Source organism: Apilactobacillus kunkeei (assembly GCF_001308195.1).
Classification (GTDB): domain Bacteria; phylum Bacillota; class Bacilli; order Lactobacillales; family Lactobacillaceae; genus Apilactobacillus; species Apilactobacillus kunkeei_C.
Genome location: NZ_JXDF01000003.1, coordinates 1 through 42,160, shown reverse-complemented (window position 1 = coordinate 42,160; position 42,160 = coordinate 1). Strand labels below are relative to the sequence as shown.

Sequence of the window (42,160 nt, the reverse complement as noted above, 5' to 3'; positions counted from 1 at the left end):
TATTGTCAGCATCAATTTCTTGTTTGACCTTGGTTGCTTCAGCATCCAATTGGGACTTCGCATTAGATTTTTGGTCAGATAGTGATGTCTTAGCTGTGGCATATTGACTATCGATATCGTTAATTCCTTGTTGGAATGCTGCATTAATGTCATCAACATTGGTTGCAGCATCAATTTTTCCTTGATCAATTGCTTTTACACTATCGACATTGGCTTTTTGAGTTGCTTTTTCTGAGCTAGTTAAACTATTATCAGCATCAATTTTTTGTTTGACCTTGGTTGCTTCAGCATCCAATCGGCCTTTTGCATTAGCTTGCTGATCAGCTAATGAGGTTGAGCTTGTTTGATATGCATTGTCGATTGAAGAAATTCCTTGGCTTTGTGCATTGTTTACACCATCAGCATTAGTGGCAGAATCAATCTGGGATTGTGCTGCTGCTTTAATGCTATCCACCTTACTCTTTTGACGATTCTTTTCATCATTGGTCAATGTATTATCAGCATCAATTGCAGCTTTAATTTTGTTGGCTTCATTATCTAAACTATTTTTGGCCGTTTGTTTTTGCGTACTCAAAGAAGGCCCTGGAGTATAGTCACTATTAATTTGGTTAACAGCATTATCACGTAAACCTGAAATCTTTGATACATCGTTACTTGATTGAATCAACCCGGTGTAAGAAGTCTTATGTTCTGAAACTGATTTAAGTTGTTTATCTGCATTTTCTTTAGATAGTGTAATATCCGAATTGATTTTATTAGTGGTATTTGCAACAGCATTGTTAATATCATTAATGGCTGAATTAATGGTTGCTTGTAATTCAATTTTTTTAATGGAATTAATACCATCTGATAAAGCACCAGTAATGTCACTTGATTGAGAAACACCCATCACATTCGATTTAGCGGTTTGTAAAGCACTGTTAATCGAATTGTTAGCGGTTTGCTTATCATTAGCAGGTAAATTCCCAAGATTGGAAACATTGTTTGTAGAAGTTGCTGCTTGACTGCTTAGTTGTGAAATAGCATTAGACAACGAACTGTTATCTGCTTTATATGCATTTTTGATGGAGTTTAAAACATTAACGAAATCATCATTGGTGGTAACAGCGTTGATTTTAGAAACGTAGTTATTCTTAAGTTGGGTAGTTTGGTTCAATGGAGATGTTTGATTTAAGTCATTTAAAACTTTACCTTGCAATTGGGCAAGTAATTTAGAATTAAAGTCATTACCGAATTGGTCATATGTCAAACTTCTTGTTGATGAGAAGGCAATTTGAGTACTAGTTGGTATAAGATTTCCATTACTATATTCTCTATGGGTTGACATGAATGCTGAAATCCAGTCCCCAGGAGTTACCTTAATTGGATCAACATAAACTGATATATCAATATTTCCACCGACAACTTTACCGGTCTTGTACTTAATATAATATCTACCATTATTCATGGTTAGATCTTTAGTACCATCATCATTGGTAACAGTTACCCTGCTAACTTTGCTTGATAGGTTTGGACTCAAGTTCAATGCGAACTCTAGAACACGGTCAACCCCACCAGTAGTACTAATTAAATCGGATCCAAATTGGAAGTTAATCATGTATTTATTAGTAGAAGGGTCATCATTTACCCCGTCATAAGTTAACTTAGTGTTGGCAATGGCATTCTTATATTGTTTACCAGTTGCTCCACCGGGTCCACTAATATAAGTATTGCTATCAGCAGGTGCATCAGAAGAGCCATCCCTTAATGATAGCCCATCATCACTTTCGTTCGAACTTGATGCAGAGCTGACTAAAGAGGCACCCGATGACATTGATTCGGCACTTGATTGTAGTGATTGATTACTAATTGTACTTTGGCTATTTTGATTATCACTGGAACTATCGGCATTTGAATCATTTACATTATTTTGATCATTGCTCGTTTGTCCTTTTACGTGACTTGAGTCAATATTATTTTCACCGTCACTTAAAGCTTGGTTAATGCCGTTAGAATCGGTCGCGCTATCGATTGATTGTTCTCCTGCAATCTTGTATGAATCCACTTCCGCATTTTGACTGTCTTTGTCAGATTGAGATAAAGAACCATCATTATTAATGGCATCCTTTACCTTAGTTGCTTCAGCATCTAAATGATTCTTAGCATCCTTTTTTTGATTATCAATTGTTGAATTATTATTGTTTTGATTAGTATTAGTATTTGCTGCAACTTGAGTTTCGCTAGCAAATGAAATATTTTGATTAGATTCAATTACAGCAGATGCTCCAATTAATGCAAAAGAAGCTACTGATAAAACAATCCAATTTTTCTTTACTTTTCTCATGATTTTCTTGTCAGAATTTTTTCTGAACTGTCTGTGGTTGTATAACATATTATTTCCCCTCCTCTTTAGGCAAATAAATTAATCGACAAGTGAAATTATAAACACATATTTTAAGCAATCAAGAGACATAACCACTGATATATCAACGGTTAACTAATATTTTATAATTTTATTTTAATCATAACGGTTTAAAGGTTGATTTACAGGCATTCTTAAAAAAAGAAAAATTAAAAAAATCATTATTTAAGTTTTGTTTAAATTTTCTTATATCATAAAAATCAAGACAAAATCGAATAAGCCATAAACTTATGATGCATTAAGATTATCATCCTATTACATATTTAATACCATTTTTTGAAGCAATAATTTTTATAAAAATATCTAATTTTTTTAACAGAAAAAAGGTACTGCTAATTTAAGTAGTACCTTTTTATTAATTGATATATTTACGATGAATTCGTTTAATATTAATCGCCATAAGTAGTGGAACAAGCATTAATATTGCCATCAATAATGTTTGATAATGATAAGCTGTTATCACATTGGTAATACCTGCGGTCAAAGTCACTACGACTGATAATAATATTGAACTACCTAATTGATGAAAAACATTAACTGCACTGGAAGTTGCCCCTCCTAGTTCTTTAGGAGTATTGGCAACTCCTGATACTGTCAATGGACCAAATGAAAATCCTTGACCAATTCCGATGATGATCATTGGTAATGCCACTGAAATTAAATATCCGTGTTTTAAATCTAAACCAAATAACATTAATACCCCAATGAATGTCACAATAGTTCCAAAAAGTAATAGATTTTCGTTTTTGTACTTGTTTGATAGCTTAGATTGAAGCATCCCAAACAAGAATTGTGGAATAGTTTCTGGCATAAAACCAAATGCTGATAATAATGGCGTGAATCCATAATACTTTTGTAACACTTGAGGAACCAAAAAGAAGAATGAAAACATTGATCCAATATAAAAGAAACGTGCAATGTATGCTGAAACACGTTCTTTATCCTTAAAGATAGCCATTGGCATAATTGGATTATCAATCTTTATCTCACGGAATAAAAAGATAATCAATAAAGCGATAAAGATTCCAATAAATAGTCCTTTATGACCGGCACCATTAATCGCATTAACCAATGATAAGATGGCTAATACGGATAAAATTGAACCGATATAATCCAAATGAGCGTGTAATTGCGTCTTGGATTTAGGCACAAATAAAATTGTAAGCACAATCAATAATATTCCCAAAGGTACATTGATTAAAAATCCTAGGCGCCAGGAATAAAAAGTAGTTACCAGACCACCGATAATCAATCCTACACTTGCACCTAATCCTGCAGTAACTCCGTAGAATGAAATGGCCTTCTCTCGTTTTTTGCCTTCATAAGTATCCAATAATAATGCCAATGAAGTTGGTGCTAAGATAGCAGAACCAATTCCCTGAAATGCTCTCATCACGATGATGAATAGACCGTTTGGTGATAAGCCAACTAATAGTGAAAATAAAGTAAAAATAGTTAGTCCAGTTAAAAATACCGGCTTTCTACCATATAAATCACCCAAACGACCACCTAGTAATAAAAGACTACCAAAAACTAACGCATAGATGTTTGTAATCCATGCAATACTCTGACTAGTCATATGTAAACTGTTCGCGATTTGGACAGTACTGGTAAATACGACAGAATTATCTAATAAAATCAAAAAGTAACTAATTAGAATAATTGGAAGAATAATTCCAAATTTATACTTCATACTTGTCTCCTCCTAAAAATGTGATAAAGTAATCATATTACTTAAAGCCAGCTTTAAGGCAAGACATTGAGGTGATAAATTTTGAACATTAAAGAAGCCAGTCAAATTACTGATGTTCCAGCATCTACCATTAGATATTACGAAAAAGAACACATCATCCCTGCAGTCGATAGAAATGATTCAGGGGTACGTGATTTTGATGATCATGCAATTAGACGAATTAGTTTCGCGAAAAAAATGCGAGACGCCGGAATGGAAATCAGCACTTTAAAACAATATATCAATCTATTTGATAATGTTGAAAATAGTGAGGATCAACAATTGGCACTACTAGTAGAGCAAAAACGCATCATGGAAGAAAAACGTGATAAGATGCAAAAAGCCATTGATCATCTAGAACATAAAATTAAAAACTTCGACACCCACATGTTAAAAGTCGAAGATGAATTAAGAACAATGAAGGCAAATAAAAAAGAACGACTATAAAAGTCGTTCTTTTTTATTTGTATAATTTTGTCAAAAATATTTTTTGTCAAAGCGTATGAGGCCTTTCGACTTTTTATTATGTTTTAATCAAAAGTTTCTGATTTTATGTCTAATAGCACGAATTTATTTAACAAAACTTTATTAATTACCCTAACATATGCAGTGATGTAATTTCTGGAGAAATAATGTTTATTAATAATACTGAGGAAAATATATCGCTCTTCATACATGAATAGATAAAAGCTTACTGACACATTCCCCATTTAGTGACTAACTAATATTAGAATGAATTATCTCTTGTTGATAACAAAAGACTAAGATAATTGTTAATCCTAGAATTAAAATTCCAGAAATTAGGAATCTTTTCATGGTTATCCTTCCTTGACTAGTACGATTGTTATATCAACGGTTGTTGGTAATTGAGCAATTTTAGCGACATCTTCTTTATTTACCAATTGTCCCAAATTTACTTCCTGGTAGCGAGCATCATTATTAGCCCCACGGAGGAAAAGGGCAAACCAGTCACCACCAATATCAAATGAAAGATCACCATCAAACCATCCAGCTTGAACATCGTTTTTATCATATGGCAAGTGATCCATGACACCACAATAATCATGCGCTCCTTGACTAGCTGTAATTGTGTACGGCAATTTATCAATTAATGCTTGTGCAGTTTGTGAATCGTTTAAAACTGCAGGAAATGTTTGTCCATTAATAACCAGATTAATTTTTGTTTGCTTTTTAACTGTAGTAACGCGGTTATCCGTTTCTGAAATATGTTGGTTTTTAATCATCTAAGTTTCCTCCTTAAAAAAATAAGGTTGAGTTTTTCTCTCAGCCTTAAAGTTAAATCTTATGCCTGGTTTGTTGGGCAAATAGTAAATTCAGAAATATCAACGTCTTCTGGTTGATCAATGGCAAAGTTAACAACCCGGGCAATGGCATCTGGTGAAATTCCGTGTTGCTTATAGAAGTTCTTCATATTTGAAGCGGTCTTTTCATCACCGATGTGGTCAAGCAATTCAGTGTTAATTGCGGCTGGGTAAAGTGTAGTGGTCCGAATGTTAGTCCCTTCATTGGCACTTTCCATCCGGGTAACTTCCATCGCGTTCTTAACGGCAAACTTAGTTGCACCGTAAACCCCAGAACCAACATAGTTCTTAAGTCCAGCAATTGATGAGGTCGTAATTATATGACCATTTTTTTGAGCGGTGAAAATTGGCATTACTGCTGCAATCCCATTAAGAACACCATTGATATTAACATCAATCATCTTGTTCCATTCGTCAGTTCGAACTGCACTCATTGGGGAGTTGGGCATGATTCCTGCATTGTTAAAGATAACGTCAACCTTGCCAAAACTATATTGGGCCGCCTTGACTAAGGCTTCAACTTCTTCTGGCTTAGTAACGTCAACAGTCCGAAAATCTGCCCGGCCACCATTAACGTTAATTTCATCGGCAATCTTGTAAAGACGATCTTCACGACGAGCACCGAGCATTACCATCGCACCATTATTGGCTAACAACTTCGCTGTGGCTTCACCGATTCCTGAAGATGCACCTGTGATTACTACTACTTTTCCTTTTACAGACATAATTGGGTTCCTCCTTAAAATTTTATATCTCTTTCAACATTATTAATCTTAACCAATTACCAAGTTTAATAGAATTGCCAAAGAATTAGCATTTCATTAACTATTAGTTGATACTACTTTTCAAGTTTTTGATATTCTTTTTCAACAACCGGTTCTAACCACTCACTAGTTCCGGCAGTAATTGAAACGTGGCTGAACCAGCTATCCTTGTCAGCACCATGCCAGTGTTTAACACCTTCGGGAATTACTACTCGGTCGCCAGCCTTTAGTGTTTGCGCAGGATTCCCCGCTTCTTGATACCAACCTTTTCCTGAAGTTACTAGTAAGATTTGGTAGCCATCATGATGAATGTGCCAATTAGTTCGTGCCCCAGGAGTAAAAGTAATATTACTTACCCCAACATTAATGTTACCTTCCTTTTTTACTAAAGGATGGCGGTAAGTGTCACCAACAAAATATTGTCCAAAGGTATTCTGATTACCAACTCCAAATAGATTATCTCTAATATTTGTCATTTTAAATCTTCCTCCTTAACATTAAGTGATATTTCATGTTTAGTTCTTTAACTTAAAGGTAACGTCAACCGAACCTAACTTACTAAAGAAACTAACATCACTATCGATATGTCCAATTGGTTGTTGTTCAAAAACTTCACCATTTTGCTCATATAGGATTACCAGTGATCCCATTGGTGGCCAGTATGAAATATCGCCAACTTTATAGTTCCGATTCTTAGCATTGTCAATTGGTAAGCTCCCACGACCATAACGATGACACATTTCACGAGAATACAGGTTATCCATTTTAATTGTAAATGGCATCCGCGAAATTAGTTCCTTAGTGGTGACGTTATCTTCAAATTGAGCGGTTAAATTAATATCATTATTAACGACGATTTCTACTAATTGCTTATTCATCTTAAATCTTCCTTTCTAACTATCTTAGCTTTAGCGTGGGTTGCGCGCCAAAACGTGGTCATAATTAATAACCTTTATTTTGTGGTTATCCTTTTGTCTATGTTGTTTTTCTCACCCGTGATGATTTTTAGTAAATGTGATTTTCTGGTGAATATCCTTATCACGGTGATTAACCCAGACACTACTTACATCATCAGTTGTTGTTACTCGCGAACTAGCCGCGTGAGCAACTAATGTAACACTGGCAAAGATAAATAATGATAATGCAATGAACAGCTCCTTCATTTATATCACACCATCCGCTGCTAACCATTCTCTTATTTGATTAGTACTACTTGCTACTGCATGAGTCTCTAACCGTAGGCCTGCTTTAACATTCGTTGTTGGTAAGAATTTCTTCGTGTCTTTTTCCGTATTTTCAATCCCAATATCACCTGATGTCGCAAATGGAATCACCGTCTTACCACTAAAATCATAGGATTCCCAGAATGACCGAATAATCATTGGCTCACGATACCACCAAATCGGGTGACCAATAAAGACGGTGTCATATTGGTCCATATCAGGAACCTGCTTAGTTAATTCTGGACGAAAGTCTGCTAATAGTTCGTTGTGTCCCTGAATTGAACATGGATCATGCTCTTCTGGATAAAATTGACTAGTTTCGATTTCAAATAGATCTCCACCAGTTAAATTCTGAATTGCCTCTGCGAATTCCTTACTGTGACCCCAGTGACTAAAATATGCGATTAAAACTTTTCCTGCCATTTTAACCTTCTCCTTTTAATTATGTTTCGATCAAGCTAACCTGATGATGACATAACAAGTCAGTAAAGTAATTAAAGTCTACATGTTACTTACTCCATTCACTTAATAAAATGATGGCTTTCCCCATTGGGTATTCGGTTCGGCTATCCCAACACTTTGATAAGCTGCTAATTCTGGGTTATTTACGATATCAGCAACAAACCTAGCCGCTGCTTGACGGGTTAATTGCGTATCCTGGAATGGCTGACCGGATTGAATCAATTCATAAGCTTCATTTTTATCCTGGTCATACAACCATGCCATCCGCATTAATGTGTAATTCAGGCCGTTGTGTTTGATAACGTTAGCCGCTACTTTTAGATTTTGATTATTTCCCATCATCTTCCTAGTCCATTTACCAAAATCACCGGTAACTTCATCCTCAATTCCTAATTCGCTAATTGCAATTAAACGCTTCACATGCTGCTCTTTCATCACCGCAACTACATTTTTATTAGCTTGAATAAATTGACTAGTTGCCATAAAAACAATATCTTGATCTTTGATTGCACGTTGAAGATCATCAACGTTATTCCAATCACCATTCATCACATGAACTTTCGGATTGCTTACTAATTTCGCTAGCCGTTGACAACCATGACGGGCAAATAAAGTTAGAAAAACACTTTGATTCAACAACTTTGGGATCAAGTAATGTGAGATATTGCTCGTTGCTCCCAAAATCAACACTCGTTTCACCTTAATGCCTCCTTGCTTCATTCGATGGTTTTATTATGCATCCAATACCATTGACAAGGAAGAAGCTCATTGTTAGGATGGTATTAACTAAAGGTTGATACGGAGGGTGTGCAATGGAAACCAATAATTTACGAACCTTTATCTCAGTTGTCCGGTCGGGAAGTTTCACAAAAACTGCCGAACAAAACTTCATTTCTAGTACTGCTGTAATGAAGCAAATTAACAGACTAGAAAAAGAAGTAGATGCAAAGCTATTTAATCGTGCTAATACTGGTGTTACACTAACCGCTAGCGGCAAGGTGTTCTTAAAATATGCTGAAAAGTTTATCCAATTAACTAACCAAGTATACACAGACTGTCACAAAGCAGATGGGAGCATTCAAACCATTCGACTTGGTACCTCCCTTCTCCACCCAAGTACTCCGTTCATGTCAACCTGGAATAAAATTAAAAATAATTTTCCCCATTACCAGCTACAGATTATACAAATTCCACGTGATCTTACTACTAATAATCGTGAATACTCAATGCTTGGTCGTGAATGCGATATTATGATTGGCACCTTTGATCAAGCAACAACTAGAAGTCTGGCGACTACAATTCCCCTTGGAACTTACCAATTTGGTATTGCAATTCGGAGCGATAATCCACTAGCAGATAAAGAAGAATTAACCATTTCCGACTTAAGGGAACAGACATTATTAATGGTTCCAACTGGTATTAGTGAAAAGAACGACCAATTACGTCAAGAAATTTTAAATAATGATCCAGAAATTTCTATTAAATACACAAGTGGACGCTATGACATCAATGTTTTTAATCAAGCGGTTGATGAAAATGATGCATTAATCAATTTAACCCCCTGGAAGAATATTCATCCTAACCTAGTCACAATTCCGCTCCAAACCAGCATCGAAGTTGAATATGGCATTCTTGCTCCAAAAAATACTATTGGAAAGGTTAATAATTTTATGAATCGTGTTCGACAATTGCTACATTAGGCAAGAAGGCATTTCATCTTCCATGCTACAGTGCAGGACATCGGCATCTACACTAAACCTAACTAACAGTACAATTCTGATTCAGAATGGTGCTTAGTGCAATGTTATTGTGGATTTATCAACCAATGCCATCTGAATCAGAAGAATTTAAGTACTCGTTTAAAAGAACTATTAACTCCTCTGTTTCGGACGTTTGTTGAGTATCTATTAAATAAAAAAGAACGACTTTTATAGTCGTTCTTTTTTATTTTACTGTTTCTTCATTCTTAGCAACAAATAGATAAATAATATAACTAACTGTCCACACAAAGATGAATACTAAAAAGATTAATAATGCTTTGATATCTAAATTAATATTGAAATTCAAGAATCCTTTTAACTTAATAATATTAAATCCTAAGAAGGATTCCCATGAACCATGTGAATGAAATATAATTTCTAGAAAACTATCTAATAATATAAGAATCAAATATGCAATGGTTCCGTATGAAAACCAATTAAACACCTTTTTTAACATAAAAATTCCCCCAAATTAATCAATATATTTATTATACACAAAAAAGCAACCCTTTGTTGGGTTGCTTTTTACCTTGGCTAATCCTGTGAATGCCAGGCCTAACATCACTTTAAGTAATGGATGAGGTAAAGGATTAAATTCCTCACGACGTAATGTTAATTATTAATAGTGATTATGGACACTATAATCGATCAATTAATCTTTTCGGCTGGAGATAAACGATAATTACCTACCATAATCACCATGCATCCAGTCAATGAATTAGCCAAGCGATAGCCCTTCATATCACCGTTCTTAAATCCAAGTCATCTTATTTTTCATAATCAACTTTCATGCTAGCTGATTCCTTAACCTTGTGGTTTTGTAAATACTTAGCACCTTTTTGAGCGTAACTTAAATCACCAACCTTGCCAAAGGTAACCTTACCAGTCTTAACATTATAGTAAACCTTTGTAACACCTGAATTTGGAATTAATCCGTTCGTTAAAAGACTTTTATCGGTCTTACTTAGGTTGTGATCATATTTAGATAGATATGCACCAATAATCTCTCCTGAACTAACAACCAGAGCATTCTTACCATGTTTTTTATATGTTTCTTTAGCAATTCTTCTAATCCCTGCTGATTCTCTTTTCAGTACTTGATTTGCACTCTCAGCTCTATCTTGGACGGGGGTAGAGTCGTTCTTCTTATCTAGCTCATAAATAGCTTGAATACGTTTAGCAGTAGTATTTAAACCAAATTTTTTTGATAACTCCGCATTATCTTTAACTCCATAATAATCATCGATAACCTTACTATGGTCTTTTTCCTGATACAATTCGTACTTTCCACCACCAACTTCTCTAAACTGTGGTGTCTCAAGTACGGTTATTTTATTGTTACCGGAGTAATCTAGCATATCTTTAATTGTGTCCAAATGACGGACTAGTTTACCACACGCCGCCTCTGTAAAGTGAACACCACGAAGTCCTGCTCCGACTTGTTTGGCAACCAAATCTCCTTGAGGAGTCAATGGATAGTCATCCCATCCTTCTGCAAGGGTCATAACATTTCCAGTAGTTTGACCATGTCGTGCTAGATAGACAGTCACAATATTTCCATTCTTTTTGGCATTTGACGTCTTACTCTTTGCCGAGGCAGCCACCCCAGTACTTGAAAGTGTTAAAAATAGCAATAAGCCACTCATTAATTTGGCTTTGGAAATCATTAGCGTCATCTCCTGATGAATTATTTATGGAACGTCTTTAATATATGCCTACCATGTAAATTTGCTATAAAAATTATGTAAAAGTTATGTAAATATAAAAAAGAGAGGCGCAGGCAAAGCGCTTCTCTTTTTATTTATTAGTTTAAGTCGATATCTACGGTGTGGTTATCGAAGAAATTAGGTTGGTATTCCAACTTTAACTTAGCGTTTGGATTAGCTTGACCGATTAAGTAACCAGTAACTTTTGAACCTTCATCTAAGGTACCACTATCGATAGTATTATTATCATAAGTATCATTACCAGTAGTTTCATCTAGATCAGTACCATTACCATCAGCACTCAACTTAAAATCAAAAGGATTGTAGTCTTGCTTGTCACCAGTATCGTTTTGGATGGTAACATTAATTGCAACATACTTATTACCACTCTTAGGAGTGTCAATATCATCACCATCATCATACTTAATATCATTTACAGTGACTTTGTATCCCTTGTAATTAATGGTTTCTCCAACCTTGTATTGTTTGTTCAATACAGCTTCAGAATCTGATTTTGAAGATGAGTCTGTGTCTGAGTCTGTGTCTGTGTCTTGTGATGATTTTGTTTTACCTTGTGTAGTAGAAACATCACTGTCTGATGAACTTGAGCTTGAACCATGTGATGATGCAGTAGCAATAATTGCAATTGAAAGAAGTACTGAAACAGCAATAACTACCCAAATCCACCATACCTTATACCAAGGAGCAATTACATCATTTACTTGTGATGCTTTCTTGGCTGGTTTTTGTAGAAATTCAAAAACAACAGCGATTATAAGTAATACAATTGATGGGAAAGCAAAAATCATTGATAAACCAGATATCGCACTACCAATAATCCCCAATACTGGTCCTACGATTGAAATATTTAATTGCTTAGCATAATACAATGAAACAGTGTTTAAAATCACACCGATCCATGTAACTAAATAGAAAAATCCCCCGTTGGTATTTCCATTATTTGCAATTGCTTGCGCAATTACGACAAACCATGAAATAAACAACATTAAACAGTTAAAAATGTTAAACGCTGCAGTCCATATATTAATTTTAGACTTCATGTAAAAAATTCCCCCTAAATTTTAATCCATATTTAATAATATCATAACGAAAAATCAATTCAAAGAAATCTTTTATTAAGATATTAGTGAATAATACTTCACAAAGGGTTATACTCTAATTAAAAATAGGAAGTGATAATTATGAATAATATCGCTGAATTTAAGCTGGATAGACAAAATTATGGTCTAGCGTTAGTCGAAGAATTTATGTCCACCGAAATTTACGACATCATTAACAAAGACCGCGAAGAATTATCCAAGTGGCTACCATGGGCTAAGGACATGCAATCAATTGATGACGAAGCAAAATTCATTCGCTATGCTAAAGAACACAATATATTCGTTCTAGCAATTTTAAATGGTGCAAAACCAGTCGGTATGATTGATTTACACAATGTGGATCAAGTGAACCATACCGCTGAAATTGGCTACTGGTTATCCAGTGAATATCAAGGTAAAGGAATCATGTACAACAGTGTGCAATCACTTGTTAGTTATGCATTTAACTTCTTTGATATGGAAAAGCTAATTATTAAAGCTGAAGTTGACAATGAACCAAGCAGACGCGTTGCTGAACGTGCTGGATTCACATTCCAAAAAACAGAAGAACCATTTGCGATTTATGCAAAACAAAAGAACGGCTAGAATTAGCCGTTCTTTTTATTTTCCTTTAGCATGTAGTCCATGAATCCATATAAAGCCATCCAGATTAACATGATGACAACGAAGTAAATCAATGTCTTCCATGTGATCAATAGACTAAAGTTGAATTCCCCGGGGTTAAAATTCTTAACGACTCTTACGCCCATTAGAGTGCGCCAAGTAGATGGTGATTGATAGTAAAAACCTTCCAAAAATCCATCAATAATAGTTAAGATTACATATACCCCAACGCCAAGTGAAAACCATTTGCTCATCTTCATTTGCATAATGTAACCCGCCTTTATTATGTACTAACCACATAATAGCACAGCAATTCTCTTCGTTGCATCAAAAAAGTCCATAAAAAACATGTTATATCAACATTTTAACGAGTTAATACAAAAAGATGACAATAGTTTGTCATTTTCATTAAGTTTATAAAGTGGTATATTCTTATTACTACAAAATTCAAAGGAGGTGCCATGATGAAGACAATCAGAAACATTATTATCTTAGTATTCCTTGCTGTGCTTATCTTCATTGCTTTGCCTGTTGGAAAAGACTTCTACATCCAAAGCTCATTAAGCAAACAAGCTACTTCAGCAATCAGCAACCAACAAGAATTAAAGAAAGTTGCTGCTAACGAATCAACTTACGTGTACTTAACTCAACACAATAATGATCGTATCTACAATTCAGACTCAGACACTGGTAAAGGAGATACCTACCGTTACTCCGCCAAGTATGGTGATAAGAACATCACACTTACTGGTACCCTATTAAATGCTGGATTTAAAGTAAAACTAGATAAAGTGGAAATTACACAATAAGAAAAATCTCTCCTAACATGGAGAGATTTTTTGTTTTATAATTATTAAACTAAATCTTTTATAGGAGTGACAAGCATGAGCAAAGTAAGACTTCAACATTACATTCCTCAATTAATATTAAGATCATTTACAGATTCAAGTGGTCATCTTTCTTGTTACAGGATTGAGGACGAAAAGTTCTTTCATCCAAAACCCAACGCTGTAATGGCATCAGCTTGGCTATATGATGAGATAGAACTAGAAGAAGTAAAAAAAGGCTTAAAATACCTGGATAGGAATAATACTATCAAAAAATTTGATAAAGCTATAAAAGAAATGGAAAATGAGAATCAATACATCGAACATTCTCTAGGTTCTTCTGAATCAGGTTTCGGCGTACTTATAAATAATCTCATAACCACACGAAAAGGTACTATATTAACAAAAAAGAGTATTAGAAAAAACCTCTTATTAATGCTTAGACAATTATCCTGTAGGTCATTACGGCGAAAAAAGCAAATTGAGTCAATACCGCAAGAGAGATATAACAAATGTTTAAAAAAATACGGATTAAATGATATTAATTTTAAAAATTTTGCTAGTTTTTTAAGATTTCAAGAATTATTCATTCCTTCTGATGAAGAAAAATTCGAAATAAATTATATTAATTTTTGTGGAAGTATTTCGCTAGCAATAAATGATTCCGAAACACCCCTTTTATTTGGAAATAATGCACCTATGTTAAAGATACCCCGAACGGAAGAACAACTTTTCCCCATATCACCAAAGTTAGGTATTATAATCCGAAGAGATGAATCAAAATCGTTAATATTTAGAAATAAAGTTGATCAATATAATAATTATTACTTAAGCAAACAGGAAATCGAGATTTCGAACATTCTTCAATCATCAGATTTAAATGACATAGTAATAGGTCCAAGCGAAGTAATAAAAGAAGCTAGAAAAAAACAAAACTAAATACTGAACACTTCACATCTATGGTGCTACTATATAGTTGGATTCAGATATAAATTGAATTGATAGAGGCGATTAATATGACTGAATCAGAAATTATTAGTCAAATTGAAAAGATTAAGACTGCACCGGGAATGATTGATTTCTTAAGAGAATTATTAAAGGATTGCCGAAAAGAAGATCCTACCGATGTCCACACATTCCATAATTTTGAAAAGGCATTGTATGATTATGAAAATCATCAATACCAAACTCATAATCAAGCTGATAACTCCCTATAATGTTATTAGGTCAAAGAAGGTCTTATGATGATGAAAAGATTTCGAATTCATGATTGTACTACTTTCTTACTTGATAGATTTTCAATATAATGTAGAGACATTTTAAATAAAAAAGGCATCCGTTTGGGTGTCTTTTTTTAATCATCATATTCATTTACAATTTCTTTAATACCTTTACCGATACCTTCAATAATTGAGGTAACTAGAGCATTTCCCATGAAAAACATTCTCATTCTATCAGTAACTTCTTTAACTTCACCATCAACAATTTTATATTTAGTCCAATCGTCAGGGAAATCTTGCATTCTTTCCGCTTCAATTGGTGTTAAAACTCTATACCTATCATTAATCTTCAACCAATGAGTTGATCTGTTAACACTTCCTTCAGAAGTAAGCATTGTTCTACCTGGTAGTGATAAATCTTCATAAGGAGACATTCCACCTTCACTGTATGTGTAGGTATGACCATCTGCTGAAGTTCTTTCAATATGTTTAGGACCTCGTAGATATGCAAATTTATCAATCTTCACTTGATCATCTACGTAGTACTTTTCATCAACATCTTCTTCTGGTTGAATAATATCTCTTAATGGTGTTGGCTTTTTATCAGAATTTGGAACAGAGTCAATAGTAAAGTACTTACCGTGTCTCATAATTCCAGTGTTGAATACTTTGCCAGTGAAATTATCTGATGCAGCTACAATATCATCTGGTAGTTCATAATAAGCTCTTCTACCTTTGTATAACTCTTCTTTAATTGGGAATTGCTTTGCAAACAGGCCTTCTTTAAAGATATATTCGTCATAAGCATCATCTGGGATTAATTCTTCATCGAAATCATATTTTTCATCTAAGTGCTTAGCATAAGGTAAATCATTACGGAATACGAAGAAGTATACACGACGACGACGTTGCGCTCTACCGTAATCAGCCGCATTAATAACACGCCATTCTACAGAATATCCTAAGCTATTTAATGCAGTAAGCATAATTGAAAAATCTCTACCTCTTTGCTTAGCTGGAGCTTTCAAAAGTCTATCTACATTTTCAAAAATCATATATTTAGGATGGATGTCTTTTGCAGCTCTTATAATCTGCCAGAATAATACACCCTTTTTTCCTTGAATTCCCATTTCATTTTTCTTAGATCTCGCTACTGAGTAATCTTGGCATGGAAATCCACCAACTATCATGTCAGCGTCCATGGAACTGAACTTTTCATCAGAAATTTCAGCAACATCAATCCCAATATTTTCGGAATCTGGAAAGCGATAGTTGTATACATCAAAAGCATCTTGGCTTTTTCTCGATGGTTCGTATTGATTGGACCATTTTGTCTTAAATAAGTCTTTATCCGCATTATCGAGACCAATACGGAATCCACCGACTCCGGCAAATAATTCTAAGACTTTAAGTTCTTTCGCCATGCTAATCACTCCTTTTTTGAATTATTAATATATATTATATAATATATGTAGAAAAGGATCAACACATATTATTCAAGAGGGGCCAAATATGGATTTTAAAACAAAGGAAGAAGTACATAATAGAGCTGTTCAGATTGAAAACATTAAACAAAAAGATCTTATAAAAATGCTTAATCTGCACATAAAAGGTAAAAAAAATGCCATGGGTGACGTGTTTGAAGCTTGGTTTGGAAAGCCAAAGGACTCTGCAAGTCAACCTGATTTAGGTGTGTCTGAGCTAAAAGCGACTCCTTTCAAACGTTTAAAAAATGGTGATATTAGCGCTAAGGAAAGATTAGTCCTTAACATTATTAATTACGAAGATTTAGATAAAGAAAATTTTGAAAATAGCCATCTTCTTAAAAAAAACAAAGTACTGGAACTTGGATACTATGAATACAATAAAGACATCCCAAAAGAAGATTGGTTTTTCGCAAAATGTGTTATGTACGAAATGCTCAACAATAAGAATGATTTAGAGATTATCAAAAAAGACTGGGAAATCATTCAATCATATGTAAAACAAGGTAAAGCTGAAGAAATAAATGAAGGAATAACAAACTATTTAGCTGCTTGTACAAAGGGTGTAAACAAGCATTCAATGAGAACACAACCAAACTCAAACGTCATGGCTAAACAAAGAGCGTTTTCCTTAAAAGGAAGCTTTATGACGACTCTTCTAAGAGATTACATCTTTGGAAATAAACATTCAGATGCAATTATTAAAGATTCTACTGAATTATCAACTCAATCTTTAGAAGATATTATTAATTCAAAATTTAAACCTTTCATCGGAAAATCAGTAAAAGAAATAATTAATAATTTAAATATACCTGTTAAAGAAACTAAAACGATTGGTAAATACAATGTTGAAATTGTAAACAGAATCTTAGGAATAAAAAGCAGAACCGGAATAGAAGCCGATGAATTCAAAAAAGCTTCAATCGTACCAAAAACTATTCAATTTAATCAAAGAAACATAAATAAGGAAAGTATGTCTCTACCACCCTTTAAGTTTAAAGATTTAGTTGAAGAGAATTGGAATGATAAGGATGGTTCCCCAGAAGCATCTTTAAATGTTTACTTTTCAGAAACAAAGTTTTTATTCGTTGTTTTTAAAACAGAAGATGATGGAGATAACTATCTAAAGGGTATTAAATTCTTTAGGGTTCCAGATGAACAGAGAGACGGTGTAATAAGAGAAGCTTGGCAACAAACAGTAAATGCATTACTTTCAGGTGTAAAACTAAGTTTTAAAAACAATAGAGTCTCTAACAATCTCATATCCTCAAAAGACAAAAAAATTATTCACGTTAGGCCTCATGCCGCAAGGAGTAGCTATGTTGATAGCAAAGATTCTAATGAATTACCCACTCCCGCGAAATGGACTAACAAACCTGATTCATATTCAAATAACTTTATGACAACTCAATCTTTCTGGATAAATAGTAAATATATAAAATCAGCAGTAGAAGATTTATTATAAAATAGCAGTGAACTTTGTTTCACTGCTTTTTTATAATGTAGTAAATTCTATCTTTCCCCTTTATAAATCCCTTACTTCCCAAATAGTTATTATATTCATAAAAACTAACCTCTAATATTTTATATATAGATTTAAAAAATGAACATTTGAAGATTACGTCTTGATTACTATAAACATCAAACGTTTCATAATCCGTATCCGGTTGGTTCAAATCATGATAACCTGTCAATTTATTTAACATTGCATCATAGGCAATATAGGACATTTTCCAGTCATATTTTGGATATGTAATAACGTAATCAGGATTATCATAACTTCTTAAATCTTCTTTGTATGATTCGCATGCAATTTCAGTAATATCTTTCATGAAAAAACTCCTATAATTAACATTTAACTCATTATAGATCGATTTATAAAATAAAAAAGCCCTTCTTACACGAGATGGGAAAGCTCGATAAAGAAGGGCACTATAAAGAATTAAATTGTTTTAAAGCGTTTCAAAGGGATTAATCATCCTGAACGCAACTACATAATAGTTTCATAATTATGAATAATCAATAATCTTGCCTAATATGTGACGAATTTAGAAAATCCATATACTCTATCCGATTTATTAATAAATCTTTTGTATATCTTATCTTCATCAAGCAAAGTATTATTTTTGAGATATTTGTAATAATAAATATATTTATTATTAAGCAATTCTCTAATAGGTTCTCTTACTTTGTTATATGTGTTGTACAAAATTCCAGGTGAAAAAACAATATATTTAACACCTATATATTTCGCATATAATTCAAAGCTTTTAACAATAGAATCAAATAATTCCTTTTCATAATATTTAAAATCCAAGTCTATAATTTTAAATACTAATTCTCCATCTTCTATTGTGATTCTGACGTTTCCTTGGAATGTATTCTTTCTTCTCCACTTCATCTTAATATTTATACATGAATTTCTACCATATGGATCAATTTGAAAAAAGCCTCTTGTTTCATCATATAAAATCTTTTTAAATTCTGATATGTTTTTTTCATTAAAAGCCACACTACCTATTTTTTCAAACATCATTTGCGCATACTCTACCTTTTCATCAAATTTTTCTTTTTGTATATTCAATGATTCGCATATTTTATTTTTAATATATGGTGTAGTTTTATTATATGGGTTCATTCTGATTCTATAAATTGTACTTCTGGGGATACCTGATATTCTGGACAAATAAGAGCTACTTATATTATTTCTTATCATTATTTCATTTAAATTATTTCTAAATACAGGCTTTCTATAAATATCATATCGTTTCATTATTTCATCTCCGATAAAAATTTTAAATTTATAATAGTATCTAAAAAATAATTTAACAACAGTCATTTACTTGCAACAAAACGTCGAAAAACAAAAAAGAATGTTGATAAATCAGCATTCTTTTTTCATTCTAATTAAAATATTTTAATGAATTCCATTAATCATCAAAAAAATTATCCATATCAATTGGATCAATTGTAAATTCAATAAAAAGTAAGATTTCTGAAAGAATAAAGATAATAATTGCTATTGCCTTTCTTAATATCGTATCTGGGCCATCAAAAAAACTTTCCCAAATTAAGAAAGTTGAAGTAATTATAGCAATTATTGCTATCGATAGTCTCACAAATCCGCCAATTATTTGCCTTTTTGATTCCTTTTTCATTTAATCTACTCCATTCAATATGTATACCGAAGTTTATTTTCGGTTTGTTTAATACCACTTAAACAATTTAAACGATGTCTTATGGTAGACCTTGTTGTATAAAGATTTATGTGGATTATTAATCCATCCCATTCCTTTTTTACCATAATAGGGATTCACTGCTCTTTTCAATGAACGAACCGCACGACCTCTTGTACGTGCTGAGAATGATTTTTTCCAACTAGGTTTTCTAACCCCATACTTCATCTATATCATCTTCTTTATCATAATATAATATAATTATACAACTTATCTATTTTTTTAAAACCAAATAGAAGAGGAATGAAAGACGTTCCTGAACAACTAACTAAGACAGCTATTGCTTTTGCTAACCAAAACAAGTAATAAACATTAAGCAAAAAATAAAAGCACACAATAATGTGTGCTTTTATTTTTTCGATGGTGGATCTTGTGGTGTAAACCATGTTGGATGTTTCTTGTGTATTCTTTCGGTGATAAAACTATAAATGAGATATAAGAACATCAATATAACTCCACCAACTGCGGAAATAATGGCGTAAGTCCAAAACTCATGCCAATTATGTGCAGTGAATCCATTGGATAATAAGTCAGAAATCATCCCAATTACAGCCCCAACCACTGTCACAACAATGATTAAGGAAATCCATTCCTTTAGGGTTTCTAACTTTGTTTTTGCTTTTTTCATCGTCTCTTCTCCCTTCGAAAATTGTCCAAATTTGGGTTTATTTTTTTAGAAAAAATTATTCAGCATAATAAATTTATAGAACTATAATTGACCAATAACTGAATATCTAATTGTAAAAATAGTAATCAAGGAGTGAATGCGATGAAAAAAAAATCATTTATATTTATCTTGATATTCCTTTCACCGTTAATGGAACTTGTCCGATATCCAATCATTTATTCAACAAACGAACCATTATTCCATGCTGTTGTTGAGGTATTATTTACCTTTATCATCTTAATATCGGTTATTCTTTATCTCTATAATAAAATACTCAATAAAAAAATAATTGATGCTTTCCATGATAATCATTTTAACTTCAAATTGGTAATAATTGGAATCGAATTATTTCTCCTAGAAGTTTCTTTCGTTCTCCTAACTGCCAACCCACACGAAAGTTTTCAGGCCAATTTATCTAACCTACTTGGATATAATGATTCAAAATTACTATTACTGTGTATTGTCGCGAGTCTAACATTATCACCAATCGTTGTTGAACTATTTTTCCGAGATTTAATTCAGTCTTACTTAAAGAAAAATTTTAACGCAAAATACGCTATCCTATTATCATCATTTATTTATGGAATCTCCCATTCATTATTTAGCATCATTTCGTTAGCGTATTACATATTAGCTGGAGTTTTGTTAGGTAAATCTAGAGAGGAATCAAACGGAATTATAGCACCAATTGTACTCCATTGTTCATGGGATATTTTAATGCTATTGATGATATGGATATATTAAAAAGCATACGATAAATCGTATGCTTTTCTATTTGATATTGATCCAAATGATTGCAGCTAATAACAAAATATCAATGATTGTCATTACGACGTTGAACCATTTAGTTCTATTTTTAAAATCAACGATTAGCATATTTCTTAATCCAACTGGGATAGAAAGCATTGCCAATCCAGCAATAAAGATTACTAAACTGTGGACGCTAAATAACAATATTAAAACGTATAGCAAAAAAATGGTCCAAACAGTGTTACTGTATTTTTTCATTATCATCACTCCGGTGAAACGTAAAACTATGTAGAGTAGTTTATGATAAAAAATTAATTCTAACTTAAAAACTACTTATTAAGTTTATATATCTATTAATGATTTAAGTCAATAAAAATAAAAAAAGAACTGCCAAAACTTGGTAGCTCTTTTTGATAAATATTATAGGTCGTAACCAATCATGATGTTCTTAAAAGCGTTTAAGCAACCTTTATCAATGCGTTGGTTTAAGAATCTTTCGTTAGTAATATTGGCGTTATCGAAGTATGAAGAAGACATATTCACTTCAGGACATAGTTCGATGAACTTCTTAATCATGTTATCGTCAAATGAGTGTGGTTGAACGTCAATGCTTAAACCAAATTCTTGGTGATAGAAGCACATTACCATTTGCTTTAGTAATACCGTCATAGCACGATTTGGAACGGTTGTAATGTCAGATTCAACTTTTAGGACATCATAGTAACGATCAAACAATTGGTATTGAGCGTTGTATCCTTGAACAACGTTGATTCTGGCAACCCTGATGTTTTCCATTGAGTAACCTGAATCTAGCATATCTTGTTCACGTTTTGATAATTCATCGCTCTTAATGTATTTGATTGGATCAGTTCTTAGAATCATCTCCATGTTAGGAATATCATCCTTAGAAGATGTGACTGGTTTGTAAACCATACTATTAAATTGGAATGATGCTTCTTTTGACATTGAGGCATCAATTGTTTGTGCGTTGTTATAACGTGCCTGTTCTACTTCTCCGTGGTTCTTAATTACTACGTACACAATTACCGCTAAAGCAATGATAATCCCGATAGTAATCGCTAATATCGGATTAGATACCACACATAAAAGTAAAAATATTAGAACTAACGCTCCAGAACAACCTAATCTCATCTACTAACACTCCAATCATCCTTAAAAAATCATTATAATTCTATTATAATATCTTTTCACTTTATATTACAGAAAAAATACACAAAAAAAGAGCCATATCGGCTCTTTTTTGAATTAGTTAATTGCAATTGAGTGCTTGGATTGCTTTTCTGCAGATTTAGGCACCATGATATCCAAGATACCACCGTCATACTTAGCACCAATCTTCCCAGTGTCTGCATCAGGTAAGTAGAATGAACGACTAACATCGCTAGATGTTCTTTCGCTTCTAATCAACTTACCGTCTTCGTCTTTTTGTTCCTTATTCAAATCGTGGATAGCATGGATTGTTAAGGTATCATTTTCGTAATTAATGTTGATATCTTCCTTCTTAAATCCAGGTAGTTCAGCTTTCACTTCGAATTCATCATCATTTTCGATAACATCTGTCTTCATCTTTGAAGAGTTAGCCATGTTTCTGCCTAATCCATCAAAGAAGTTGCTCATTGGATCCATAAAATCGTTGAATACATTGTTTCTTAGTTCATTTGCCATAAGATATCCCTCCTATTATTTGAGTTAATTAGTTAATGCTGATTTTGTGTGCTTCTTCATCCTTAACTTCTTGCTTTGGTAATGTAATCTTTAAAATACCGCCATCGTAGTCGGCAGCTACATTATCAATATCGATATCAGGTAGGTAGAATGCACGAGCGATGTTGCTTGAAGTGCGTTCCTTTCTTAATACCTTACCTTCCTTGTTGGTGTCTTCCTTGCTCAAGTCATGTGTAGCATGAATACTTAGAGTATCGTTGTTGTAATCTAGATGAATTTCATCCTTCTTGAAACCAGGTAATTCAGAGCTTACTACGTAATTATCTTCGTTTTCAATAACGTCAGTCTTCATTTGATTACCAGCAACTGAATTGAAGAAATTCTTACCAAAGTCACCGAAGAAATCGTTCATTGGATCAAATACATTGAAGTCTCTGTTTCTTAATTCGTTAGCCATAATCAAAGCCCCTTTTCATTATTTTATTTTCAATATTTAGTTGGTAGTTATTTATTTCCTATCAACAATTCTTATATTAGTCAGTATTGGTCAAATAGTCAAGAGAAAACTAGCACTTAATTGCATCGAGTGCTAAAAATACGTTATAAACGTTGATATATCAATGTTTATTTTTAATAAAAAAATTTAAAAAAGATACAAAAAAAGACGATTCAATCGAAGAATCGTCTTTTTAATCAAAGTTTTTTATTTAAACATTGCACCGTAGGCCCAACCAATAAATTTACCTTGGTAATAAGCCTTGTAGTAGTACTTCTTCCAGCCGTCTTTCTTAGCACGTTGGGTGATTTGTACTGGGGTGTATGCGTATCCGGTACCGTAGTTAGTAACATGAATATCAGCGAATCCACTGTTACCAACGTGATTGTAGAAGTTTACCTTTGGGTGCATTCTAACAATCTTAGTTGCGCGGTACTTAGAATAAGTAACGTTGGTTACCAAACCGTTGGTATTGATCCAACCTAATACCTTACCGTTTTGTAGAACACGGTAGTAAGTACGACCATTTGAAGTATTCTTAGCTATTGAGTTAATAGTAACTCGCTTGGTTGCGTAAGAATTACTCTTATGAACGGCCTTAGTGTTCTTCTTGTAATGGTTATCACCAGGGACATGGTTGTAAATCTTCAAACCAGTACCACCTGCAATAGTCATTGATTTATTAACGGCAGTGTAATTAACATTCTTAACTACTGCTTTTTTCTTTGGCTTAGTAGTTGTTGTTGATGCTGAGTTATCACTATTGTTATTTGAATCATTGCTATTGTTAGTGTTGTTATCACCATTGGTGTTATTGTTGCTGTTAGCATTGTTGTCGCTGTTGGCATTATTGTCACCATTGGTATTGTTTGAATCATTACTATTGTTATTTGTGTTGGCAGCTTGTTGGTTAGCTTGGCTAGCCGCATTCTGTTGCGCAGCACTTTGTTTATTGTTTACCTTATTAGAAGATTGGTCACTCTTTGGCGCTTTAATCTTTGGTATTGGAGCAGGATTATTGGCATCGGCAATATCACCAATGAACCAGTTAGCATCCTTTGAGGTAAACATACTTGCATCTAGGTTTTTACCTAATGCATTTGAATGGAATTTATCAGTAAATTGCCATAGAACATGTTCTCTTGCGGGTTCATTGTTTTGGTATGCGGCTAACCAGTAACCGTCATAGTTAGCAACTGAGCTAGCTGCGTTTTGCACCATGAAATTAGCGTATGAGTAGAACAGAATCTTACGTTGACCAACTAATGGTCTCAATGCCTTCAACCATGCATCGGTTGATTCATTGGTTCCACCAGAAGTAACGGTTTGTGATTCATAGTCATTTACGTAAAATCTTGCACGTGGTGCACGGCTGTATAGCACCTTAGCTTCATATGCGGCATCACTAGGATTTTCGTATTGACTAAATGAGTATACCCCGTATGGGATACCGTACTTGTCCATTAGATCACGATTGTGTTCAAATGTCTTGTCGGCATAGGCACTACCATATTGCACTCTCAAAATAACAAATGGTACTTCATTTTTTAATTGTTGGGCTTGGGTATCTGTAAGACTGCCTTGCCATTCTGACATGTCATAAACGGTATTTGATGTGTTAGCATTGCTTGCATCAGCCATCGCTGGTACAGAGGTGCTAGCAAGCATCAAACCGATTACGGCAACAATCGAAAACCATAATCCTTTTTTTCTCATATAAAGATATAAAGAAATTAAAAAATTAATTTATATCTTATACACCTCCTCTTATCGTTTTATCATTATTGCATATTGTAACAGAGCCGGAGGGGTAAAAGAAAGCCAATTCCATATTAAATTTTAGAAAAACTTTGTAATATTTAATATTTTATAAATTAATATTTACTGTAAAAATTGATCCAGTTGGGTGATTATCACGGACATGAATTCGACCATGGTGTTGATCGACTATCCATTTAGCGATTGATAATCCCAGACCAGTTCCCCCAGTCTTGGAATTTCTAGACTTATCTGTACGGTAGAAACGTTCAAAGATACGCGCCTTGTCTTCGTCAGGAACACCGTTTCCAGTATCTGAAACCACAATCTTTAGATTACTGTGGTTCTTTACAATCTTAACAGCAACGGTGCCACCCTTTGGTGTGTATTTCATCGCGTTATCAATTAGGATAACCACCAATTGTTTAATCAAGTCGGCATCAATATGGCCAGTTCCATCGACATCGATAGTGTCGACAAATGACTTGTTTTGACTTGTGGCAATCTCATTGAATGGTGACAAGACACCTTCAAAGAATGGTTTCAATTCGACATCGGAGAGTTGCGCTTGGACGATGTTGGAATCAGAACGCGCTAGCGTCAATAGTCGTTGGGTTAAGACCTTTAGATGCTTAACCTCTTCTAATGTCGTCGATACCGGTTGAATCTGATCGACGACTTTATCGTTTGGTTTGGTTAGCAAGAATTCCATTTGGTTTTGAATAACCGTCAATGGCGTTCTCAATTCATGGGCGGCGTTGGAACTAAATTCCTTTTGTCTGTGCCATGAATTAATGATTGGTTTCATACTCGACTTAGATAGGTAGTAAGCAATTAAAATCGCGATTGCCCAGAAGAATATCAAGGTCACAATCAATGCTTCGACGAAACTGTGTAGGGCAAGTAAATCAGCATCGATATTTTGCAAAATCAATACATAATTACCCGCATATTCGGGGTTGGTGTTGTCGTCGGACACCTTTAATAGAATCCCTCTAAACGTGGTCACGTAATTGTGAGACCACAAAGTAATTTCTTCAACTTGATTTAGTTTTCTATTCTTAACGGTCAACTTACTCAATAACTTGTAGTTTCTTTGACCAAGCATCCCTCTATTGGAAATAATTCCCTTTTTATTGAAGACAATCACGTTAGTCTGAAAATCACTATTGTTGTAGTTGTTAAACGGATTAAAGCCGCCGGGACGTTGATTAACACTCAATGGGCCTTCATTGGCGTAAGTGTTTCTCTCAATTCGTTCCTTTTGGCGGTTCAATCCAGCGTCGATGTTGGAGTAAATCGACTTTTGGAAGAAGAAGTAAACAATTAATCCTAAAATCGCAAATAAAATCGCAAAACCAATTAGTTCCTTAATGAATAACTTAATTTGTTGTTTGTGCTCTAAGATGCGATCTCTCATTGATTAGATCCTTCTAGCATGTACCCTACGTTTCTTAGGGTCTTGATTGGGTTTTCTCCAGAAATTTGTTTAATCTTCTTTCTTAAGTTACTCATGTATACCTCAACTACTGATAATGAAGTTTCAGAATCAAATCCCCATAAACGATCGAAGATTTGGTCCTTGGTAATAATAGTAGAAGGATTTTGCATGAAGTAGACCAATAGGTCGTATTCTTTTCCGTTTAGTTTCAATTCTTGATGTTGGTATTCAACGTAGTGGCGACCTAAATCAACATTAAATTCGCCCACTGACAATGTGTTGTTGTTACCAAGACGACCTGTTCTCTTTAACAAGGCCTTTACACGAAGGATTAGTTCTTCACGATGGAATGGCTTAGTTAAGTAATCGTCGGCGCCTAATTCGAACCCATGCACCTTATCGGCCATGGTGTCCTTGGCAGTCAAAATTAAAACGGGCATGTCGATTTCGTCGTCTACTCGCCAATGTTTTAAGATATCGTATCCACTGACTTCCGGTAGCATTAAATCTAAAATTGCAATGTCATAGATGTTGTCTTGGCCCATCATTTGGCCTTCAAAACCATCATTTACCACCGTTGTGTTTCCGATTGGTGATAAGAATTGAGCCACACTGGCTGCTAAGTTTTCGTCGTCTTCGACGATTAAGATATTTAAACCATCCATGTTAATCATTCCTTTCGATTTCAATTAATTTTGTTATTTAAGTTAAGTTTATGATTGCTTTAAGATTAGTTTAATTTTCTTAAACTAGACTTAAATCATTCCAAAAAAGGAAGTGCCCAACCATGATAAATATTTTGCGGCAGTTTTTTAAATTCGGAATTGTTGGTCTTATCAATACTATTCTAACTTATCTTATCTATTCAATGTTGTATAAAGCAACTTCTCCTACTTTTGCAATGGCGATTGGATACGGTATTACATCGATTATTGGTCTAACCATTAATCAAAAGTGGGTATTTAAAGCCAACCATGACTGGATGATCGTCGTTAAATACTACCTTACTTACCTTTTAACATGGACATTGAGTATCTTAGTGACCGAGGTGGCAAGTAACTATTTCCACGTTATTGCCAGCATTATCCCCCTAATCACACTTCTAGTCACTACGCCTACTAACTTCCTATTAAGTAAGTATTGGGTATTTAGAAAAACTGAATTAAAGGAGGCATCTGCCAATGAATGAACCGACAGACAAGAAGCCTAACTTCTTCCAACGACATAAAGTCGATTGGGTGTTAGCTATTATTCTCCTAATTGCATTAGGCTTGTACGGTTACGGAACATGGAAGACTGGTTCTGCCAACGACTTCTATACTTCCGCCATCACTAGTATGACCCAGAGTTTTAAAAACTTTTGGTATGCCAGTTTTGATCCAGCCGGATACATCACTGTCGATAAACCACCTGTTGCCCTATGGTTCATGGCTATCTCAGCTAAAATCCTAGGTGTTTCAAACTTCAGTGTGGTCCTACCATCAGTATTATTCGGTGTCGGATCCGTCTACCTAATGTATCGACTAGTAACTCCTTACTTTGGTCGATTCGCGGGTAGAATCGCAGCGTTAGTAATGACAATTACCCCCATTGTTGTTGCTGACTCTCGTACAAACAATATGGATGCTACTCTAATTTACTTCCTATTGTTAGCAATCTGGATGCTACAAAAATCCATTAACAAGCACAACATGTACTGGTTAATTGGAAGTTTTGCTACCATCGGATTCGCGTTTAACATTAAAATGCTACAAGCTTTCATGATTATTCCAGCAATGCTTATCTTCTACTGGTTAGCATCAAACGATTCATGGAAGAAAAAAATTGGTAAGTTATCACTTGCCACAATCGCTTTAGTCGTATTCACCCTATCATGGCCACTATCAGTTGACATGACATCAGCTAATAACCGTCCATATGAAGGTGGATCACAACACAACTCAGTATTAGAACTAGCCTTTGGATACAACGGTACTCAAAGATTACTAGGTCAAACTACTGGTACCGGTGGTGCTTTCAAGGGTATGGGTAGCAGCTCTTCTAAGAGTTCTAACCAACCTGGTGGTAACACCAAATCAAACAGCAACAACAACATGACTCCACCGAGTGGAAAGATGGGTAATTTCAATCCATCTAAAAACATGAAATCACGTGGTAACTTCCCTGGCGGAACTCATCGTGGTGGTATGAAGATGAACGGTAAAGGCGGCATGGGTGGTGCCGGTGGTGCATTTAACATCGGAACTGCTGGTCCACTTCGTCTATTCCAATCAGCTTTAGGACCACAAATTAGTTGGTTGCTACCATTCTCCATCATCGGTATGATTGCTGCATTCATCGGCTTCGCTGATCCTAAGCGTAAATGGTACCAACTTACTACTCGTCAAAAACACACTGTTTTATGGACAGGTTGGTTAGTTCCAGTCTACGGATTCTTCTCCGTAGCTAGTTTCTTCCATCCTTACTACACCATCATGTTAGCTCCTGCCATTGCAGCTCTTGCTGGACTTGGGTTAGCAGCTATGCTGGACTTGTTTAAACGATTCGGTCTAAACAATTACAAGGCATACTTCCTACCACTAGCAATCGTTGTTACTGCCGGACTACAAGCATGGTATGTATCAAGCTACTACGCATGGTTAAGTGTCTTAATCCTAGTCGTAGCAGTTCTAGCAAGTATCTTATTACTTGTCTTCAAAGCTAAACCTGCCGGAAAGGCTATCGTTATCGTAGGGCTACTATCAATTGCAGTAGCACCAAGTTTCTGGTCATTAACCCCTACCCTTGCTAAAGAATCTGCAGCTATTCCAACCGCTGGTCCCGATCTCTTAACCAGTGGTGGTAATAACTCAGGTGGAATTGGTAACGGAACAGTTAATACCAAATTGTTGAACTATTTAACTAAGTACCAAGGCAATGCCAAGTACCTATTTGCAACCGCAGATTCTGGCACTGCTGCTCCATATATTATTAAAACCAAGAAAGCCGTCATGGCCATGGGTGGTTTCAACGGAACTGACCCTGCAATGACATTAAGCAAATTCAAGCAATTAGTAAAATCTGGACAAGTTAAATACTACCTAGATGAAGGTAAATCAGGTTCTACTAACAGCACGATTGTTAACTGGATCAAGAAACATGCTAAGAAGGTCAGTGCAAGCGAATATGGTGGTTCAACCAGCACTACTTCTTCATCCAACTCAATGAGCTTCACCATGAAGAAAGGCGCATCTGCTAAGATGTCCAAACCTAGTGGTAAGCAATCAATGAACATGGGTGGTGGACCATCTAACATGAGCAACGGTACCTTATATGACCTTTCCAGCATTTATTAATCTGGAGGTGTCTCATGCCAAATAAAACTAACAAAATCTCCATTGTTCTCCCCGTTTACAATGAAGAAGCTGGCATCAAAAACACCATCGAAGTCCTAGAAAACTTCGTGGAATGCCAAATTGAAACTTACGAAATTATCTTTGTGGATGACGGCTCTGTCGATTCAAGCGTAGATATTATCCGTCACGCACAATCACAATACGAAAACATTAGATTGGTCGAATTTTCAAGAAACTTCGGTCACCAACTAGCCATTACTGCTGGTATTCGATATGCCAAAGGTGATGCGGTTGTCGTCATGGATGCGGATTTACAAGATCCCCCATCTGTTATCCCAAACATGATTGAAAAGTGGCAAGAAGGCTTTGACGTTGTCTATGGAAAACGCCTTATCCGTGAAGGCGAATCCTTCTTCAAACGTTTCTCTGCGAAAGCCTTCTACCGTGTAATGCGTAAAGTCGCCAACGTTGATATCCCCCTTGATACCGGTGACTTTCGCCTAATGGATCGTAAAGTGGTTGATGCACTTTCCAAATTAAACGAACCGGAGCCATTCGTTCGTGGCCTTGTTTCGTGGGTTGGTTTTAAACAAACCGCCGTAACTTATGAACGACAAGAACGAAATGCGGGAGTCACAAAATACCCCCTAACTAAAATGATTAGACTAGCATCTGATGGAATCACCTCATTCTCCGAAATCCCCCTCAAGATAGTAAATTATACCGGTTTCATCAGTATTATCGCTGGAATCATTTATGGATTAATCACCGTCTTCACTGGTATCTCGACACTTACATTCGCAATCTCCCTAATGTGTGTCCTATCAGGAATGATCATGCTTGCGCTGGGCATAATTGGTGATTATCTATACCGCACTTTTGATGCTTCCAAACATCGTCCTCAATATGTCGTTTCTAACTCTTACGGATTCAATAATCAACACCAAAATATTGCCACGATTAAGAAACAGCATGGCTAAGAAAAATCCCCTCGGCAATCTGCCGGGGGGATTTTTTGCGTTGATTGATAGTTGGTCAAGTAGCTACATCATTTGCTGAAAATATAGTATTCATATATAATGCCGAATTATGAAATTAAAAATGTATATTTGCCGTATCGTTTATTTAGTATCTTTGTTTACTTTAATATACTTTACCTTTATAAATGACGCTAACTATATTGCTGCCACTGCTGGGATTATTTTCTTTATTGATGGTTTTTATCTTGTTCATCTAGAAAAAACAATGGATAAAAGCAATCCAAATTATAGTAAAAAAACTACGTCCATTTTATGGAGATTCTTATTATTTCCATGGTTTATAATTATGTAAAATATATTGCACTAACAACACCCCACCATTGCTTTATTCGCAGTGATGGGGTGTTGTTTTTTATCTACGCCTTTTACGTTCTCCATAATTAGATTACTGAGCTATTAATTTTTGCGTTCATATAGAACAAACGTTCTTAAAAGCATAGAGAAACCGCGTCAAATCTGATAAAATAGGGTTATCATTAAATCTTAAAAAGGAAGTTTAGACGTGAAAATCAGTCACTTCATTCGTCGATTTATATGTATCCTAATTACATTGAAAATCATCGACATCGTGGTAGCCATTGTTTCCATGCAAACCATAAATAATCAGCTAAGTGCACTATGTATTGCGTTTACAATGACGGTCATCGGTTACTACATCCTACCAAAACCAGATAAACATTTTATTCATACTATTAAAAATAACCTCAGTCGTCATCAAACGTATACGTTTAAAAAGACACCCGTCGCTTCAAACCAGATGATGTATCAAAATCGAACTGTCGACATTTCCAGACAGCAATACCAATCCCAAGCGACGCCCTATCTAAACGAACTATCAATGTTAAAACGTCAATTAGACGATATGAGTGAACGAATCGAATCGCAAAAAGCTTACCGTAATCAGTTAAGCAAGCAAATCAATGAGCTAAACATCAAATACCAACAGCTAAATGAGTTAACCACCCAACACGATAGTCTAGTCGAGGACATCAAGAGCCTCCAAGCACAAAAGGATCAACTAGCAGACGCCCATGTGACCGACGAGTATCAATCATTCATGGATTATCAATCCAAACAAAAGCTGGCAACGATTGATAACTTTGACGGTTATCAGTTTGAGACCTTTACCTGTGACTTGCTCAAGGCACTTGGTTTCTCAGATATCAAACGCACTCAGGGTAGCAGCGATTTTGGTGTCGACGTCTACGCTAAAAACGGTGACACCAGTTATGTATTCCAATGCAAACTCTACGCCAGTCCCGTTGGTATCAAGGCGGTCCAAGAGGCCAACTCAGGACGTAGTTACTACAATTGTAAGAAGGCCGTGGTCATTACCAACAGCTACTTCACACCTCACGCCATCTCAGCGAGCGAGAAGTTGGATATCGACCTATGGAACCGCGATAAGCTAGCTAGTTTAATTGCTGAAGCAAATGTGTAACACTATATATGTAGAATAAATTTTAAATTTTTGCCTAAAGTTTCACTTTTTTAAATCTTTTTTAGTGAAAATACGTTATTATATTCATTAAATTACTTAAAAAAAATAAACATAAAAGGTATAATGTAGACATTATATAAATTTTATTAAGAAACGGGGAATGTTCTGTTGGATAGTGGTGCGATATTCTTTCAAATCGTTATTGTATTGATTGCATTCTTCTTTGCCGCATACTTTGTTGCCTGTGAGTTTGCCTTAGTGCAAACCAGATACAGTATGTTGGAAGAAGAAGAAGAAAATAAGGGTAAGTCGAAGAAGCTTGCTCGTGAAATGCACATGATCACTAACCTAAATGACTATTTATCAACCACCCAAGTGGGTGTGTCCGTCTGTGGTATCATCATGGGTTGGGTTGGTGAAAGTCTTATCGTTGACGCCATCTTTGATTTACTTGAATTAAAGCCTGGAGTTGTCGCTGCTGGTACCGCTCACGCCATTGGTGGTGTAATTGGTATCTTGATTCTTACCTATTTAGAAGTGGTATTTACTGAAGTTGTTCCTAAGAACATCAGTATCGCCATGCCTAGAAGAATTCTAGGTTACGTGGCTACCCCACTTCATTACTTCCACACAATTTTCTATCCTGGTGTTTGGGCTATCAACGTCAGTGCCGCTGGTGTTGTTAAGTTAATGGGTCTTAAGATGACAGACGAAAGTGACGAATCAATGTCACAAGCTGAAATCCTAAGCATCTCAAAAGAAGCCGTTGAAAATGGTGATCTTGAAAAATACGATTACCTATACATGCAACGTGCCTTTGACTTTAACGATAAGGTTGCCAAGGACATCATGATTGATAGAACTCAATTGACTGTTATGGACATCAACACCTTAGTGGATGATGCCATCACAGTATACCTACAATCAAAATTCAGTCGTATTCCAGTTGTTATCGACAACAACAAAGATAACATTCTAGGTTACGTTTACTGTTACGACCTTGTTCGTCAATCAAGAGTGAACTCAAACATCCCAGTTGAACGTTTAATTCGTGATATTGGAACTGTTCCTGAAACAATGAAAATTACTGAAGTGCTTCAAAAGATGATTACTATGAGAACTCCTATTGTTGTCGTAGTTGATGAATACGGTGGTACTTCAGGTATTATTACTGATAAAGATATTTATGAAGAACTATTCGGTACTGTTCGAGACGAAATCGATCCAGCAACCAACGAATACGTCTTCAAGCAACCTAAGGGTACTTACCAAGTAAGTGGTAAGATGACTACTTATGATTTTGAACGTTACTTCAAGACTGAAATCAAAGACTTCAGCAAATCTGATAGCGTTACCCTTTCCGGTTACTTTATCGACAATAACCCAGGTATTCAAATCAAACCTGGTACTGAATTCAAGGTAGATACTTTCACATTTAAGGTATTACACTTTGAAAACTCATTCATCGATTTATTCGAAGTAGACGATTTACGTGATAACCACGAGGCTATGGCTGAAAAATCATCTGAAGAACAAAAAGATGAAGAAAGTAAAGACTAATATATAATTTTTAAATCTGTTAGAATATATTTCTAACAGATTTTTTATTTTGCCTTGAAAGGAAGCTAAACATTGAAACCAATTAGAATCCTATATATTTCAGTGGCTGGTAACACGCGTAACTTTGTGACCAACTTACAAGAATATGCTAAAAACGTACATAATGACGACGACAATAACCCATTAATTGAGTTAGAGGAAATCACCGATCAATCAGACTTTGCTGATGAAACCGGCAATTTCTTCGCATTCGTGCCAACATATTTAGATGGCGGCAACGGCATTGATAACGGCGTCAAAGAAATGATGACCAACACTTTAGGCGAATACATCGACTACAACGACAACGCTAAATACTGTATTGGGGTTATCGGTTCAGGTAACAAGAACTTCAACGAACAATACTGTTTAACTGCCAAACGTTACGCTAAACAATTTGATGCACCATTTGTGACCGACTTCGAACTTCGTGGAACTGATCGAGACGTGGTCAGAGTCTATGATGAATTAAAAAAATACGATAAATAAAAAGGATTCGTTTCATATCGAAACGAACCCTTTTTGTTTTGATTATTCTGTTTTACGACTGATAATCATAACCGCGAATAATGCGACTAACATTAAAACGGTAACGAAGATGAACAATGGATTGTAGCCAAAGCCTTCAACAAATAATCCTGCGAATAGTGGACTAATTGCACGTCCGGCTGACATCAACGCATTGAACATCCCTTGGTACTTACCCTTTTCCGACTTGGTCGATAGTTGATCAATCCAAGCTGGCACATCAGGTAGACCCAGCATTTCACCAAATGTTAGGAAAATCATGATGGCTAAAAAGACCGGGAAAGTCTTTGCGTAAACTAGGAAGTAAAACGAAATTGCGAAGATAAATACCCCCAAGAAAACTTGGTGATTTAAATGAATTTTTAGTCGTTTACTTACGTAATTTAATATAGGTTGTCCAAATACAATCATTAGACCGTTAACTGTCCAAAGCATTGAGTATGCTTCGAACGGAATCCCCATTTTAACCATGTGGACCGACATAACACTTTCCCACAATGTATAACTCAAGTAGACGGTAAATACCATGATACAAATTGGGTAGATTAGTCGAACGTTGGACTTTAAAATACCCTCTTTTTCTTCCTTGATTTCTTCTTTTGGAATGCTGTTATCGTAGTCTGAAAAGTCGATGTTAAAGTATACAAAAGTAAGTAACCATAGCAAGATGTAAAATACCGCTGCGGTCATAAAGACAATGGCGACACCATATTTTAGTAGGTATCCAACCATCGCAGTTCCGATTACCACCCCGATGTTTAATCCGACATATAGGATGTTGAATACCGTTCTGGTGTCCTTACTCTTAACGTTGGTAGCATATGAGTTTAGAAGTGTTAGGTTAATTCCGTCTCCAAACCCTAAAACTACCATTAGAATCGCAAAGGTAGGCCATCCATGAAAGAAAATTAGTGCTAAAATGGCGGCCGTCGAGACGGTAATACCAATCAAGGCCGCTTTATATGCTGACCAATGATCAAATAGATAACCCCCGATGTAATTACCAATAATGGTAAAACCGGAAATAAATAGCAGAGATACCCCCGACACTAGTAGTGACTTATGTAAATAGTCATCAATGTACATCGTTACTAGTGGCCACATGAATGCGGCACCGGAATTTAACAATAGTGAATAGAAAAATACTAAACGAAGTCCTAATTCTGTTCTTTTCTTCATGAATCCTCCCCCTTATTCAAATGTTCTAACAACAATTATAATTCATTTGAGAGCATAATATCCATTAAGAGATGTTTAAATTATTAAATTTTAGTAAAGCGTTTACATTTCTTTTGTGCTATGGATTAAAAACACTTTTTTAATTTAGCATGGTGTTATATAATAACCTTGTATTATTAACCGAAAATGAAAGATATTTCATTTGATTCGTTAAAATTTTTCTATAAGGAGTGACGGTAATTGGCAACAGCAACTCGTGCCTTGTTCATGCTTTTTGGTGCAACAGGTGACCTAGCTAAACGTAAATTATATCCATCTATTTTTAACCTATACAAAAAAGGTTACGTAGATAACGATCACTTTGCATTAATCGGTACTGGTCGTCGTGAATGGAGCGACGAAAAGTTCCGCGAAGTAATCTTGGACTCTGTAAGTGCCAACGCTGACAGCGAAGAACAAGCAAAAGCTTTCGCTAGTCATTTTTACTACATGTCACACGACGTAACTAATCCAGAACATTACGACGCATTAAGTGACTATGCAAACAAGTTAGACCAACAATATGATATTGAAGGAAATCGTATCTTCTACATTTCCATGGCTCCTAACTTCTTTGGAACTGTAGCTAAAAACTTAAAAGCCCACAACTGTTTATCAGACAATGGCGGTTTCAACCGTTTAATTATCGAAAAACCATTCGGACGTGACTACGACACAGCTGAAGAATTGAACAATGCTTTGGCTAAATCATTTAACGAAAACCAAGTTTACAGAATTGATCATTACTTGGGTAAAGAAATGGTTCAAAACATTATTGCATTACGTTTTGGTAACCCACTAATCGAAGGTATTTGGAACAACAAGTACATTGACAACATTCAAGTAACCCTTGCTGAAAAGCTAGGTGTTGAAGAACGTGCCGGATACTATGATGGTTCAGGTGCCCTACGTGATATGGTACAAAACCACACTATGCAAATGCTTACTATTCTTGCAATGGAAGACCCTATTTCATTCAAGGACGTAGACATCCGCAGAGAAAAGATTCGTGCACTAAGAAGCATGCATGTTTACACTGAAGACGAAGCTCGTCAAAACTTCGTTCGTGGACAATATGGTGCAAACGGTGACCAAAGAGATTACCGTCACGAAGACAACGTTCCTAACGATTCAATTACCGAAACTTACGTTGCCGGTAAAGTATTGTTCGAAAACAAACGTTGGAAAAACGTTCCTTTCTACATCAGAACTGGTAAGATGCTAACTGACAAGTTTACTAGAATCGATGTTGTATTCAAGAAACCGCTAGTAGACATCTTTGCATCTGCTAAGGGAACTGAAAGCGAATTAAACAACAACGTGCTTACTTTATTCGTAGACCCTGTTAACAAGATCATCCTACGTCTAAACGGAAAGCAAGCTGGTCAAGGTATGGAAATGCAACCACTAGACTTAACTCACACTCAAAGTGACGAAGAAAAGGCTGCTACTCCAGAACCATACGAACGTTTAATTCACGATGCTATCTTGGGTAACGCTACTAACTTTGCCAGTTGGGACGAAGTAAGTCGTGCTTGGGAATTCGCCGATGTTATCAGACATGTTTGGGATACTGACAAACCAGACTTCCCTAACTACACACCAGGTTCAATGGGACCTGATGCTGCCGACGAATTACTAGCTCGTGATGGCAGAGCTTGGGTTTTTAACTCAAAAAAATAATTTATATGACATTTAATCATTAAAATGTTAAAATCTAAGTGTATATTTATACACAATTTTCTTTAAAAAGGAAGGTTTATAATGGCTGACTCAAAAGCAAACATTGGTGTTGTTGGAATGGCTGTTATGGGTAAGAACTTAGCCCTTAACATTGAAAGCCGCGGCTTCACTGTAGGTATTTTTAACCGTTCAGCTTCAAAGACTGAAGCTGTAATGAAGGATCACGCAGACAAGAACTTGGTTCCAAGTTACTCTGTTGAAGATTTTGTTAACTCACTAGAAACTCCACGTCGTATCGTTATGATGGTTAAGGCTGGTAAGCCAACTGACGCAACTATCGACTCACTATTACCTTTATTAGACAAGGGTGATATCTTAATTGATGGTGGTAACACTAACTTCCATAACACAATCGAAAGAAACGCTAGACTAGATGCATCTGGTATCAACTTTATTGGTATGGGTGTTTCTGGTGGTGAACTAGGTGCTTTACACGGTCCATCACTAATGCCTGGTGGTCAAGAAGAAGCATACAAGCTAGTTGAACCTGTTTTAACTCAAATCGCTGCTAAGGCTAGTGATGGTAAGCCATGTGTTGCTTACATCGGACCTAACGGTGCAGGTCACTACGTAAAGATGGTTCACAACGGTATTGAATACGGTGATGAACAATTAATCGACGAAAGTTACGACATTCTTCGTAACGGTGCCGGTATCGACATTGACGAATTAGCTGATATCTTCAAGGAATGGAACAAGGGTGAACTAAACAGTTACCTAATCGAAATTACTGCTGATATCTTAACTAGAAAAGACGATTTAGGTGCTGACAAGAGCAAGCCTATCGTTGACATGATCTTAGACCGTGGTGCTAACAAGGGTACTGGTAAGTGGTCATCAGAAGATGCCATGGAAGTTGGTACTGACCAATCAGTTATCACTGAATCAGTTTACGCTCGTTTCATCTCAATGCTAAAAGACGAACGTCTTGCAGCAGCTAAGGTATTAAACGGTCCTAAGGCTTCAGACATCATCAACGATGACGAAAAGAAAGACTTAGTAGAACGTGTACGTAAGGCTCTATACTTCGGTAAGATTATGAGTTACGCTCAAGGTTTCGAACAACTACGTTTCGCTTCAGAACAATATGACTGGAACTTGAAGTTCGGTGAACTAGCTCAAATCTGGCGTGAAGGATGCATTATTCGTGCCCAATTCCTACAAAACATTACTGACGCTTTCGAAAAGAATGAAAACCTAACTAACCTATTGTTAGATCCATACTTCTCAGAAATCGCTAACAAGTACCAACAAGATGCTCGTGATGTTGTTGCTCTTGCAACTAAGGCTGGTATTCCAGTTCCATCACTTTCAGCAGCTGTTAACTACTACGATTCATACCGTGCTGAAGTATTACCTGCTAACTTACTACAAGCACAACGTGACTACTTCGGTGCTCACACTTATGAACGTACTGACCGTGAAGGTAACTTCCATTACCCATGGTACACTGAACAATAATATAATTATTGATCACAATAAAAAGAGACGATTTAATCGTCTCTTTTTTAATACATACTAGTTTATAATGGTTATTAATTGCAAATGGATATAAACTAGAATATACTATAACCAATCTTGAAAAAAGAGAGGTTATTTTTTATGTCTACCGAAAAAGTCTACACCGATTATTTCTTTTACGAACCCGCTTTTAACACCCACGACGGTGGTTACATTCCTTTGGAAGAACCAAACGTGGAACAACAAAAGCTAAAGGTTCCAGAATTACTTACCCCTGACAAAGAGACCGATACCGACATGTACTACACAGTTACCTCACAAGCTGGTGAAGCACAAATTATGCCCGGTCAAGCCACTAAGACATGGGGATACAATCAATCATTACTAGGTAAGACCATTTTATTCAAACGTGGTAAGAACATTCACGTCACTGTTAAGAACGAATTACCTGAATTAACTACCTATCACTGGCACGGTTTAAACGTTCCCGGTGATATCGATGGTGGTTGTCACACCCCTGTTTACCCAGGTGAAAGTAAGGTTTTAAATTTCAAGTGTGATCAACCAGCAGCTACCCTTTGGTTGCATGCTCATCCATGCCCATCAACCGCCGAACAAGTTTGGCACGGCCTAGCTACCGCTGTTGTCGTCAAGGATGAACATGAAGCAACCCTACCAATTCCACGTAATTATGGTGTCGACGATATTCCCGTTATCTTACAAGATCGTCGTTTCCATGAAGACAATCAATGGGATTACAAGGCTGATTATGACCCAGATGGCGTTCAAGGTCCTACCGCAATGATTAACGGAACTGTTAACCCATACTTTGACGTCACCACCCAAAAGGTTCGTCTTCGTCTATTAGATGGTGCCAACCGTCGCGAATGGCGTTTACACTTCTCAGACGACCTTGAATTCACCCAAATCGCAGGTGACGGTAGCCTCTTAACCCACCCTGTTAAGTTTACCCACCTAATGATTACCTGTGCCGAAAGACAAGAAATTGTCGTTGATTTCGGTCAATACAAACCGGGAGATGAAGTTGTCTTATATTCTGACGATGTCCCCATCATGCATTTTAGAATCCATGAATTCGCAGAAGATAACAGCGTTATTCCCGACACCCTATTTGAAATGAACACACCCAAAGTTACTGAGAACACACCCGTCCGAAAAGTCGTTATGTCCGGTATGGATGAAGAAGTTGCCCTGGATGGCAAGAAGTTTGATATGGAAAGAATCGATGCCAAACAAACCATGGGTAACTGCGAAATCTGGGAAGTTACCAACACCAACGACTGTGAAAACGGAATGGTTCATCCATTCCACATGCATGGTTGCCAATTTGAAGTATTGGACAGAGATGGCCATGCTCCATACCCTAATGAAACCGGTCTAAAGGACACCATCGGCGTTAACCCTGACGAAACAGTTCGCTTCAAAGCATGGTTTGACCACCCCGGCGTCTTCATGTATCACTGCCACATCATCGAACACGAAGATGGCGGTATGATGGCCCAAATCCAAGTCGATGACCCAAGCCACCCACAAGAATTCCACCTAACCAAGATGGATGACTTGATGAAGGCGTTTGCTGAAGAACGCGGCGTTGCCGTCGAAGACCTCGACTTGAGTGGTATGTCTTGTTACGACCACATGGAAAATATGGATCACTGTAATATGTAAAAAAAGAACCTAATCATTGATATGATTAGGTTCTTTTGGCATTTTGATTAGATGATGAAAAATATTTATATCAATTTATAAGTGAAATGTTGTCAAAATATAAGAATTGGTGTACAATAAACATTGTAATAAAACTAGTAAAAAGGAGTGAACAACATATGACTGAATTAACTTTTGATCCAGGAGCGTCGAAAGATCATTCTATCAAGGGAAAATTGATGTCAGAAGTTGTTTCAATTCTAAACAAATAGAATTGAGATGACCTTTGACAGTTAATTTTCCCGAATCAACATAATCAATATAGATTATTTAGATGGAGAATTAACTGTTGTTGGTTATCTCAGTATCCTTTAGCTGCATGCTTAACGGTGAAACGTTAATTAACAGTGAAATGTTAGCAGCTAATAACAGTAATTTAAAATTAAATATTAATAATTGCTTGATGATGCTTCACCTTCTAGGGAACTAGTTGGGGAGGTATGGACAACAGTTTATACTACTACTAAATTTTACTAACAGATAAACTGAGTAATTATGAGATTACACAAAAATCTTCGTTGAGTCCGCGGGGACGTGGGTTTACGCCAAAGTAATTGCTACTTATCTGTTATCAATATTAATTATAAAAGAGACAACTTTGTAGGTTGTCTCTTTTCTTGTGTTAAACACGAGTAAAAAAGACCGGATCAAATTGATCCGGTCTTTTTATTTTGTTCAACAATCATAAATAACCGTTGCTTTTATATTATCATTAGTATATATTAATAATTGATTACATAATGATTAGGGGGATTATAATGAAAATTAATTATAAATCAAAATTTTTAGCTATTATTTTTGCAATTACATTATTTGTTTGCGCTGGATTTACTGCCAGTCATGAACATACAGCCTTTGCTAAGTCTCACAAACAATCAACAAAGACTTACAAATGGCACGTTGGTGTTCCAAAGAATCTTCAAGGTAAATCATATTACACTACTTCTAAACCATACACATTTTATAATAGGATGTGGTTTGTATATTTTGGAAAGAAAAACATTTACTTTGGCGAACTATCCCACGGAAAAATTAACTTTAAAAAAAATATAGCAAGCTATTTAACTGGTAATGACTTTTATGATGAGGTAGAGTATCGCCAATCTGGAAAAAATTATTACTTAAGAGCTCATAAAAAAGGCTTTACATTAACAAATGCAACCACTATGAAGAACTATAAAACCATCGGTGAAAAGAAAGTTATCATTAATAATAAAATCGTTCTAACTGAAAATAAAGCTAATGCTAACAAATTTCTAAAGAGTATCGATTGGTTCCAACATGATTTGAAATCATATAAATAACAAAAAAAGACCGTGACCTGAACCCCTAAAATTGGAGGATGGTTATGCAATTTTCTGGGAGGAATTGTTCCGGTATTCAACCGGTGACATTCCTCCCAGTTTTT

The 42,160-nt window shown here is 35.5% G+C and carries 45 protein-coding genes; 18 read left to right on the top strand and 27 right to left on the bottom strand.

The genetic code is table 11. From position 1 onward, the window contains the following. Together RZ78_RS00605 and RZ78_RS00600 are read right to left on the bottom strand one after the other, a co-directional pair. The coding region (locus tag RZ78_RS00605; RefSeq protein WP_155451828.1) for a DUF1542 domain-containing protein at positions 1–2,371 on the bottom strand (2,371 nt) is incomplete at its 3' end. 385 nt (positions 2,372–2,756) lie between these two features. Then, entirely contained in the window at positions 2,757–4,094 is a 1,338-nt protein-coding gene (locus tag RZ78_RS00600) for an MFS transporter (RefSeq protein ID WP_054607774.1), read from the bottom strand. A gap of 81 nt (positions 4,095–4,175) precedes the next feature. Between RZ78_RS00600 and RZ78_RS00595 the strand changes: the two genes are divergently transcribed. Then, positions 4,176–4,580, top strand: a complete 405-nt coding sequence (locus tag RZ78_RS00595) for a MerR family transcriptional regulator (protein ID WP_054607773.1) — start codon at positions 4,176–4,178, stop codon at positions 4,578–4,580. Between the two features lie 371 nt (positions 4,581–4,951). On the opposite strand, the gene RZ78_RS00590 is transcribed toward RZ78_RS00595, so the two are convergent. The 7 genes from RZ78_RS00590 to RZ78_RS00565 all read right to left on the bottom strand — a co-directional run bounded on the left by RZ78_RS00590 (position 4,952) and on the right by RZ78_RS00565 (position 8,624). Further along, positions 4,952–5,377, bottom strand: coding sequence for a cyclophilin-like fold protein (locus RZ78_RS00590; protein ID WP_054607772.1), 426 nt, complete (start codon positions 5,375–5,377; stop codon positions 4,952–4,954). Positions 5,378–5,436: 59 nt separating this feature from the next. Continuing rightward, positions 5,437–6,180, bottom strand: coding sequence for an SDR family oxidoreductase (locus RZ78_RS00585; protein WP_054607771.1), 744 nt, complete (start codon positions 6,178–6,180; stop codon positions 5,437–5,439). Positions 6,181–6,293: 113 nt separating this feature from the next. Beyond that, entirely contained in the window at positions 6,294–6,695 is a 402-nt protein-coding gene (locus RZ78_RS00580) for a cupin domain-containing protein (protein ID WP_054607770.1), read from the bottom strand. Between the two features lie 39 nt (positions 6,696–6,734). Beyond that, complete coding sequence (locus tag RZ78_RS00575; protein ID WP_054607769.1) at positions 6,735–7,097, bottom strand: cyclophilin-like fold protein; 363 nt, start codon at positions 7,095–7,097, stop codon at positions 6,735–6,737. Between the two features lie 111 nt (positions 7,098–7,208). Next, on the bottom strand, positions 7,209–7,382 hold the full coding sequence (locus RZ78_RS07480; protein WP_155451827.1) for a hypothetical protein: 174 nt from the start codon (positions 7,380–7,382) through the stop codon (positions 7,209–7,211). Next, on the bottom strand, positions 7,383–7,865 hold the full coding sequence (locus RZ78_RS00570) for a flavodoxin (protein ID WP_054607768.1): 483 nt from the start codon (positions 7,863–7,865) through the stop codon (positions 7,383–7,385). Between the two features lie 102 nt (positions 7,866–7,967). Next, positions 7,968–8,624 carry an NAD(P)H-binding protein gene (locus tag RZ78_RS00565; protein WP_272946485.1) on the bottom strand — a complete coding sequence of 219 codons (657 nt, stop codon included), beginning with the start codon at positions 8,622–8,624 and terminating at the stop codon, positions 7,968–7,970. A 92-nt stretch (positions 8,625–8,716) separates the two neighbouring features. On the opposite strand from RZ78_RS00565, the gene RZ78_RS00560 reads away from it, so the two are divergent. Continuing rightward, the gene (locus RZ78_RS00560) at positions 8,717–9,604 is read left to right on the top strand and encodes a LysR family transcriptional regulator (RefSeq protein ID WP_054607766.1); all 888 of its coding nucleotides are present in this window, start codon (positions 8,717–8,719) and stop codon (positions 9,602–9,604) included. A 244-nt stretch (positions 9,605–9,848) separates the two neighbouring features. Here RZ78_RS00560 and RZ78_RS00555 read toward each other — a convergent pair whose 3' ends face one another. From RZ78_RS00555 to RZ78_RS00545, 3 genes are all read right to left on the bottom strand, one after another. Further along, positions 9,849–10,121 (bottom strand): hypothetical protein, encoded by a 273-nt coding sequence (locus RZ78_RS00555; RefSeq protein ID WP_054604495.1) that lies wholly within the window; start codon positions 10,119–10,121, stop codon positions 9,849–9,851. A gap of 310 nt (positions 10,122–10,431) precedes the next feature. After that, positions 10,432–11,331 carry a histidine phosphatase family protein gene (locus tag RZ78_RS00550; RefSeq protein WP_054607765.1) on the bottom strand — a complete coding sequence of 300 codons (900 nt, stop codon included), beginning with the start codon at positions 11,329–11,331 and terminating at the stop codon, positions 10,432–10,434. A 137-nt stretch (positions 11,332–11,468) separates the two neighbouring features. Further along, entirely contained in the window at positions 11,469–12,431 is a 963-nt protein-coding gene (locus RZ78_RS00545; RefSeq protein WP_054607764.1) for a DUF4352 domain-containing protein, read from the bottom strand. Positions 12,432–12,572: 141 nt separating this feature from the next. On the opposite strand from RZ78_RS00545, the gene RZ78_RS00540 reads away from it, so the two are divergent. Then, positions 12,573–13,076 carry a GNAT family N-acetyltransferase gene (locus RZ78_RS00540; RefSeq protein WP_054607763.1) on the top strand — a complete coding sequence of 168 codons (504 nt, stop codon included), beginning with the start codon at positions 12,573–12,575 and terminating at the stop codon, positions 13,074–13,076. A 2-nt stretch (positions 13,077–13,078) separates the two neighbouring features. Here the strand turns inward: RZ78_RS00540 and RZ78_RS00535 are convergent, their stop codons facing one another. Then, positions 13,079–13,348 (bottom strand): hypothetical protein, encoded by a 270-nt coding sequence (locus tag RZ78_RS00535; RefSeq protein WP_191978819.1) that lies wholly within the window; start codon positions 13,346–13,348, stop codon positions 13,079–13,081. A 210-nt stretch (positions 13,349–13,558) separates the two neighbouring features. On the opposite strand from RZ78_RS00535, the gene RZ78_RS00530 reads away from it, so the two are divergent. The 3 genes from RZ78_RS00530 (at position 13,559) to RZ78_RS00520 (ending at position 15,138) form a co-directional block, all read left to right on the top strand. Further along, the gene (locus RZ78_RS00530) at positions 13,559–13,903 is read left to right on the top strand and encodes a hypothetical protein (RefSeq protein ID WP_054607761.1); all 345 of its coding nucleotides are present in this window, start codon (positions 13,559–13,561) and stop codon (positions 13,901–13,903) included. 75 nt (positions 13,904–13,978) lie between these two features. Continuing rightward, positions 13,979–14,860, top strand: coding sequence for a DUF4238 domain-containing protein (locus tag RZ78_RS00525; RefSeq protein ID WP_054607760.1), 882 nt, complete (start codon positions 13,979–13,981; stop codon positions 14,858–14,860). A 77-nt stretch (positions 14,861–14,937) separates the two neighbouring features. Continuing rightward, positions 14,938–15,138 carry a hypothetical protein gene (locus RZ78_RS00520; RefSeq protein WP_054607759.1) on the top strand — a complete coding sequence of 67 codons (201 nt, stop codon included), beginning with the start codon at positions 14,938–14,940 and terminating at the stop codon, positions 15,136–15,138. Between the two features lie 137 nt (positions 15,139–15,275). Here the strand turns inward: RZ78_RS00520 and dcm are convergent, their stop codons facing one another. Further along, on the bottom strand, positions 15,276–16,565 hold the full coding sequence (dcm, locus tag RZ78_RS00515) for a DNA (cytosine-5-)-methyltransferase (RefSeq protein WP_054607758.1): 1,290 nt from the start codon (positions 16,563–16,565) through the stop codon (positions 15,276–15,278). 88 nt (positions 16,566–16,653) lie between these two features. On the opposite strand from dcm, the gene RZ78_RS00510 reads away from it, so the two are divergent. Beyond that, positions 16,654–18,090 (top strand): Sau3AI family type II restriction endonuclease, encoded by a 1,437-nt coding sequence (locus RZ78_RS00510; protein WP_054607757.1) that lies wholly within the window; start codon positions 16,654–16,656, stop codon positions 18,088–18,090. A gap of 19 nt (positions 18,091–18,109) precedes the next feature. Here the strand turns inward: RZ78_RS00510 and RZ78_RS00505 are convergent, their stop codons facing one another. The 5 genes from RZ78_RS00505 to RZ78_RS00490 form a co-directional block, all read right to left on the bottom strand. Further along, positions 18,110–18,457: a hypothetical protein gene (locus RZ78_RS00505; protein ID WP_054607756.1), complete on the bottom strand. Its 348-nt coding sequence runs from the start codon at positions 18,455–18,457 to the stop codon at positions 18,110–18,112. A 200-nt stretch (positions 18,458–18,657) separates the two neighbouring features. Then, positions 18,658–19,464 (bottom strand): helix-turn-helix domain-containing protein, encoded by an 807-nt coding sequence (locus RZ78_RS00500; protein WP_081006854.1) that lies wholly within the window; start codon positions 19,462–19,464, stop codon positions 18,658–18,660. Positions 19,465–19,555: 91 nt separating this feature from the next. Beyond that, complete coding sequence (locus tag RZ78_RS00495) at positions 19,556–19,783, bottom strand: hypothetical protein (protein WP_054607754.1); 228 nt, start codon at positions 19,781–19,783, stop codon at positions 19,556–19,558. A gap of 48 nt (positions 19,784–19,831) precedes the next feature. Beyond that, positions 19,832–20,029, bottom strand: coding sequence for a hypothetical protein (locus tag RZ78_RS07330; protein WP_081006853.1), 198 nt, complete (start codon positions 20,027–20,029; stop codon positions 19,832–19,834). A gap of 181 nt (positions 20,030–20,210) precedes the next feature. Beyond that, positions 20,211–20,489, bottom strand: a complete 279-nt coding sequence (locus tag RZ78_RS00490; protein ID WP_054607753.1) for a hypothetical protein — start codon at positions 20,487–20,489, stop codon at positions 20,211–20,213. Positions 20,490–20,630: 141 nt separating this feature from the next. On the opposite strand from RZ78_RS00490, the gene RZ78_RS00485 reads away from it, so the two are divergent. After that, positions 20,631–21,272 (top strand): CPBP family intramembrane glutamic endopeptidase, encoded by a 642-nt coding sequence (locus tag RZ78_RS00485; protein WP_054607752.1) that lies wholly within the window; start codon positions 20,631–20,633, stop codon positions 21,270–21,272. Between the two features lie 27 nt (positions 21,273–21,299). On the opposite strand, the gene RZ78_RS00480 is transcribed toward RZ78_RS00485, so the two are convergent. The 7 genes from RZ78_RS00480 to RZ78_RS00450 all read right to left on the bottom strand — a co-directional run bounded on the left by RZ78_RS00480 (position 21,300) and on the right by RZ78_RS00450 (position 27,324). Continuing rightward, positions 21,300–21,536: a hypothetical protein gene (locus RZ78_RS00480; RefSeq protein ID WP_054607751.1), complete on the bottom strand. Its 237-nt coding sequence runs from the start codon at positions 21,534–21,536 to the stop codon at positions 21,300–21,302. A gap of 162 nt (positions 21,537–21,698) precedes the next feature. Then, positions 21,699–22,430: a hypothetical protein gene (locus RZ78_RS00475; RefSeq protein ID WP_054449549.1), complete on the bottom strand. Its 732-nt coding sequence runs from the start codon at positions 22,428–22,430 to the stop codon at positions 21,699–21,701. A 114-nt stretch (positions 22,431–22,544) separates the two neighbouring features. Next, positions 22,545–22,964 (bottom strand): Hsp20/alpha crystallin family protein, encoded by a 420-nt coding sequence (locus RZ78_RS00470; RefSeq protein WP_054607750.1) that lies wholly within the window; start codon positions 22,962–22,964, stop codon positions 22,545–22,547. A gap of 28 nt (positions 22,965–22,992) precedes the next feature. Continuing rightward, a complete protein-coding gene (locus RZ78_RS00465) occupies positions 22,993–23,421 on the bottom strand; it encodes an Hsp20/alpha crystallin family protein (RefSeq protein ID WP_054607749.1) in 429 nt (142 codons plus the stop codon). A 246-nt stretch (positions 23,422–23,667) separates the two neighbouring features. Beyond that, complete coding sequence (locus RZ78_RS07475) at positions 23,668–25,176, bottom strand: GH25 family lysozyme (RefSeq protein WP_054607748.1); 1,509 nt, start codon at positions 25,174–25,176, stop codon at positions 23,668–23,670. A 151-nt stretch (positions 25,177–25,327) separates the two neighbouring features. Further along, positions 25,328–26,638, bottom strand: a complete 1,311-nt coding sequence (locus RZ78_RS00455; protein ID WP_054607747.1) for a sensor histidine kinase — start codon at positions 26,636–26,638, stop codon at positions 25,328–25,330. Beyond that, on the bottom strand, positions 26,635–27,324 hold the full coding sequence (locus RZ78_RS00450; RefSeq protein WP_034531031.1) for a response regulator transcription factor: 690 nt from the start codon (positions 27,322–27,324) through the stop codon (positions 26,635–26,637). Before RZ78_RS00450 ends, RZ78_RS00455 begins: the two co-directional genes overlap by 4 nt. A gap of 122 nt (positions 27,325–27,446) precedes the next feature. Between RZ78_RS00450 and RZ78_RS00445 the strand changes: the two genes are divergently transcribed. The 6 genes from RZ78_RS00445 (at position 27,447) to nrdI (ending at position 34,563) form a co-directional block, all read left to right on the top strand. After that, the gene (locus tag RZ78_RS00445) at positions 27,447–27,848 is read left to right on the top strand and encodes a GtrA family protein (RefSeq protein WP_054605232.1); all 402 of its coding nucleotides are present in this window, start codon (positions 27,447–27,449) and stop codon (positions 27,846–27,848) included. Next, positions 27,841–29,994 carry an ArnT family glycosyltransferase gene (locus RZ78_RS00440; protein WP_054607746.1) on the top strand — a complete coding sequence of 718 codons (2,154 nt, stop codon included), beginning with the start codon at positions 27,841–27,843 and terminating at the stop codon, positions 29,992–29,994. The genes RZ78_RS00445 and RZ78_RS00440 overlap by 8 nt, the downstream gene beginning before the upstream one ends. Positions 29,995–30,008: 14 nt before the next feature. Further along, on the top strand, positions 30,009–30,974 hold the full coding sequence (locus RZ78_RS00435; RefSeq protein ID WP_054604471.1) for a glycosyltransferase family 2 protein: 966 nt from the start codon (positions 30,009–30,011) through the stop codon (positions 30,972–30,974). Between the two features lie 562 nt (positions 30,975–31,536). Beyond that, positions 31,537–32,475 carry a restriction endonuclease gene (locus RZ78_RS00430; RefSeq protein WP_054607745.1) on the top strand — a complete coding sequence of 313 codons (939 nt, stop codon included), beginning with the start codon at positions 31,537–31,539 and terminating at the stop codon, positions 32,473–32,475. Between the two features lie 168 nt (positions 32,476–32,643). Next, positions 32,644–34,035, top strand: a complete 1,392-nt coding sequence (locus tag RZ78_RS00425; RefSeq protein WP_054604469.1) for a hemolysin family protein — start codon at positions 32,644–32,646, stop codon at positions 34,033–34,035. A 72-nt stretch (positions 34,036–34,107) separates the two neighbouring features. Then, on the top strand, positions 34,108–34,563 hold the full coding sequence (gene nrdI, locus RZ78_RS00420) for a class Ib ribonucleoside-diphosphate reductase assembly flavoprotein NrdI (RefSeq protein WP_034531026.1): 456 nt from the start codon (positions 34,108–34,110) through the stop codon (positions 34,561–34,563). Positions 34,564–34,605: 42 nt separating this feature from the next. On the opposite strand, the gene RZ78_RS00415 is transcribed toward nrdI, so the two are convergent. Next, positions 34,606–35,781 (bottom strand): MFS transporter, encoded by a 1,176-nt coding sequence (locus RZ78_RS00415; RefSeq protein ID WP_054607744.1) that lies wholly within the window; start codon positions 35,779–35,781, stop codon positions 34,606–34,608. Between the two features lie 240 nt (positions 35,782–36,021). Here RZ78_RS00415 and zwf point away from each other — a divergent pair, with 240 nt between their 5' ends. From zwf to RZ78_RS00395, 4 genes are all read left to right on the top strand, one after another. Further along, a complete protein-coding gene (zwf, locus tag RZ78_RS00410) occupies positions 36,022–37,503 on the top strand; it encodes a glucose-6-phosphate dehydrogenase (protein ID WP_053791307.1) in 1,482 nt (493 codons plus the stop codon). An 81-nt stretch (positions 37,504–37,584) separates the two neighbouring features. Next, entirely contained in the window at positions 37,585–39,024 is a 1,440-nt protein-coding gene (gene gndA / locus RZ78_RS00405; RefSeq protein WP_054607743.1) for an NADP-dependent phosphogluconate dehydrogenase, read from the top strand. A 141-nt stretch (positions 39,025–39,165) separates the two neighbouring features. Beyond that, positions 39,166–40,713, top strand: coding sequence for a multicopper oxidase family protein (locus tag RZ78_RS00400; RefSeq protein ID WP_054607742.1), 1,548 nt, complete (start codon positions 39,166–39,168; stop codon positions 40,711–40,713). 797 nt (positions 40,714–41,510) lie between these two features. Continuing rightward, entirely contained in the window at positions 41,511–42,056 is a 546-nt protein-coding gene (locus RZ78_RS00395) for a hypothetical protein (RefSeq protein ID WP_054607741.1), read from the top strand. Positions 42,057–42,160 lie beyond the last annotated feature (104 nt).

Excerpts from the sequence above, each read along its gene's own strand:
- RZ78_RS00600 (WP_054607774.1), bottom strand. The coding sequence starts at position 4,094 with ATGAAGTATAAATTTGGAATTATTCTTCCAATTATTCTAATTAGTTAC.
- RZ78_RS00590 (WP_054607772.1), bottom strand. The coding sequence starts at position 5,377 with ATGATTAAAAACCAACATATTTCAGAAACGGATAACCGCGTTACTACA.
- RZ78_RS00585 (WP_054607771.1), bottom strand. The coding sequence starts at position 6,180 with ATGTCTGTAAAAGGAAAAGTAGTAGTAATCACAGGTGCATCTTCAGGA.
- RZ78_RS00580 (WP_054607770.1), bottom strand. The coding sequence starts at position 6,695 with ATGACAAATATTAGAGATAATCTATTTGGAGTTGGTAATCAGAATACC.
- RZ78_RS00575 (WP_054607769.1), bottom strand. The coding sequence starts at position 7,097 with ATGAATAAGCAATTAGTAGAAATCGTCGTTAATAATGATATTAATTTA.
- RZ78_RS07480 (WP_155451827.1), bottom strand. The coding sequence starts at position 7,382 with ATGAAGGAGCTGTTCATTGCATTATCATTATTTATCTTTGCCAGTGTT.
- RZ78_RS00570 (WP_054607768.1), bottom strand. The coding sequence starts at position 7,865 with ATGGCAGGAAAAGTTTTAATCGCATATTTTAGTCACTGGGGTCACAGT.
- RZ78_RS00565 (WP_272946485.1), bottom strand. The coding sequence starts at position 8,624 with ATGAAGCAAGGAGGCATTAAGGTGAAACGAGTGTTGATTTTGGGAGCA.
- RZ78_RS00560 (WP_054607766.1), top strand. The coding sequence starts at position 8,717 with ATGGAAACCAATAATTTACGAACCTTTATCTCAGTTGTCCGGTCGGGA.
- RZ78_RS00555 (WP_054604495.1), bottom strand. The coding sequence starts at position 10,121 with ATGTTAAAAAAGGTGTTTAATTGGTTTTCATACGGAACCATTGCATAT.
- RZ78_RS00550 (WP_054607765.1), bottom strand. The coding sequence starts at position 11,331 with ATGATTTCCAAAGCCAAATTAATGAGTGGCTTATTGCTATTTTTAACA.
- RZ78_RS00545 (WP_054607764.1), bottom strand. The coding sequence starts at position 12,431 with ATGAAGTCTAAAATTAATATATGGACTGCAGCGTTTAACATTTTTAAC.
- RZ78_RS00540 (WP_054607763.1), top strand. The coding sequence starts at position 12,573 with ATGAATAATATCGCTGAATTTAAGCTGGATAGACAAAATTATGGTCTA.
- RZ78_RS00535 (WP_191978819.1), bottom strand. The coding sequence starts at position 13,348 with ATGAGCAAATGGTTTTCACTTGGCGTTGGGGTATATGTAATCTTAACT.
- RZ78_RS00530 (WP_054607761.1), top strand. The coding sequence starts at position 13,559 with ATGAAGACAATCAGAAACATTATTATCTTAGTATTCCTTGCTGTGCTT.
- RZ78_RS00525 (WP_054607760.1), top strand. The coding sequence starts at position 13,979 with ATGAGCAAAGTAAGACTTCAACATTACATTCCTCAATTAATATTAAGA.
- RZ78_RS00520 (WP_054607759.1), top strand. The coding sequence starts at position 14,938 with ATGACTGAATCAGAAATTATTAGTCAAATTGAAAAGATTAAGACTGCA.
- dcm (WP_054607758.1), bottom strand. The coding sequence starts at position 16,565 with ATGGCGAAAGAACTTAAAGTCTTAGAATTATTTGCCGGAGTCGGTGGA.
- RZ78_RS00510 (WP_054607757.1), top strand. The coding sequence starts at position 16,654 with ATGGATTTTAAAACAAAGGAAGAAGTACATAATAGAGCTGTTCAGATT.
- RZ78_RS00505 (WP_054607756.1), bottom strand. The coding sequence starts at position 18,457 with ATGAAAGATATTACTGAAATTGCATGCGAATCATACAAAGAAGATTTA.
- RZ78_RS00500 (WP_081006854.1), bottom strand. The coding sequence starts at position 19,464 with ATGACTGTTGTTAAATTATTTTTTAGATACTATTATAAATTTAAAATT.
- RZ78_RS00495 (WP_054607754.1), bottom strand. The coding sequence starts at position 19,783 with ATGAAAAAGGAATCAAAAAGGCAAATAATTGGCGGATTTGTGAGACTA.
- RZ78_RS07330 (WP_081006853.1), bottom strand. The coding sequence starts at position 20,029 with ATGAAGTATGGGGTTAGAAAACCTAGTTGGAAAAAATCATTCTCAGCA.
- RZ78_RS00490 (WP_054607753.1), bottom strand. The coding sequence starts at position 20,489 with ATGAAAAAAGCAAAAACAAAGTTAGAAACCCTAAAGGAATGGATTTCC.
- RZ78_RS00485 (WP_054607752.1), top strand. The coding sequence starts at position 20,631 with ATGAAAAAAAAATCATTTATATTTATCTTGATATTCCTTTCACCGTTA.
- RZ78_RS00480 (WP_054607751.1), bottom strand. The coding sequence starts at position 21,536 with ATGAAAAAATACAGTAACACTGTTTGGACCATTTTTTTGCTATACGTT.
- RZ78_RS00475 (WP_054449549.1), bottom strand. The coding sequence starts at position 22,430 with ATGAGATTAGGTTGTTCTGGAGCGTTAGTTCTAATATTTTTACTTTTA.
- RZ78_RS00470 (WP_054607750.1), bottom strand. The coding sequence starts at position 22,964 with ATGGCAAATGAACTAAGAAACAATGTATTCAACGATTTTATGGATCCA.
- RZ78_RS00465 (WP_054607749.1), bottom strand. The coding sequence starts at position 23,421 with ATGGCTAACGAATTAAGAAACAGAGACTTCAATGTATTTGATCCAATG.
- RZ78_RS07475 (WP_054607748.1), bottom strand. The coding sequence starts at position 25,176 with ATGAGAAAAAAAGGATTATGGTTTTCGATTGTTGCCGTAATCGGTTTG.
- RZ78_RS00455 (WP_054607747.1), bottom strand. The coding sequence starts at position 26,638 with ATGAGAGATCGCATCTTAGAGCACAAACAACAAATTAAGTTATTCATT.
- RZ78_RS00450 (WP_034531031.1), bottom strand. The coding sequence starts at position 27,324 with ATGGATGGTTTAAATATCTTAATCGTCGAAGACGACGAAAACTTAGCA.
- RZ78_RS00445 (WP_054605232.1), top strand. The coding sequence starts at position 27,447 with ATGATAAATATTTTGCGGCAGTTTTTTAAATTCGGAATTGTTGGTCTT.
- RZ78_RS00440 (WP_054607746.1), top strand. The coding sequence starts at position 27,841 with ATGAATGAACCGACAGACAAGAAGCCTAACTTCTTCCAACGACATAAA.
- RZ78_RS00435 (WP_054604471.1), top strand. The coding sequence starts at position 30,009 with ATGCCAAATAAAACTAACAAAATCTCCATTGTTCTCCCCGTTTACAAT.
- RZ78_RS00415 (WP_054607744.1), bottom strand. The coding sequence starts at position 35,781 with ATGAAGAAAAGAACAGAATTAGGACTTCGTTTAGTATTTTTCTATTCA.
- gndA (WP_054607743.1), top strand. The coding sequence starts at position 37,585 with ATGGCTGACTCAAAAGCAAACATTGGTGTTGTTGGAATGGCTGTTATG.
- RZ78_RS00400 (WP_054607742.1), top strand. The coding sequence starts at position 39,166 with ATGTCTACCGAAAAAGTCTACACCGATTATTTCTTTTACGAACCCGCT.
- RZ78_RS00395 (WP_054607741.1), top strand. The coding sequence starts at position 41,511 with ATGAAAATTAATTATAAATCAAAATTTTTAGCTATTATTTTTGCAATT.